Origin of the sequence: Mangrovimonas yunxiaonensis (assembly GCF_000733475.1) — a bacterium.
GTDB classification, from domain to species: domain Bacteria; phylum Bacteroidota; class Bacteroidia; order Flavobacteriales; family Flavobacteriaceae; genus Mangrovimonas; species Mangrovimonas yunxiaonensis.
The window spans coordinates 57,672-115,342 of record NZ_JPFK01000002.1; the positions used below are offsets into that span (position 1 = coordinate 57,672).

A 57,671-nucleotide genomic window follows, 5' to 3' on the forward strand; every position below is an offset into this window, starting at 1 on the left:
ATAGAATTTAATAAACAAAAAACAACCTTTAGTTATGCAAATTTCAGCTAACAACCCTAATAGAAAATCTTGGCTTCATGTTGATAAGAATTCAGATTTTCCCATTCAAAACATTCCGTTTGGGGTGTTTTTAACCCGAGACGACATTATTACTATAGGAACCCGTATTGGAGATACTGCCATTGATCTTGGGGCCTTGCACCAGCTTGGTTATTTTGATGACATTCCCTTAACAGACGATATTTTTCTTCAAGATTCGCTAAACGATTTTATTGCCGATGGCCGAAAAACTTGGCGTATGGTTAGAAATCGTATTGCCGATATTTTTGACGAAGAAAACGACACGCTAAAGAACAACAAAAAACACAAAGAGATTGTTTTATTTAGATTAGACGAAATTGAAATGCAATTGCCTGTACAGATTGGCGATTACACCGATTTTTACTCGAGCATAGAACACGCCACAAACGTAGGCACCATGTTTCGCGATCCAGACAATGCCCTTTTGCCTAACTGGTTACACATTCCGGTAGGATATCATGGCAGAAGCAGCTCGATTATTCCATCTGGAATACCTGTACACAGACCACAAGGGCAAACCATTCCTGCCGATAGCGATACCCCAGTATTTGGGCCTTCGAAGTTGGTAGATTTTGAATTGGAAATGGCCTTTATTACAACCGATGCTAACGATCTGGGGGAACCCATTCCTGTTAATGAAGCCGAAGAGTACATCTTTGGGCTTGTGCTATTTAACGACTGGTCTGCTAGAGACATTCAAAAATGGGAATACGTCCCATTAGGCCCATTTTTAGCTAAAAACTTTGCGTCTTCCATTTCACCTTGGATTGTTACCCTTGATGCTTTGGAGCCTTACCGTGTAGAAGGTCCTAAACCATTAAAACCACAGTTGCCGTATTTGCAATATAAAGGGAAAAAGAGTTTCGACATTAATCTTGAAGTCGCCTTAAAACCTAAAACAGCCAAAGAAACGGTTATCTGCAAATCCAACTTTAAATACATGTACTGGAACATGTCTCAGCAATTGGCACACCACACGGTTAATGGCTGCCCAGTAAATTCTGGTGACATGATGGGAAGTGGCACCATATCTGGTCCTACTCCAGATTCTTATGGTTCTATGTTAGAGCTTACCTGGAAAGGCAGCAAGCCCATAACCTTAGAAGATGGCTCTGAACGTAAGTTTATAAACGATTACGATACGGTTATTATGCGTGGTTTCTGCGAAAAAGAAGGGACCCGTATTGGTTTTGGAGAAGTCTCTACACAACTTCTACCTGTTTACAACCCGAAGAAAAACAAATAATATCTTGAATATAAAACCTCCCACATTCCGACCATTAAGTTTGTTGAAGTGTGGGAGTTTTTTTATTGCTTCTTGGTGTTATCAATCCAACGGTCTATTTTTTCTTCTAAAAATTGTAACGGAATACATCCTGTTTCCAAGACTTGGTCATGAAACGCCCGAATATCAAATTTTTCTCCCAAACTGGCTTCGGCTTTGTCACGTAGTTCCATAATTTTCAATTGCCCTATTTTGTAAGATAATGCCTGTCCCGGATTGGCCATATAGCGTTCAATCTCGCTTTCAATTTTAGCTATTGGAATGGCTTCATTTTCCAAACAATATTGAATGGCCGCTTCCCTACTCCAACCTTTGGCATGCAACCCCGTATCTACAACGAGTCTTACTGCACGATGAATTTCACTACTTAACATCCCAAAATATTGATAGGGATCTTTGTAAAGCCCTAGTTCTCTACCCATACTTTCAACATATAAAGCCCAACCTTCACCATAGGCGCTATACCAAAGTGTTCTTCTGAAGTCTGGTAAATTCTCATTTTCTTGCTGAAACGATACCTGAAAATGATGCCCCGGAATGGCTTCATGAAGGAACAAACTTTCTTTATTAAAAATGTTATAGTCCGTCACTACAGGAATGGGTGTGTAAAAAATTCCTGGCCTACTACCATCTAACGCACCAGGACTGTAATTGGCCGCAGCCGATTTTTCTCTGAATGGTTCTGTTCGTCTAACTTCAAATTCAGTTTTGGGTTGTTTGCTGAACAATTGGTCTAATTGCGGAAGCATAACTTTATGAATGCTATCATACCAAGCTATCACTTGCGAGCGCTCTGTAAATGGCATCAAATCTTTTTTAGTTCTCACAAATTCAAAAAAGGCATTTAAATCACCTTCAAAACCAACTTCCTTTTTAACCTCTTCCATTTCCCCTCTAATTCTTGCCACTTCGCTAAGACCAAGTTCATGAATCTCATCGGCAGTCATAGTGGTGGTGGTATATTTTTTTATTTGAAAGTTGTAATACGCTTGACCTAGTGGGGTAACCTTTGCTATACCAAAATCTTCTTTTCCAGCAGGCAGATAGTCTTCTTTTAAAAATTCTACCATTGCTTTGCTTGCGGGTATAATTTTGTTTTTTACCATGCTTGTATAGGCTTCGGTAAGTGTCGCTTTTTCTTCTTCGGTAAACGACTCTGGGAAATTTGTTACGGGCGAATAGTACAGGTTGTCCTCTAGGGCTGCTGTCGATAAAATTTCAAACTGCGGAATTACCTTTAGGGTTAGCGATTTTGGTAAAACATAGCCCTCGGCTATACCTGTTTTCATATTTTCCTTAGCCGAATTGAGCCAAACCAAATAAGCATCAACACGCGTTAACCAATGTTCATAATCGGCCACTGTCTTGAAGGGTTGCGACGTAGCACCACTTGCCCATTTATTAAAATCTAAATTTTTAGACCACATTTGATCTATAGGCATCAAATCTTTCTTAAAATTGAATTCTCCCAAATTTATATCACAATCCCAAAGCAAAACATCTTTAGTCATACGTTCGGTCTCATCCAGCAAAGAATCAGGAATTGCATTTAGCTTTCCTTTATATTTAGTGTAATAGGCTTTTTTCTTGGCTTTATAATCTTGTGAAAGGAAATTTGGATATTGGTCATTAAATCTATTATCCCCGGCGTTTGTAGCTTTAATGGGATTTAACACCAATCCTTCTTCATTAAAATCGGCCAGTAATTGAGCAAAATCTTTGCTTACATCAGGAGCATCATCACCTTTAACTTCTTTTTTACAAGAAATAAGCACCGTACTCAATAGGAAAAGAAATATAACTTTTTTCATCTCTAAAACGTATTTGGTTTACACCAAATATAGACAAAAGATATCTTTTGAAGCGTTAAAGCAAGGTGCTCCAGTCCAAATCGTTAATTGCCCCGTGACTTGCATGTTTATCCACAAGGCCATTTTTCACAATCAATAGTTGTGGCGATTCGTGATAAACACTAAAACGAGAAGCAATTTCATTGGAAATATCGCGGTGCTGCAACAAGTCTAAATAATACAGATCTACCTGATTGCCCAGAGCATACGCTTTTTCAAACTGATTTTTCACCATGCGACTAATACCGCATCTGGTAGAGTGCTTAAAGATGAGCTGCTTTTTATGCTTTGACCGCTCTATTATTTCATCCAATTGACTCATTTCATTCAAAACCATCCAAGGTAGTGCTTCATTTTTAATATCTTCATCAGAAGACGCTCCAAACAACTTGTTAAATATTCCCATACATTGTAATTTTAAAAATCCATCATACAAAACAACGACAAAAAGTCACCCGAAACACAACAACAAACAGACATTTTGTCTGTGTAAATGAATTGGTAAGGTAATTGACTTTATGCTCGTATAAAATAAAGAATAAATATATGAACTTTAATAATTATACCATAAAATCACAGGAAGCCATACAGCAAGCACAACAGCTTGCACAGAGCTTCGAAAACCAACAAATTGAAAACGAGCACATTTTTAAGGCCCTTTTCAATGTTGATGAAAACGTGCTACCATTCATTTTAAAAAAAATGAATGTCAACGTAAACGTCTTGCAACAGGCTTTAGATAAGCAAATAGAAAGCTTCCCTAAAGTATCTGGTGGCGACATTATGCTATCGCGCGATGCCGGAAAAACCCTAAACGAAGCAGCTATCATTGCCAAAAAAATGAAGGATGAATATGTTTCTGTTGAACATTTAATTTTAGCGGTTTTTAAATCGAACAGCAAAATTGCACAGATGCTCAAAGACCAAGGCGTTACCGAAAAAGCCTTAACAGCCGCCATTGAAGAATTGCGCAAAGGCGATCGCGTAACGTCCCAAAGCCAGGAAGAAACCTATAATGCACTAAGCAAATACGCCAAAAACCTAAACCAATTGGCCAGAGACGGCAAATTGGATCCCGTTATTGGTCGTGACGAGGAAATTAGACGGATTCTTCAAATTCTATCGCGTAGAACCAAAAACAACCCCATTTTAGTGGGCGAACCCGGTACGGGTAAAACAGCCATTGCCGAAGGTTTAGCACACCGTATTGTTGATGGCGACGTGCCTGAAAACCTAAAGGAAAAACAAATTTTTGCTCTAGATATGGGGGCGCTTATTGCGGGTGCCAAATACAAAGGCGAATTTGAAGAACGCCTAAAAGCTGTTATTAAAGAAGTCACCACTAGCGAAGGTGATATTGTCCTCTTTATTGATGAGATTCACACCTTGGTAGGTGCAGGTGGCGGCCAAGGCGCTATGGATGCCGCTAACATTTTAAAGCCCGCTTTGGCGCGCGGTGAATTACGTGCTATTGGTGCGACAACACTCGATGAATACCAAAAATATTTTGAAAAGGACAAAGCTCTAGAGCGTCGTTTTCAAAAAGTTATGGTAGACGAACCCGATACCGAAAGCGCCATTTCTATTTTAAGAGGCATTAAGGAGAAGTATGAAACCCATCACAAGGTTCGTATTAAAGATGAAGCTATTATTGGTGCCGTAGAATTATCCGAAAGATACATCACCAACCGTTTTCTACCAGACAAAGCAATCGATTTGATGGATGAAGCCGCATCGAAACTGCGTATGGAAATCAACTCCAAACCCGAAGAACTGGATGTATTGGACAGAAAAATCATGCAGTTGGAAATCGAGATTGAAGCCATTAAGCGTGAAAAAGACGAGGCTAAATTAAAATCGTTACGATCTGAATTGGCTAATCTAAAAGAAGAGCGCAACGAAATAAACGCCAAGTGGAAAAGCGAAAAAGAGGTTGTCGATAACATTCAAGCTACAAAACTAAACATTGAGAACTTTAAGCTGGACGCCGAGCGTGCCGAGCGCGAAGGTAATTATGGCAAAGTAGCCGAAATACGCTATGGCAAAATAAAAGAAGCTCAAGAAAACCTGGAAAAGCTTCAAAAGGAATTGCAAGAAAACCAATCTGGAAACTCCCTAATAAAAGAAGAGGTTACCTATGATGATATTGCCGAAGTTGTCGCAAAATGGACCGGCATTCCTGTAACCAAAATGCTACAGAGCGAACGCGAGAAACTTCTAAAATTAGAAGACCAATTGCATAAGCGTGTTATAGGACAAGAAGAAGCTATTGTTGCTGTAAGCGACGCCGTAAGACGAAGTCGTGCAGGACTACAAAACCCCGACAAGCCTATTGGAACCTTTTTGTTTTTGGGAACAACAGGCGTTGGAAAAACCGAATTGGCAAAAGCACTCGCCGAATATTTGTTTGACGATGAAAGCGCCATGACCCGAATAGACATGAGCGAATACCAAGAGCGTCATGCCGTAAGCCGCTTAGTAGGTGCGCCTCCAGGGTATGTAGGCTATGATGAAGGTGGCCAGTTAACCGAAGCCGTAAGACGCAAACCCTACTCTGTCGTGTTATTAGACGAGATTGAAAAAGCTCATCCAGACACCTTTAACATTCTATTACAGGTTTTGGATGAAGGCAGGTTGACCGACAACAAAGGACGCGTGGCCGATTTTAAAAACACCATTATCATTATGACCTCCAACATGGGAAGCCATATTATACAAGAAAAATTTGAAGCCACAAAAGACATCGATGCCGCTATGGAAATAGCTAAAATAGAAGTCCTTGGCCTGTTAAAAAAATCGGTGCGACCAGAGTTTTTAAACCGAATTGACGATACGATTATGTTTACCCCCTTAACCAAGGAAAATATTAAAGATATTGTTGGGTTACAACTAAAAGGCCTTACTAAAATGATAGCTAAGCAAGGCATTACCTTCGATGCCACACCCGAAGCTATCGCTTACTTGGCCGAAAAAGGGTACAATCCCGAATACGGTGCACGACCCGTAAAGCGGGTCATTCAAAAAGAAGTCCTAAATGCACTAAGCAAAGAACTTCTTTCGGGCAACATAACAACAGATAGCATTATTTTGCTTGATGCCTTTGACGATAAACTGGTTTTCAGGAACCAAGGCGATCTAATACCCGATAACGCCTCTTAAAGTTACGTTAAAATAGAATGCTTGAACAATAACACAAAAAGAACAGCGTTTTTTTTATAGTTGGTTAGTTAGTTAAAAAAGCAGCACAAAACCTAAACAACACGTTTTGGAATTAGTGCTGTTTTTTTGTTTTAAAGCAACTACCTCAAAAGTCAAGCCCCTTGTTTTCAAAACATCAACAGGTTTCGTTAAAAAATAGTACCGTTCGTCTAAAAAATTTTAATAACAAAACCGTTTATCGTATTTTCGTAACACTTTAACCTACACCCTTTATGAAGATTAATAGCACCATAGACCACACCCTTTTATCGCCCATAGCCTCTAAAAAAGACATTTATAAATTATGTGAAGAAGCCATAGAACACCGCTTGTTTTCAGTGTGTGTAAACAGCAGCTACGTTCCGTTGGCCAAACATTTATTAGCCAAAAGCAGTGTTAAAACCTGCGCCACTGTTGGGTTTCCCTTTGGTGCCATGAGCACACAAGCCAAAGTAACAGAAGCCAAGCAAGCCATAGAAGATGGCGCCGACGAAATAGACATGGTCATGAACATTGGCATGATGAAAAGCAAAAACTTCGTTTCTGTTTATAAGGACATTCGCGATGTAAAATTGGCCATTGGGCAAAAACCCTTAAAAGTCATTATTGAAATAAGTGAGCTTTCAAAAAACGAAATTATTAAAGCTTGCCAAATCTGTATCGATGCCAAAGCCGACTTTATTAAAACCTGTACAGGCTTTTCTAAAAGCGGTGCCACCCTAACCGCCGTTAAAATGCTTAAAAAAACGGCTCGAGGCAAAATAAAGATTAAAGCCTCAGGCGGCATTGCAGATTACGAAACGGCACTAAAATATATTGAAAGCGGTGCCGACAGAATAGGCACTTCTTCTGGTGCTACCATTGTTTCGCAAAGCAGGATTTTAGAAGCCAGTTAAAAGCCTAAAAAATTACATCACTTCAAGCCCCTACAAAGGGGCTTTTTTTATACCTTTGAAAGACCTAACCGTTAAATCTATTACAAGATAAAACCTCTAAATCAATACATCGACCATACCATATTGGCAGCCAAGGCAACCGAAGCCGATATTAAACACGTTTGCAGCGAAGCAGTAACATTTGGGTTTTATGCGGTATGCATTCCTCCCTATTATGTAAATACAGCCAAAAACCTGCTACAAGGGAGTCCTGTAAAAGTCTGTACGGTTATAGGGTTTCCTTTGGGAAACACCACAACTGCCGCAAAAGTCTTCGAAGCCAAAACCGCTATTGAAAATGGCGCCGATGAAATAGACATGGTTCTAAACATCGGACTGCTAAAAAGCGGGGCATTAAAAGCCGCAACAGAAGACATTAAGCGTGTAAAAGCCGTCATTGGAAACCACCCCCTAAAAGTTATTGTAGAAATAAGTGAACTTAGTGAAGACGAGCTGCTCAAGGCCTGTGAGGTTTGTCTAGAAGCTCAAGCCGATTTTATTAAGACCTCAACGGGATTTTCAAAAGGAAATGCAACCATACAAGCCGTTAAATTCATTAGGAAAACAGTAAACAACCAAGCCAAGATAAAAGCTTCTGGCGGCATTAAGGATTACGAGACAGCCCTAGCATTTGTGCAAGCCGGCGCCGATAGAATAGGCACCTCGTCTGGTGTGGCCATCGTAACAAAAAACAATACCAATACCGGTCAAAATTATTAACCTATGAGTGTACATATTGAAGCCAAGCCAGGCGACATTGCAGAAACCATTTTACTTCCTGGCGATCCTTTAAGAGCCAAATGGATAGCCGAAACATTTTTAGAAGACGCCTTTTGTTTTAACCAAGTTAGAAACATGTTTGGTTACACAGGCACTTACAAAGGCAAACGCGTTTCTGTTATGGGAACAGGCATGGGTGTGCCAAGCATTTCTATTTACGCCCACGAGCTTATTAACGATTATCAGGTTAAAAACTTAATTCGTGTGGGCAGTGCCGGATCGTACCAAGAAAATGTAAAACTAAGAGATGTTATTATTGCCATGGCAGCCTCATCAAACTCTGGGGTTAATGAGCTGCGTTTTGGTGGTGCCGATTATGCGCCAACAGCCAGTTTTGACTTGTTTGACAAAGCAGTCCTTTCGGCCAGACGGCAAAACATTCCCTTTAAAGCGGGAAACGTTTTTACCAGCGACGAGTTTTATGCCGATAATTTTGAAGCCTATAAAAAATGGTCGAAGTTTGGTGTGCTCTGCGTAGAAATGGAATCGGCAGGCTTGTATACCATTGCCGCAAAACACAATGTTAACGCGCTGTCTATTCTTACCATTTCAGACTCTTTGGTTACCGGCGAAAGAACCACACCCAAAGAACGGGAGACTTCATTTAAAAGCATGATAAACATCGCATTGGATTTAGCTTAACACCGTACGTAATCGTCCTTTTTTCTCCTATTTAAAAATTGTAATTTTGTTCCATGCAAAAGCAAATCAACATAAAAAACCGAAAAGCCAAGTTTCAATATGAAATTTTGGATAAATATACTGCTGGAATTGTATTACAAGGCACCGAAATTAAATCCATAAGAAACGGAAAAGCCTCTATAGCCGAGAGTTTTTGTGAGTTTAACGACAAGGGAGAGCTTTTTGTGATAAACATGACCATTGAAGAGTATCTCTACGGGTCCTACTACAATCACAAACCAAAAGCAGAGCGCAAACTATTATTAAACAGAAGGGAACTGAAAAAGCTTGAAAAAGAAGTAAAAAACACGGGACTTACCATTATTCCCTTAAACCTTTTTATTAACGATAATGGTTTGGCCAAAATGGTTATTGCTTTGGCCCGTGGTAAAAAATTATATGACAAACGGGACACCATTAAAGACCGCGAAAGCAAAAGACGTCTAGACCGTATTAATAAAAGCTACAACTAAAGCATGAAAAAACACACCCTCTTATTTGTTTTTATTACAACTTTAATTTTTGGTTTGCAATTACATGCCCAAGAAAAAATAGACACATTAGGTTATTCCGCAAACGTGTCTACACTAGACAAAACCCTGCTTACCCTATACAATGTTATTTCGGGCGAAAAAGGCGAAGCTCGCAATTGGGAACTGTTTAAACATCTGTTCAAACCCAACGCTAAGTTAATTCCGTCAGGAAAGCTTACTGGAGCCAATTACGATGTTAGGTATCTATCGCCAGACGACTACATTAACACTTCTGGCCAATGGCTTGTTGATAACGGTTTTTTTGAAAAGGAAATTTATAGAAAGAAAGAGCAATTTGGCAACATCACCCACGTTTTTAGTACTTATGAAGCTTACAAAAGCAAGGCCGACGAAACCCCATTTATGCGTGGTATAAACAGCATTCAGCTCTTGTTTGATGGCACACGTTGGTGGATTATAAATATTTATTGGACCCAAGAAACTCCCGAAAACACCATTCCTAACACCTATTTACCAGACAATTAGTTCTTATCTTCTAGCATAGGGACAAACCTAAAGTCACCAAATTCGTGTTTTTCAAAATCCTTAGGGCCTTTTCGTATAAATAAGGTCATGGTTTGCACTTCCTGCCCAACGGGAATTACCAATCGGCCGCCAACCTCTAATTGGGCCAACAACGGCTTAGGCACAAACGGTGCACCGGCTGTAACGATTATTCCTTTAAAAGGTGCTTCCTCAGGCAGCCCTTTATAGCCATCGCCAAAAATGAGCTTTTTGGCCCGATAACCAATTTTAGGCAAGAATTTGCTAGTTTTTTTAAACAGTTCGTGCTGGCGCTCTATACTGTATACCTTAGCTCCCATTTTACATAACACGGCCGTTTGGTACCCGCTTCCTGTACCTATCTCCAAAATCTTATCGCTAGGTTTAATCTGCAGCAGCTCTGTTTGAAACGCCACGGTATAAGGCTGCGAAATGGTCTGATCGGCAGCAATAGGAAACGCCTTGTCTTGGTAAGCATAATCCAAAAAGCCAGAATCCATAAAAAAATGCCTAGGAATGCTCCCTATAGCCCCCAAAACATTTTCGTCTGTAATGCCCTTGGCGCTTATGGTTTCAACAAGTTTGTTGCGAAGTCCTTGATGTTTAAGTGTATCTTTCAAAAGCCAGTTGGTTTATACGGCTAAAATAACCATAAACGGCCGAAGTTAAAAGCATAAAACCAGAAACCATTTCATTTGTTTTTCAACTTCTTTTTTCGCCTTAAAAAGCCTATTTTTGTTGAAAATGAACCAATATATGTTAAAAGCCGGAGTATTAGGTGCTGGGCACTTAGGAAAAATACATTTGCGATTACTAAATCAATCGGACAAATACGAACTAGTAGGATTTTACGACGCCGATGAAACCAATGCAAAAAAAGTAGCCGAAGAGTTTGGGTACACCTATTTTAATTCCATCGATGCATTACTTGATGCGGTAGATATGGTAGACATTGTTACCCCTACACTTTCGCATTACGATTGTGCCAAACGAGCCATTGCAAAAGGCAAGCATATTTTTATAGAAAAGCCCATTACCAATACCGTTGAAGAAGCCGAGCACATTCGCGAACTTTTAGCCCAGCACGACATTCGTGGGCAAGTTGGCCATGTAGAGCGCTTTAACCCTGCATTTATTGCGGTAAAAGACAACATTAAAAACCCCATGTTTATCGAGACTCACCGTTTGGCAGAGTTTAACCCACGAGGCACCGATGTTCCTGTGGTTTTAGATTTGATGATTCACGACATCGATATTATTTTAAGCGTGGTTAAATCCAAAGTGAAAAACGTGTCTGCCAGTGGCGTTTCGGTTATTAGCGAAACACCAGATATTGCCAATGCACGAATAGCGTTTGAAAATGGTTGTGTGGCCAATTTAACTGCCAGTAGAATTTCGCTTAAAAACATGCGCAAGTCCAGATTTTTTCAAAAAGATGCCTATATCTCGGTCGACTTTTTGGAAAAAAAGTGTGAAGTGGTAAAAATGAAAGATGCCCCAGAACACCCGGGCGACTTCGATATGGTGCTTCAAAATGCAGAAGGCATAAAAAAGCAAATCTATTTCGACAACCCAGAAATAACCAACAACAATGCAATTTTAGACGAATTGGAAACTTTTGCTCACGCCATAACCACCAATTCGAAACCCATAGTAACGCTTCACGATGGCACCGAAGCGCTACGCATTGCCACCATGATAGTAGAACAACTTTAAGTATAAAAAACAAATAACTAAATAGCCGTTTTTGCGGCCAAAACCAATTTTAATGAAAAACATAGCAGTAATAGGTGCAGGAACCATGGGTAACGGTATTGCCCATACGTTTGCACAAAGCGGATTTAAAGTACAATTAATAGATATTAGCGAAGAGGCCCTAAAACGCGGATTGGCAACCATTACCAAAAATTTGGATAGAATGATTGCTAAGGAAAAAATTTCGGAAGCCGATAAAAAAGCCACCCTAGACAACATTACTACTTTTACCAATGTTGCAGAAGGCGTTGAGTACGCTAGCCTTGTTGTTGAAGCTGCTACAGAACATGTAGATTTAAAACTAAAGATTTTTAAGCAACTGGATGAGGCTTGCTCTGAAGACACCATCTTGGCGACAAACACCTCATCTATTTCCATTACACAAATTGCGGCTGTAACCTCAAGACCAGACCAAGTAATTGGCATGCACTTTATGAACCCTGTACCCATTATGAAATTGGTTGAAATTATTAGAGGGTACAATACCAGCGACCAAGTGACCAATACCATTATGGAGCTTTCTAAAGCTTTAGGAAAAGTTCCGGTAGAAGTTAACGATTACCCAGGCTTTGTTGCCAACCGTATTTTAATGCCTATGCTTAACGAAAGCATTGAAACCCTATACAACGGTGTTGCGGGAGTTACAGAAATCGATACTGTTATGAAGCTAGGCATGGCTCACCCAATGGGACCATTACAATTAGCCGATTTTATTGGTCTAGACGTTTGTCTATCTATTTTAGAAGTGATGTATCAAGGCTTTAAAAACCCCAAATATGCCCCTTGTCCATTGTTGGTAAATATGGTAAGAGCTGGAAAATTAGGTGTGAAATCTGGTGAAGGTTTTTACGACTATTCTGAAAGCAAAAAAGCCGAAAATGTAGCCAAACAGTTTGCATAAAAACAGCTGTAATAAATAACCGCTAAAAAACGCAACACACCAAACAACGAGTTTAATGCCTATTGAAAACCCGCTTTTTTTAATCCCCTGCTCTTCTGGGTTAGTTTTTATTGCTGTTGGATTGATTATGTTGAAATTCCCACCAAAAAAAATTAACGGAATTTATGGGTATAAAACAGCAAGCGCCATGAAAACTCAAAAACATTGGGATTTTGCCCAAAAATACGCGGCTAAAGAAATGATAAAACTGGGCGCTGTCCTATCGCTTTTAGGAGGCCTTGGGCTAACGTATTTTCCAACAGAAAAAATTGCGCTTTTTTTAGGCATGGGACTCCTAATTGCAATGGTGGTTACCCTTTTTATACGGGTTGAAATTGCCATTAAAAAAACATTTCATGACGATGTAACCCCTTAACATGGCATTAAAGCATCTAATCATAAATTCGTATTAACTAAAAACATATGGCAAAAGTAATCCCGTTTAGAGCAGTACGCCCAACACGAGACAAAGTAAGTCTTGTGGCAGCACGCTCGTACCAAAGTTATACCATGGCCCAACGGGAATCGCGACTTCGGGACAACCCGTTTTCGTTTTTGCACATTGTAAATCCTGGGTACCGTTTTGATAAGGAGGTTTCGGGCAAAGCTAGATATGGCCTAGTTAAAAACCGGTATTTAGAATTTAAGGAAGATGGCATTTTTATGCAAGACGAAATCCCGTCTTACTATGTGTATCGCATTGTTAATCGCGATGGCGATATGTTTAATGGCATTGTTGCTGCGGTTAGCGCAAAGGATTATGAAAACGATGTGGTAAAAAAGCACGAAAACACAATAGAATTTAAGGAAGTTATTTTTAAAAACTACCTAAAAACTGTTGGATTTAATGCCGAACCTGTCTTGCTTACACATCCCGATAATGATGTTATTAAGCAAATTGTGGCCAAGGTACAGCAAGAACGCGCCGAGTTTGAGTTTACCACAACCTACCGCGACACCCATTATTTGTGGCTAGTAAACGATGCTAATATGGTAAAAACCATACAGCAAGAATATGAAAACATGCCAACCATTTACATTGCAGATGGGCACCATCGTTCGGCCTCTTCTTATTTGCTTTACAAAGATTTAAAACAAGGCAACCCCAATCATTCTGGAAATGAGAAATATAATTTTTTTATGAGCTACCTCATTCCGGAATCCGATTTAAAAATCTACGAGTTTAACCGCCTGATAAAAGATTTAAACGGTTTAAGCAAAGAAGCCTTTCTTATTAAACTTGACGCACTTTACCGCATTGAAAACCGCGGAAAAACCCCTTACAAGCCATCAAAACCCCATCATTTTAGCATGTATTTAGACGGGCAGTTCTATTCGCTGTATTTGCGGCAATCCCAATATCAGTTTGAGTCTTCGTTAGAAGCATTAGATGCCCAACTGCTATACAAAACCATTTTAAAACCCATTTTGGGCATACACGACCTAAGAAACGACGATCGCATTAGCTACAGTCACGGTAAGAACGATATTGTAGAAATGGTTAATAAAGTTGACGGTGGCGCTTATAAAGTAGGTTTTGGTATGATTCCTGCAACTGTAGAACAAATGAAACACATTGCAGACGATGGGTTAAAAATGCCTCCAAAAAGCACCTATGTATTGCCCAAGCTAAGAAGCGGCGTAACCATTTACGAATTTTAAAACAATTGGCTTAACATGAGTATTCAACAAAACCTAAACACCCTAATAAACGACCTGCCAGAAACCGTTACCTTGGTTGCCGTTAGCAAAACCAAGCCCAATAGCGATATTATGGAGGCTTACCATGTGGGACAGCGCGATTTTGGAGAAAACAAAATTCAGGATATGGTTGAGAAAGCTGATGCTTTACCCAAGGATATTCGTTGGCACATGATTGGTCACGTACAGCGCAACAAGGTAAAGTATATGGCAGGGTTTGTACATTTAATTCACGGTATAGACAACCTAAAACTTTTAAAGGAAGTCGACAAGCAAGCTCAAAAACACAACCGCATTATCGATTGCCTTTTACAAATAAAAATTGCCGAGGAAGACAGCAAATTTGGCATGACAGCTGCCCATGCTAAAACCATGTTACAAACCGACGTAGCAGCACTTAAAAACATCCGTATTGTTGGCGTTATGGGAATGGCCACCTTTACAGACAACCACGACCAGATAAAAAATGAGTTTCAAAGGTTAAAAACCATTTTTGAAGATTTAAAATCCATCGTCTCCCCCAATTGTGAAATGAAAACCATTTCCATGGGTATGAGCGGCGATTACCCGCTTGCTATTGCATGCGGCAGCAACATGATTCGTGTTGGAAGTTCCATTTTTGGAGCCAGAAACTATTAAGTCATAAATAACATTTAACACCTTAAAATCACCTTTTAGCCCTTAACGCATTTGTACGCAATTGTAGACATAGAAACCACTGGAGGCAAGTATAACGAAGAAGGCATTACAGAAATTGCCATCTATAAGTTTGATGGCCACACTGTTGTTGATCAATTTATAAGCTTAATTAACCCAGAGCGCGAAATACAACCCTTTGTGGTTAACCTTACCGGTATTAACAACCAAATGCTGCGCAATGCCCCTAAATTTTACGAGGTAGCCAAGCGCATTGTCGAAATTACCGAAGACTGTATTATTGTGGCCCATAATGCCAAGTTTGATTACCGCATTTTAAAAACCGAATTTAAGCGCCTCGGGTTTGGGTACAAGCGCAAAACCCTTTGTACGGTCGAACTTTCTAAACGGCTTATTCCCGGCCAAGACTCGTATAGCCTAGGCAAATTATCGCGTTCCTTGGGCATTCCTGTAAGTGATAGACATCGCGCTAGCGGCGACGCCCAAGCTACCATAAAACTATTTAAAATGTTGCTGCATAAAGATTTGGAGAAGTTTATTATTAAAGATGCCATTCGCATTGAGTCCAAGTCACAAATAGCACCTAACTTAAAACACATTATAGACGCACTTCCCAACACAACCGGTATTTATTACATACATAACGAAGAAGGGGAAATTATTTACATTGGAAAAAGCAAGAACATTAAAAACCGGATTAGTCAGCATTTTACAAACACATCCCCTAAATCAAAAAAAATACAACGCCAAGCAGCGGCAGTTACTTTCGAAAAAACAGGAAGCGAGCTTATTGCGCTATTAAAGGAAAGCGAAGAAATAAAGCGCAACAAACCCTTATTTAATAGAGCCTTGCGGCGAAACATCTTTTCGCATGCACTGTATAGCTTTACAGACGAAGCTGGTTATCTCAATTTAAAATTAGACAAAGCTACCGACGAAAATGCGATAACTACCTTCACCACCAAACAAAGCGGCAAGCAATTTTTATTTAAAGCTACCGAAGCCTTTAACCTCTGCCAAAAACTTACGGGCCTCTACCCCACAACATCCAATTGTTTTAACTACACCATTAAAACTTGTAACGGTGCCTGCCTTAAAGAGGAAGCGCCCGAAACGTATAACGAACGTGTTAGGCAACTAATTTCTAAATACAATTACGCCAATAAAAACATGCTCATTATAGACCACGGCCGCGACATTGATGAGCGCAGTATTGTTTACATAAAAAATGGGGTGTTTGTCGGTCTTGGACATTTTAACCTTAATTATCAAATTACAAACATCGAGGTCTTAGAATCTATTATAACCCCTATGGAAAACAATAGGGATGCGCAACATATTATTCAAAGTTATTTAAGGCGACATAAAAACATAAAGATCATTAGTTTATGAAATATAATCTATTAATTTCTCTAATTTTCCTATTTTCATTAATAGCATCTGCACAATCCAGTTTCAACTCAGAAACCCTATTAGTTACCAAACAAGACCTAAGTACCAATGTTTTTGCTGCAGATTCGACTGCCAATGCTGTTGTTTTGTATGAATCGGGAAATAGCTATGTAAGTAATAGAGATTTCATGCTGTACACCGAAATCAAGAAAAAAATTAAGATCCTCAATAACGACGGCTTTGATAAAGCCACTGTAAAAGAGTATTTATATAGAAACTCTAATAAAAAAGAAAACATTCAAGATATACATGCCATTACTTATAACCTAGAAGGAGACAATATTACCAAAGTAAAACTGGACAAAAAGGCCATTTATGAAGAGAAATACGATGACAAATATACCTTAGTAAAATTTACATTTCCAAATGTAAGGGCAGGTTCTGTTATAACCTACAGCTACACCTTGGTATCGCCATTCTTTTTTAAATACAAAGGGTGGTATTTTCAAGAAGATATTCCTAAGCTATATAGCGAATATAACACCAGTATTCCTGGAAATTGGGAGTACAACATAAAATTAGTGGGACATCTGGCATTAGATCATAAAGAAGAACATATTCAAAATGAGTGTTTAGATGGCGGCTCTGGTGCTTATGCAGACTGTGTAGACACCAAATATGTTATGAAAAATATTCCCGCTTTTATTGAAGAAGATTATATGACGACCAAATCTAATTACTTATCCAGAATTGATTATGAGCTTAAAACCTTAAGAATGTTTAATGGTGAGGTAGAAAACTACACAAAAACTTGGAAGGTTGTAGACAACGAACTTAGAACAGATAATGATTTAGGCAGGCAGCTCTCAAAATCGGCCATTACAAAGGGATTGCTTGATAACAGTATTGAAAAAGAATCAAACCCATTAATAAAAGCAAAAAAAATCTATCAATATGTCCAAGAACACTATGCATGGAATAAAGAATATTCGTTATTTAAAGATGTATCGGTTAAGGATTTAATAAAAGAAAAAACAGGCTCTGTTTCCGAAATCAATATCCTTCTCCACAACCTTCTAAAACAAAGCGATTTGGAGGTTTACCCAATTTTGTTATCTACCAGAAACAACGGTTTTCCAACCAAAATTTACCCTGTAATCTCTGATTTTAATTATTTAATTGTACAAATTAATATTGATGGCGAAAAGTACTTATTAGATGCCACGGAAGACTACCTATCGTTTGGAGAAATTCCTTTTAGGTGCCTTAATCAAGAAGGCAGATTATTAGATTTTAAAAATGGGAGTTATTGGATAGCGTTGACGCCAGAGAAAACATCGTCGGTCATGTATCAAATAAAATTAAAAGCTGAAAACGGGACGCTTAAAGGCATGGTGCATCACTCTAACAAGGGGTATCATGCCCATAGCTATAAAAATTCTTACTATAGTAATCCTGAGAATTACTTAATTAAGCTAAGAAACTCTCACGAGGCATTTGAAATTTCAAATTATAAGGTTGATAGCGAATCTAAAACATCTTTTGACTTCACAGAAAGCTATGCGATTGAATACCCTCTAGACGAACAACTAACCAACATTTATTTTGATCCTTTTTTGTTCAAATTTTTTGACACAAACCCGTTTAAACTTCAAAATAGAACCTATCCTATCGATTTTGGGTATAAAGACTCCTTTTTGTATTCTATTCAAATTGATTTAGGCAAAGATTATCAAGCGATTAACTTACCAAAAAGCAAACATTACACACTACCAAATAACAAAGGACGCCTGTTATTTAACACCTCACAAAGTAAAAACACCATTTCATTAGTTTTAAAAATAGACTTTCTAGAAAACTTATATGCTCCCGAATACTACCCTTACTTGAAAGAGTTTATGAGCATAACTACAAACATTCAAACAAAATCGTTGGTGTCGTTAAAAAAAAGATAATTGCTTTTGGCCTTGAGTAAATCAAGGTAATTAAGATTATTCAACTTTAATTTGTAGATTTGATTTTTACGTCTAAAACATGAAAGAAATAAAATCGAAGTTTGACATTTTTAGGCAGAAAGTGCATATTATCATATACGGCACAAATACCACTGCAGGAAAGCTTTTTGACATCGTCCTACTCGGATTGATTTTATTAAGTGTCTTGATGGTTATGCTAGAAACCGTCGATACTGTAGACCAAAAATACCACAACATTCTTTTGGCGTGCGAATGGGTGATTACCATTTTTTTCACCATAGAGTATATTTTAAGAATCATCTCTATAAAAACCCCTTCCAAATACATTTTTAGTTTTTATGGCATTATCGACTTTATTGCCATTTTACCCATGTATTTATCGTTTTTCTTTGGGGGCGCACAAATTCTTTCGGTGGTTAGGGCTTTAAGGCTGCTGCGTATTTTCAGGATTCTTAATCTGGTTCATTTTACAGGACAGGCCTCAGAGCTGCGTTTAGCCATAAAAACCAGCCGTACAAAAATTATTGTATTCATTTACTTTGTATTGGTTGTATGTGTGCTTTTAGGATCGCTTATGTACGTTATAGAAGGCGATGAAAGTGGCTTTACCAGTATTCCCGTTAGCATTTACTGGTGTATTGTTACCCTTACAACGGTAGGTTATGGCGACATACATCCCATAACCCCATCCGGACAAATTATCGCCTCGTTTATCATGATTTTAGGTTATGGTATTATAGCGGTTCCTACGGGAATTGTTACCGCCGAATTTGCCCAAAACAGGCGCAAAAAGGGACTCTTTTCTTTTGAAAAAGAAAACCCATGCCCAAACTGTGGGGTTGACGACCATAAAGAAAAAGCGGGCTACTGTTACAACTGCGGTAATAAATTATAACATGAACAAACACCTCATTGCCGTAGTAGGCCCAACCGCTATTGGAAAAACAGCTCTTAGCATTAAACTGGCCAAGCATTTTAATACCGAAATCCTTTCGGCAGATTCCAGACAATTTTTTAAAGAAATGCACATTGGAACTGCAGCACCTACGCCAGAAGAGCTTTTAGAAGCCAAACACCATTTTATACACCATAAATCTGTTGAGGATGCGTATAGTGTTGGTGCTTTTGAAAACGACGCCCTTGCCCTGCTAGACGAATTGTTTAAAACCAAGGACATTGCCATTCTTGTTGGCGGTTCTGGTTTGTATGTCGATGCTGTAGTAAATGGTTTAGACAATTTTCCTAAAGTAGAAGCCAGCATTAGGGAAACGCTTAACAAAACCTTGCAAATCCAAGGCCTAGAAACGCTTCAGGAGCAACTTAAAACAGTCGATTTAAACGCCTACAATACCATTGCCCTAAACAACCCCCATAGGGTAATTCGCGCCTTGGAAATCTCCTTGGGCACAGGCAAACCCTACTCGTCTTACTTAAACCAAAAAAAAGAGCAACGGCAATTTAAAACCATTTATGTTGGACTTACCGCCGCTAGAGACACTATTTACGAGCGCATAAACAAACGCGTCGATATTATGATGAAAGAAGGCTTGCTTGACGAAGCTAAGGCCCTTTACACTAAAAAGCACCTAAACGCCTTAAACACCGTAGGCTACAAAGAACTTTTCAACTATTTTGAAGGCGATTGGTCTTTAGATTTTGCCATAGCCGAAATTAAGAAAAACTCCAGACGTTTTGCCAAACGGCAATTAACTTGGTACCGCAAAAACCCTGATATCCATTGGTTTGATTACGCTGATAGTACTGCCCATATTTATAAAAAAATAGAGTCGTTAACCGCATAAAAAAGCCTTCCAACGTTGGAAGGCTTTTTATTTATTTTCATTTGGCCTGTCTTAGGCATCTTGATTAACAACCAATCTAAATCCTTCGCCATGAATGTTCAAAATCTCTACATTAGGATCCTGCTTTAAGTACTTTCGTAATTTGGCAATGTAAACATCCATACTTCTGGAAGTAAAATAATTGTCGTCACGCCATATTTTGGTCAGTGCCAATTCTCTAGGCATTAAATCGTTTTCGTGCAAAGCCAAAAGACGCAACAGGTCGTTTTCCTTTGGAGATAATTTGGTTTGTTCGCCCCCTTCAAAGGTTAAAAACCTTAACTTGGAGTTTAAATGAAACTTCCCAATCTGAAATTCAAACTGTTTGCTATCTGCCACCGATTCTGTTGCTTTACGCTGTATAATCGCCTTTATTTTCATTAGCAAGACTTCGCTATCAAAAGGTTTGTTTAAATAATCGTCTGCACCAACTTTGTATCCTTTAAGCACATCTTCCTTCATGGCCTTTGCCGTTAAGAAAATAATGGGCACATCGGTATTTTTCTCTCGTATTTCCTTGGCTAGTGTAAAGCCGTCCTTATAGGGCATCATAACATCTAAGATGCATAAATCGAAATCGTCTTTTTTAAATTTTTCGAAACCTTCCATCCCATTCTTTGCATGGGTTACCTGGTAATCGTTCATTAACAAGTAATCCTTCAATATGGTTCCAAAATTAGGATCGTCTTCAACTAATAAAATTTTCTTTTGTTCTTGTTCATTCATAGCTTTACGATATTAATGGAAGTTTTATTATAAAGGTACTTCCTTTGTCTTTTTCACTTTCTACTGATATATGACCTTGGTGGTCATCTACTATTTGTTTTACATAGGCCAGTCCTAGCCCATGCCCTTTTACATTATGTATATTTCCGGTGTGTTCTCTATAAAATTTATCGAACACATGTTTTTGGGCCACTTTGCTCATCCCACTACCTTGGTCTTTAATCCTTAAAATAACGTTTGTGCCTACATTTTCGGTATAAACATCAATTTTAGGTGGATTTGGCGAGTACTTTATGGCATTGTCCAAAATATTAACGATAACATTAGTAAAGTGGGTTTCGTTTGCCAGCACCGACGATTTATCGGCCTGTAAATGGGTTTTTATAAACCCTTGCCGGTCTTCAATAATTAACGCAACATGCGATATGGCATCTTCTATTAAATCGTGAAGCTTAACGCGCTCTTTACTAATATTAAGTTCGTTTTTTTCTAGTTTAGATATTCTCAACACGTTTTCTACTTGGGCATGCATGCGTTTGTTTTCATCTTTTATCATGTTTAAGTACCGCATGACCTTTTCTTTATCGTCTATAATTTTTGGGTTCCTAATCGCATCCAATGCTAAATTAATGGTTGCAATGGGGGTTTTAAATTCGTGGGTCATGTTGTTAATGAAATCCGACTTAATTTCAGAGATCTTACGTTGCTTTAACAACTGCGCCAGTGCACTGTAGTAGGCGATAACAATAATGGATGTAAAAATTATGGACAACAGGGTCATTCTTATCATCGAGGATTGCAAAAACTTGTTTCTATGAGGGAAATTCACCAACAACTGGTAGTTGTTCAAGTCGTTGTCATTTTGAAAAATGGGCACGCTAAAAGTCGATGCTTTTTGAAGTTCGAAATCACTACTCTGTACTTTGGTGGCCAAATTGTTGCTGTAAATAGCAAATTCGAAATCTAGCTTTATGTTGTCTTCTGTTAGCTTTCTTTTTAACAGTTTATGAATTTCTTCACTCCCCACACGTTTGTAAATGGGCACTCTAAACGACAAATCCTTGTAGGCATCGTCGTAAAAAACTTCCCTGCTTCGCGTTAGTTTTCCTATATCCAGCAACATGGCATCTAGGTTATTTCCCCTAAATACTTTTGTTTCCCTCTCGCTTAACACCTTACGGATGTTAATACTATCTAAACCTATGTCAAAGATCGATGATGACAACTTATAGTTTTCTTCCAGCACGCTATTTCTATAAATTAGCACATCGTTAGAGCTTGGGTCTTCTGTTTTTAAATAAAGCTCCCGATACCCCATGGTATCGACCTCTACACCTTCTGGGAACATTTTCTCGAACTTGACTACGTGTTCTTTAAATTCGCGTTCCTCTATGGCTTGCGATGTATAGCTAAGTGCCTTCTTTACATTAAATGTAAATTGCTCTTCCTCGTTTTTTATGGAGTTGTTGATGTAGTAGGCTTGAACGAATATAATGCCCACAAGCGACAAACTCATAAGTAGGACGAGTATGATGAATAACTTTTTGCTCATCGTTCAAAATTAAGATTTTAACATTTAGCCGCTGTAGGATTTAACCTTACATTAACAAAAATGTTAAAATGCGAAAATTACTCTATTAAGGTAAGGATTTTTGCGTGTGTTTCAACAACTTGGGCCTCGGTTTCTTTAATGGTAAGGTTGTTAATCACAAAATCGGAACGTGCTATTTTTCTTTCATCGCTCCATTGGTTCTCAATAATGGTCATTATTTTTTCTTCGGTCGTTTCATCGCGTTCTAGCAACCGTGCGATCCTTACTTTTAAGGGTGCTGTTACGGTAATAATAAAATCGCATTGCTTGTAACTCCCCGATTCGAACAAAATAGCAGCTTCTTTTAAAACATAAGGAGCATGTTGCTGGTTGGCCCAGTCTAAAAAGTGTTGGGCAACTCTTGGGTGGATAATGGCATTCATTTTCTCCAGCTTGCTTTTATCGCTAAAAATCTGTTCGGCCAAGTAAGTTCTATTTAAAACCCCGTTTATATATGCTGCCTCGCCAAAAAGTGCTGTAAGCTCTTCTTTTATAGGCTTGGACGTTTGCATAAGCGTTTTGGCCTCAGTATCGGCAAGGTATAAAGGAATTCCAAAATGCTTATTAAACATTTTGGCAACAGTTGTTTTGCCACTTCCTATACCGCCTGTAATCCCTACTATAATCATTTTACAATAATAAACTCGATTTGTTTTTGATCTACTTTAACGTGCCTAACCTGCTCTGGTTGTCTAACAACTTTTGGTGTTAAAATTCCCGCCCCATTCAGCACCTGATTATAATCGCAAACAACCCTAAAGTCTTTAGTTGAAATTTGATTAAAGCTTGCCAAGCTGGTATAATACGATACATTTACCTTTTTGGGAAAAAATTTAATCGAAACATCCTCTGGTAGGTTAATGATGCTTATGGGAACACTTAAATACCCTTCGGTAAACTTATCGACAGTAATATGGGCTGTAACGGTGTTTGCTGCAAACTTTAAATTTCCCGCCTTGTTATCTGGCAATTTTAACGTTACCGGCTTTTGAACTTCGGTTTTTAATCCTTTAAGTTTTAAGGAATCGGTTTCTATATGGGTAATGGCCTGGACTAAAACTTCTGGCCCTATAATTTTAATCGAATCGGGAGTAAGCGCGATAGGCTTTAGCAAATCGTAACCAGGACTAAACGTAATTAAGGCATTTAACGTTACCGGCACGCTTTTAACAGCCTGCTTATCATACCTAAACTTTAAGGTATCTGGGGTAATGCTCATTAGTTCGATGTCTTTTCCAAACTGTTGGGTTACTTTAGAAAACGCATTAGACTTGTTCCAGACATACAAACAATCTACCATAGTCACATCGTCTTTAAAGTTAATTTTTATCGCTGGTTTGTTTATGTAATATGTCAACAAATTAAATCCATTGGTTTTTAAGGTGATGTGCAATTGATGCAAACTATCCTTTACGATGACCTTCTCCTCCGGCACCTGCTCTTTAAGCACCTCAAAAGCTATTGTTTTTGTGTAGGTATTCGAGAGTTTTAAAAGCAGTAATATTATAAAGGACAAGGCCATAAAAAGTAAAAACACATTTATGCGCTTACTTCTTATTGAAGCCAATACTTTATACTTTATACGTCTTACCATAGCTATTTAAAGAATAAATGCGGAAATACCTGTTTAGGGTTTCTGTTAAGCACGCCTACAAACCATGTCGCCCTGAGAAACCCCCAACCATACCCCAAAAACTGTATAAAAATTGCATATACCGCCATAATTGCCACATACAGGTTTTTGGTATCCCACAAAGCAACCAAAAAACCAAGCGTAAAATAACATGCGTATGCCATTAAAAGCAGGGTATTTCCCAATACGGCTAGTAACAAGGCTACCAACAACCCTGCAACAAATAGTGTAGGCATCCAAAATACGGGTTTGTTTGTTTCTGGGTAGCGTTTGTTTAAAATGGGGCGTACCAGCCCAAACTTATTCACCTGCTTATAAAACTTGCGCCAGGAAATGCGTCGTTTATGGTACACAAAAGCATGAGGAATTAGTTTTGTTTTATACCCCAAGCGCCATAACCTTATGGTAAGGTCTGGATCTTCGCCCGGATGAATTTTCCCAAACCCTTGTGTGGCCAGAAAAGCTGTTTTAGACAGTCCCATATTAAAGCTTCTGGGCTGAAATTTCCCAACACTGTTTTCCTTGCCCCTTATGCCTCCCGTTGTTATAAAAGATGTCATAGAAAAATTAATGGCCTTTTGCACTTTAGAAAACGATTCGTGCGCAGCATCTGGCCCGCCAAAGCAGTGCACAAAGGCTTCTTTTAAGCTCGCATCAACCGCATTTAAATAGTGGTTGGGTAAAATGCAATCGGAATCTAAAATGATAAAATAATTGCCTTTGGCCTTTGCCATACCATAATTTCTGGAATCGCCAGGACCAGAATTTTCCTTATAATAATACGAGATGTCTAATGCTTCTTGAAAGTCCCGAACTACGGCATCGCTTTTCTCTTGAGAGCCGTCTTCTACAATAACAATCTCGTAAGGCAATTCGGTTTTTAAAGCCTTAAAACTTTCTAATAACTCACGAATTTCCTCTGGTCTATTGTAAACAGGAATAATAAATGAAAAGCTGCTTTCTGACATAGAAACAAAGGTAACCAAAGTGTCTTTTTTATCAATAGGTTTTTCTTACAACTTAACACCTAAAAAAGCCGCTTAGTGTGAAGCGGCTTTTTTTGAGTGATAGGCTAACAGCTATTTTTTTATAATCCTAATGGTTTCGGTTTTACCGTCTACAGAAACTTTAACAAAATACGCTCCCGCCTGTAATAACGACATGTCTACCTCGCTACTTACGGCATTAGGCGCCATATCAACCACTTGCTGGCCTAACATGTTATACACAGCCACTTGGGTAATATGGTGCTGGGCCTTTATGTTTAACATGTTGTTCACGGGATTAGGCGAATAGGCAAACAACGCCTTTTCTTGAGCATTGGATACCGATAGCGCATCAGAAGACCATAGCTTAACATTAAAGGTTTTCCCTATTGTGGTTGAAGAATCACTGTATTGATAAACCCTAAAGTAATAGGTGTCGCCAATGGTTAGCCCTGTAAGCATAACCTCTTCTGGGTTGCCAGCGTCGGCACAGCCAATGTTAACCAATGCTCCGCACGCTCCCGAGTAGGCCTGAATAACAATATCTATAAAAACAGCCTCATCATTAACTGTAATATTCACATTTTCTGTAAGGGCTTCAAAGGCATACCAAACATCATCGTTTGCAGTCCCCGAAAAGCTATTGCATTCTTCAGCCTCAAGTCCTGAGTCTGTAGCGCTTTCAATGGTTCCAGGGTGCGATGTTGCCAAGTCGGCACTGGTTATGTTGGTTTCCTGAACCAAAACTTCGGCGTTTGCACAATCGTCATTTGCCGGCGGTGATACTGGCGTACCCGCACAAAATGCCACATCGCCAAAATCATCATTGCCCCAATCGTAAATACGCAAATAGTAGGTTGCACTAGAAGACAAGCCTGAAAAGGTCGCTGATGATGCTGTGGCACATGCTTCTTCTACCAATGCGCCGCAAGCACCGCTATACAGCTCTACTTGTGTGGTGGAAAAATCTGAACTATTTACTGAAAAATTAATTTCTGTTGCTCCTGATGGCATTGTAAAGGTATACCAAATGTCGCCACCTCCATAGGTTGCGACTGCGCAACTTGCTTGGGAAACACCCGAATTTGAGGCGTTAACATTGCTTCCTATTACTTCTGGACCACACATCTCCAGGCCTATTGTTATGGGTATTGCGTTTGCACAATCATCATTCGCGGGTGGTAACGCTTCTGTGGTAAAGGTAAATGAGCTCCAAGCGCTTATATCGCCTCCGCCACAATCGGCTTGATAATACACATAATATACCGTGTCTGACATTAAGGAGGTTAACATGCCGTTATACTCTGGTGTCCCAGACACCGTATCGGCACCATCTTCCTCGCTGTTTCCGGGTGTAAAATTGGCTGCGGCTTTCCATTCTAAATACCAAACCGTTTCACCTCCCCCAGCGGCCCAAGACAAGTCGGCAGCACTTATTGTTACGTTGCTGGCAGCCATGTTTGTTGGGGCCAAACACGATGGGGTTTGGTAGGTTACCTCCAAATCGATATCAAAATAAACGGTATCTATCCAGGGGTCAATATTATTAGAAGTTATGGTTATGGTGGTAAAGCCCGTAACATCCAGACCATTAAAATCGGCATCACATCCATTTGGGATAGACGTGCCATTGGCAACGCCTCCTGTTACGGCTAAACTAAAATCATACCAATCGCCACACCATCCTGTTCCTCCTGTAGGACTATCATAATGAGAAGTAAATGTCCCTAACGAAACTGCCTGAATGGGCTGTCCTTGGTTTACCGTAATATCGGTACTGTTAATGGTTAAGACCGTTGGGGCTGCATCGCTACCAAAGGCACCAAAGTTTTCTGTGGATTGGGATTGTGCGTTAGCTTGCCATAAAAAAGCAAGACTACACAAGGCAAAAAGCCATAATGTAATTTTTTTCATTGCGCCAGTTTTAAATTGATTAATAATTAGCTCATCTTTAAGGTATTAATATTTTTTCAAATACAACTTAAAGCTGTAGCAACATTCGTTAAACTTTCTTTTTTTACCGACTAATGAAGTGCCTTTAATTATAAAGTTTTTATTTGTTGTTGTTACAAACAAAAAAAGGCGCCTTTAAAAGACGCCTTTTTAATACCTTATTTTAAAAGGATTATTTCTTAATAATTCTAATGGTTTCGGTGGTACCGTCTACAGTTACTTTAACAAAGTAAGCGCCTGCCTGTAATGCCGACATGTCTACATTGCTAATTACTGCATTAGGAGCCGTTCTAACCACTTCCTGCCCCAACATGTTATACACAGACACGTTGCTTATGTTGCGTTGTGCCTTTAAGTTTAACTCGTTGTTTACCGGGTTAGGGTAGTAAGTGAATAACTTTTCATTTAACACGAAACTATCAGTAGATAACGAGCTATCAACTGTTAATTTGTAATCTTCAGCTTCTCCTCTACCATAGGTAAAAGAACAAGCATCGTCATCACCAGGATTGCTATCACTATAATCTATTAAAACACGCATTCTATAATCCCCATTTGGAGTACCACTAGGCACCGTTATTGTTCCTGTCTGGCCATATCCATAAGAAGTCGTTGAGAATAAAACTTCAGAAGTATCAAACTGTAAATCGTTGTTCCAATCTACCCAAATAGCAGAACCAACACTACCTGAAATAATTTCAAGGTTAAAGTCAAAACTTTGATCTGCAGCCAAACTTACGGTGTGAGTATCAAAATAATCTCCATAGTTATCAATCGATAGACCAGAAGATGAGTTGTCTATATTCGTACCTGTAGCTCCTGTAGTAGTAAAAACATCTATATAAGTTAAAGTACTTGTTCCCGAAGGCACACAATGACCTGTATAAAATTCAACAGGGCCAATCCAAGCACCATAATCTGAGCCACCACAATAAGATCTTACATATATTTCGTAAAATGTATCAGCCATTAATGTGGCATCTTGAGCAGATGGCGTCCCGCTTACTGCCGTACCTGAACCTGTAGGCGCATCTAAATCTGCTGTTTGAACGACATATTCCCAATCGGTTGTTGAACCATCTTCTTGTGTCCAAGAAAAATCAACTGATGTCCCTGTTAACCCATCTATAGTAATATCTGAAACGTCTGAACAAGCAGGAATCTCTCTTACCACAAACGTACTTACATGAAAGTACACATCTTCAGAATCATTTACAGTACCTTCAGACCCCCAAAATGCAAACTGAACTTGTCCTGTTTGTGCTGTTAAATCGTAGGTTATTTCCTCCCCGACATCGGTTGGTACATTTCCTTGAGTCCAAGATTGCATAGTCGTCCATGTTGCTCCGCCATCGGTTGTCATTAATAATGCTACTTCATCATCCGACCCTAAATCGGCTCCTGAACCACTAGTCCCACCTTCTGTTAAAGCTACATAAACCTTTAATTCGCTAGGCGCTGCAGAAGATAAATCGATAATTGGAGAAATAAGCCAGTCACTTTTATAATCCGACCAAATGTTTATTGCATTACTAGGCGTTCCATTATGGCTACTTGCATACCATAACCCACTACCAAAACCTGCCGGCCCAGAGGCAATGTCACCTTCTGTAGCTTCTCTCCAGCAATCTGGCGCATTAGTAGACATATCTGCTGTATAATCAGGTGTATAAGCAGCACATTCAGTGGTAAACACAAAAGCACCAGCCCATGTACTGGTATCGCCGCCACCACAATCGGCTTGGTAATACACATAATAGGTTGTATTAGGTGTTAAGTTAATGGCGCTATAAGCCGGAGCCCCAGATGCTGAATCTGTACCATCTGCTTCCCCATTACCAGGTGTAAAATCGGCGCCTGCTTTCCACTCTAAATTCCATGCGGTTTCTCCACTTGCACCTGCAGTCCATTCTAAATCAGCTGTAGTCGCTGTAACAACTACATCTGTCATTGCAGATGGTGGAAGACAAGTTGGTGGATTGGGAACTGTAATCATAAAAGATGCCTCTAATTCTTCTGGTGTACCTTCACACGAAGATTGAGCATCTGTATCTTCTCCATCATTAGGAGAAACACCTCCATTATCTCCAATAACACTACCAAAAGCTGTTACAGAAATAAGTGTTCCATCCCAACCATCATCATACTGATCGTAACAATTCACATAATATACACCCGGTGCAATATTAATGTCTACATTTATTAATCCAGCTCCATCACATTGGGTGCCATTTCCTTGCCCCCAAATCTGAGTTCCTCCTCCATTTGCTTCGGTTGTAATACTAACCCATTTTTCACCTGTGTAAGACCCTCCATTGGTTGTTATATTAATGACGCTTTGCGCCATCCCCTGCCACGAAAAGGCAAAACAACATAACGCGAAAAAGTAAAATGTAATTTTTTTCATTTAGTTAAATTTTTTAGTTTGTAGTTAATTGAACTGTTAAAATATTGATAATTTTAGACATCTTAAGCAGAAGTTTCCTCTAATCGATAAAAAGCGTTTTTATCCGACAAAACGAAAGCTTGATTTTTTTAAACGCATAAAAAAAAGGCCCCCCAATGGTGCCCTTTTAAAACAGTCTGTATTTAAAGCTATTTTTAGTCTTTTACAAAGGCTTCCATAACCTCGTTGCTAACCCCAACGTTAGAAAACCCACCATCGTGAAATAAATTTTGCAGGGTAACCATTTTGGTTAGGTCGCTAAACATGCTTACAATATAATTGGCACAGTCTAGCGCCGAGGCATTGCCTAATGGCGACATTTTATCGGCATAGCTTATAAAGCCATCAAATCCTTTAACCCCTTGACCTGCTGTTGTTGGTGTTGGCGATTGCGAAATGGTGTTTACGCGCACGTTTTTATCTTTTCCGAAGAAATAGCCAAAGCTTCTTGCTATGCTTTCTAGCAAGGCTTTGTTATCTGCCATATCGTTGTAGTCTGGGAACACGCGTTGCGCTGCCATATAGGTTAATGCAATGATGCTTCCCCAATTGTTCATGGCATCTTTTTTATAAAGGGTTTGCATCACTTTATGAAAAGAGGTGGCCGACACATCGGTGCCTTTTTGAGTCCAATCGTAGTTTTGGTCGGTATAATGCTTTCCTTTTCTCACGTTAATAGACATCCCTATGGAGTGCAGTACAAAATCTATTTTTCCGCCCAAGATTTCCATCGATTGCTCTACCAAGGCTTCCAAATCTTCTAAAGATGTCGCGTCGGCAGGAATAATCTGAGAACCTGTTTGCTCTGCAAGCTTGTTTATTTGTCCCATACGCATGGCCACCGGCGCATTGGTTAGCACAAACTCACCGCCTTCTTCATGAACCCGTAAGGCTGTTTTCCAAGCAATCGAATTTTCGTCTAATGCTCCAAAAATAATTCCTTTCTTACCTTTTAATAAATTGTATGACATAGTCTTGTTATTGATTCGTTGTTTAAAATTCAAAGATAGTATTAATTCAATAATTGTTTGGCATGCGCCATTGCCGAATTTGAAATTTCTACCCCGCCAAGCATTTGGGCAATTTCTACAATACGTTGGTCGTGGTTTAACTTATGTAGGTTTGTTGTTGCAACGGCCTTATCGTTATCTTTAAACACTTTAAAGTGTGTGTGGCCCTTAGCGGCAACTTGCGGCAAGTGGGTAATGGCAAACACCTGCATGTTTTGGCTCATGGCCAGCATAATTTCGGCCATTTTATTGGAAACTTCGCCAGAAACCCCCGTATCGATTTCATCGAACATTATGGATGGTAATTGAATGTACTTGGACAGCACATATTTTATAGAAAGCATTATTCTGGATAACTCCCCGCCAGAGGCTGCTTTTTTCAGCTCGTTAAACGGCATGCCTTTATTGGCTGTAAACAAAAACGACAGCACGTCTTTACCGTTTGGTAAAAACTCGTTTGTCGGTTCTAACTGAACTTTAAATTGGGCGTTGGGCATGCCCAGCTGTGTTAAAAGTTCCTGCAGCTGTGCTGTTAGATTTGGAATGGCTTGTTCCCTTTGTTTTTTAATGGCAGCTGCGGTCTGGTTTAAGGCTGTTTCTTGTAGGTTTATTTGCGCTTGCAAGGCTTCGATGTCGGTATCTAGATGTTCGGTTTGCGATACCGTTTTGGCCAACTGGTTTTTTAGCGCTATAAGCCCTTCAACGTCATCGACTAGGTGCTTTTTCATTAAAGCATGAATGCGTTCCAATTTATCGCCTACAAGCTGCAAGCGGTTGGGATCGGTCTCTAAACCGGCTTGTAGGGTTTCTATTTCAGAAAAAATATCGTCGATTTCGATAACTACAGACTGAATGCGGTCGCTTTCGGTTTTATAGCGTTCTGAAAAACGGGCCAAAACCTGAAAGTTATTTTTCAATTCATTCAACATCGAAAGGATGCTTAGTTGCTCGTTATCCAACAATTGGTGCGAGTGCAACAGTTTTTCTTGAATGGCTTCTATATTGTTAAGGGTTTCGTACTCTTCTTCTAGAGCTTGCAACTCACCCGGCACCAAATTAGCCTCCTCCAGTTCGTTAAGTAAAAACACATTGTAGTCGTGTTCTTTTATCGCCTCTGCTTTGTTTTTTACTTTGGCTTCCAGCGTTTTTTTAAGCGCTTTGTAGGCCTTTAGCGCTTCTTGATAGGTGATTAAGTTTTTGGTGTTGTTCGCCAAGGCGTCGATTACCTTAAACTGAAATTCATTTGTAACCAATTGCAGGGTTTCATGCTGCGAATGGATGTCTATTAGTTTGCTTGCCAAAGCTTGCAAGCTGTTTAGCGTTACCGGCGAGTCGTTTATAAAGGCCCGGGATTTTCCCGAGGGTAAAATTTCTCTTCGTATAATGGTTTGGGGGTCGTAGTCTAATGCTTCGCTTTCAAAAAACGCTTGTAGGCCTAGTGGTGCAATGTTAAAAACAGCTTCAATAATGCATTTCTGCTCTGGGTTTTTAATGGCACTCAAATCGGCACGTTTTCCTAAAATAAGGGACAAGCCTCCTAGAAGTATGGATTTTCCAGCGCCTGTTTCTCCGGTAATAATGGTAAAGCCTTGGGTGAAATCGACCTGAAGCTTTTCTATTAGTGCATAGTTTTTTATAGACAGTGATGCTAGCATTTAAGTATTTTTAAGTAACTACTAGAAAAAAGAAGCGGCACAAATACGCCTTAAAATGTAATGTTACGCCATTTGCTGGAATGCATGGGCGCGACCTTATTTAAGGTACTTAACAGTTCTGTAATCTCGACACTTGGGCCATCGGTAAAGATTTGCTCGATTTCATCGGCCTTGGCATCAAAAAACACACGTAATAAGTACGAGTTTGGGCGTCTGGCATGTAAGGCGTTAAAACTATTTAAGGCATTTACCAGTCCCGATTTTCCCGATTTTACATTGCTGTGCATTTCGTCTAGGCCTTTTCTGTGATAAGCATACATAACCTCCCTAAACTCCTTGTAGGTTGATGCGCTTATGTTATCTATTAGGGCATATCTGGATTGCAAGCCGTCTTCTAACCGCCAGCCTTTTGAGCCTTCCTGCTGAGAGTAATTGGCTATGGTTTGGGCTTGTTTAAAATACACATCGCCGCCATTGGGGGCAAACGTATCGGCGTCGACACCCAAAATCATGTAGATATGAAAGGCTAAAACCGACACCAGATTAGATTGAAACTGATTGGGGCTAAATATTAGATTCTGAAATTCTAAATACTTAAACGTAAAATCCTTGTCGTTTATGTTGTAAACAGGCGTGCTATAGGTTGACCCAAAAACCGGTCTGGAAGATTGCACCTGTATGCTCGCCTTATAAACATCGTTATTGTATTCTGTAATGTTTATAAAAATGCCGCAACTTATTTTTTCTTGCGCTTCGAAGGTTTTGTCTGTCCATTTGGTATTATTAACAAACTCGGCAAGTTGCTTTTCTAGGGTTTTGAATATTTGCAGGTTTTCGTTACCTGTTTGTTGTGCGTTAACCACAACATTGCAGTTAAGCTCTTGCGAGAAGCCAGACCAGGACAACAACATTAAAACAATAAGTATTCTATTCATTAAGCTGATTTAAAATTTCGTTTAGAATGTCTTTGGCCACATCGGCTTTCGACTTTAGTTCAAACTCTAAAATACGATCTTTATTATCGATAAAGGTTACTTTATTGGTTGGCGATTTAAACCCAGCACCTGTATCGTTTAACGAATTTAATACAATTAAATTTAAATTTTTCTTTTTCAGCTTTTGTTTTGCGTTTTCTAGCTCATTATTGGTTTCTAGAGCAAATCCCACTAAAAATTGTGAGGTTTTAATGGCACCTAACGAGGCGAGAATGTCTTTGTTTTTTACCAGTTCTAGCTGCAGGTGATCCGATTTTTTCTTGATTTTTTGGTCGGCAACATGCTTGGGTCTATAATCTGACACAGCTGCCGATAGGATGGCAATATCGCTAGTATTAAAGTAGTTGTGCGCTTCTTGATACATGTCTTGAGCACTTACCACTGGAATAACCTTAATTAAGCTATGGGTAACGGTTTGGTTGGTTGGCCCTGTAATTAAAATAACCTGAGCCCCCATATTGGCTGAAGCTTTGGCAATCTCGAAGCCCATTTTACCGCTAGAGTGGTTGCCTATAAACCTAACCGGATCGATAGCCTCGTATGTGGGGCCTGCCGTAATTAAAACTGTTTTTCCTTTTAGGGGCAGTTTTCCTAGAATATCGTTTTCTATAAACGCCAGTATGTGTTCTGGTTCTGCCATTCTACCTTCGCCTACCAAGCCGCTGGCTAGTTCACCGCTTTCGGCAGGAATCATGACGTTGCCATACGCCTGAAGCGTTTTTAAGGTGGTTTTTGTCGATTGGTGTTTGTACATGTCTAAATCCATGGCAGGTGCAAAATATACAGGGCATTTTGCCGAAAGGTAGGTTGCCAGCAATAAATTATCGCAAGTACCGTGTGCCATTTTAGACATGGTATTGGCCGTGGCTGGGGCAATCACCATAACGTCTGCCCACAGGCCTAACTCTACATGGTTGTTCCACGTATCGTTATCATCGTCGTCGTTGGTAAATGACGTATGGACTGGATTTTTTGAAAGTGTTGATAATGTTAACGGGGTAACAAAATCTTTAGCGGAAGGCGTTAATACAACTTTCACATTGGCACCAGCTTTAATAAAAAGCCGGACCAATGTAGCTGTTTTGTAAGCGGCTATGCCAGCACTTATGCCGAGTAAAATATTTTTACCGCTTAAAATAGACATGGAACTAAATTATAGTTTAGCGTCTTCTTCTGTATTTCTGTAATAGATTTTATCGTCTAACCACTCTTTTACAGCCAAGGCATGAGGCTTAGGTAGTCTTTCGTAAAATCTAGACACCTCTATTTGCTCTTTGTTTTCAAAGATTTCCTCTAAGCTATCGTTATAGGTAGCAAACTCCTCAAGCTTTTCTATCAATTCCTTTTTAATTTCAGAATTGATTTGTTCTGCGCGTCTTGCAATAACAGAAATAGCCTCGTAAATGTTACCTGTTTGTTGGTCGATAGCATTTCTGTTGTATGTAGTTGTTGATGTTGGTGCCTTAATTTTCTTTACGTCCATTATCTTAAAAATTTAGCTTTTGGTATTGAATGTCTCCAATTCGTTATTTATGTCGATGATCATTTTATCTGCTTCTTTTATATGCTCTGATGCGGCGTAGGCCTTTTTAAACGAATTGTAATACGCTTTGGCATTTTCTAAGCGCGTTTCCTTTTTTGAAGCAATACTGTTCATGGCTAGCTTATAAGCCGAGTCTAATTTGTAAAACAACGCATCTTCTCTTAAACTAGAGCCAGGAAAATCGAAAATAAAATTATCGAAGGCTTTTATTGAAGCTTCGTAATCGCCCGTGTATCCTGCAATTTTATTGTACTGTTTGGCTATCTCGTAAGCTTTGCGCTCCAATTTAAAGTCCAATTCCTTAACCATGGCATTGGCCTCTGGCATGTATTGCGAGTTTGGGTACACATTAATAAATTCTTGCAGTTTGCTTAAGGCTTCTTTGGTTTCTACTTGCGCTTTAGAGTATACCGGCGATAACGTATAAGAGCTTTTGGCACTTAAAAAGGCGGCTTCCTCTATTTTTTCGCTATTGGGGTAAGCCGTAACAAACCTATCAAACTGGTAGCCTGCCAAGTAATATTCTTTCATTTCATAAAAGGTCATGGAATACAGGAACATTAACTTTTCGGCTTGAGGTTTCCCTCTGTAGTTGGGCACTATTTGCTTAAACAATTTATTGGCCTTGGCGTACTTGCCTTTGTTGAACATTTCCTCGCCTACTTGAAATTTTTCTGAAATCTCTTCAGATTTCATAGCTTTTTGGTAAGGACTACAAGCGGCTAAAATTGTGCACGTTATAATTATGTAAAAAAGTTTCTTCATCGTTAAAAAACAGACTGCAAAGCTAATTGATTATTATGGATTTTAAAAATATTTTTCTAGTGCTAAATTAAAGTTTAAACCCCATGGCATATAGGGTTTAATTTTAATTTAACATTTAGAAGGTTTTTATGTAGCTGGCAATTTGCTTTTTTAAGGCATTAGTTGCCTGAACCAAAGGCAATCTAACCTCTGGCTTACACAAGCCCTTTTCTGCCAAAACAGCTTTTATGCCTGCCGGATTATTTTCAGAGAAAATATACCCAATAACATCCATTAATTTAAAATGAATTTTATACGCCTCTTGGACGTTATCCTGCAACCCCAATTGAATCATTTTTGAAAATTCCTTTGGAAATGCTTGACCAATAACAGAAATAACCCCTGCTCCGCCAGCCAAAGCAACCCCTAAAGCCAAGTCGTCATCGCCCGAGATAATCGCGAAGTCTTCGGGTTTGTTTTTTATCAGCTCTAAATACTGCGATATGTTATTGCCGGCTTCTTTTACGGCGATAATATTTTCAAAATCCCGAGCCAATCTTAACGTGGTTTCCGGCAACATGTTAGAAGCGGTTCTGCCTGGCACATTATAGAGAATAATAGGTTTTGGAGACGCTAAGGCAATGGCTTTAAAATGCTGGTAAATGCCTTCTTGTGTTGGCTTGCTATAATAAGGCGACACCGAAAGCAGGGCATCTACCTCGTTTAAATTGGTGTTGTTTATTTCCTCTATAACGGCGGCGGTATTGTTACCACCAATGCCCAACACAACAGGCAAACGCTTGTTGTTGGTTTTTACAACCGTCTCTAAAATGGCCTTCTTTTCGGCTTTTGTAATGGTCGCACTCTCGCCGGTGGTTCCACTAACAACCAAGTAATTTGTACCGTTTTCTATATTGTATTCAACAAGTTTTGAAAGCGCTTCGAAATCTACGCTTAAATCTTCTTTAAAAGGCGTTACTAAAGCAACCCCTGTTCCTTGAAATTTATTGTTCATCATCTAATTTGTTTAAAACCTTAAGGTATTTACACAGTTCGTTTTTAAAATCTGTAATCTGGTTTAAATCTGTTTTTACAATTAAATCGTTTAGTCGCTCATCCAACTGAAAAATCCCCACTTTAAACGTTGCCTTAGATTTTGCTGTTATGTACTTAAGCTCTAAAACCTCTTTGGCATAATAGCTTATAAGCACATCAAAATCTGTTTTTACAAATGTTTGTAGTTCGGGGTTGGTAATCTTACCATTCCAAGAAAAATCCTTGGGATTAAAACAGATGTTACAAGCGCAAGCACCTTCATGTTTTATATTTGAAAACGCAATAATTTTAAGCTTGTTTGGCTTAACATTAACAGCCTCTGCTATGGATCTTAAAGCATCGAAATCTGAAATTTCATCAGCATTTAAAACCACCCCCATGCTTTTTATCTTGCGGTTTTCAACATTCTCTTTAGAGGCATTAAGGATTAAATTTAACTGCTTTTTAATAGATTTTTCTTTAAAACCCTTTAAAATCATTCTATATTTATACTTTCTACAAAAGTAGCTAAAACTAATTATAAAAGCTTGTTAAAAAACCCATGAAATTAACACACCTCACCTTCCTCTTTTTGCTTACAACCATTTTGGCCTGTAAGCAAGAAAACAAACAGCTAACACGCATAGAAGGCAAACTACTACCAATAACCGACAGTTTAGAACTTAACAAAACCATTGATAGCGTTATTGCACCATACAGAACCCATGTTAACAAAGACTTAGACAGTGTTTTGGCCTACGCCATGGATACGTACTCTAAAAGTGATGGCGAACTGAATACCGCGATTGGAAACCTTTTTGCCGACGCCATTTTTGAGCAAGCCAATCCTATTTTTAAATCCAGAACCTCTAAGGATATTGATATTGTTTTAGTTAATCACGGCGGTATTAGGGCCATAATTTCTAAAGGCAACGTAACCAAACGTACAGCTTACAGCATTATGCCTTTTGAAAACAGCCTGGTCGTGGCAGCATTAAACGGGAAACAAGTTAAACAACTGGTAGACTACCTTGTAAGGGCCAAACGCGCCCACCCTATTTTTGGTTTAAAACTAACCGTCGATGCCGATTACAACCTAAAAGAAGCCCTGGTAAACAACCAGCCTATCGACACCACAAAAACCTACTACGTAGCAACCAACGACTATTTGTACAACGGTGGCGACCACATGACCTTCTTTAAACCAAACGATTCCTTATACGTTTTAGACTATAAAATAAGGAATGTGCTTTTAGACTATTTTTATAAAAAAGACACCATTAACCCTTCTATTGACGATAGATTTATAAAACTTCAAGAATAACCCATGAAACGTAGAGATTTTATTAATCAAGCGGCAGCCACCACAGCATTGGTTTCGCTAGGCGGTTTAGGCTTACAGAGCTTCTCGACCAAAAGTAGCGCAACGCAAATTACCATTCTACACACCAATGATGTGCATAGTCATATCGACCCATTTGGGCCAGACGATGGCAGAAATCCCAACAAGGGCGGTGTAGCAAGAAGGGCTACTTTAGTAGAACACATTAGAAAAGAAAACCCCAATACCCTCCTATTAGATGCCGGCGATATGTTTCAAGGCACCCCCTATTTTAATTACTACGGGGGCGAACTTGAGTTTAAACTCATGAGCATGTTAAAATACGATGCCGCAACCATAGGCAACCACGATTTTGACAATGGTATAGATGGGCTTTACGCCCAACTGCCACATGCAAAGTTCGACCTTATTTCGGCGAATTACGATTTTTCCAATACCGTTATGGATACGCATGTAAAGCCCTATAAAATTTTTACCAAGGAGCATATAAAAATTGGCGTTTATGGCTTAGGCATTAAACTGGAAGGCTTGGTAGATGTGGCCTTAAGCAAGGAAACTAAATACTTAGATCCGATAGAAATAGCCCAAGATACAGAACGAATTTTAAAAGACGAACACAACTGCGACCTGGTTATTTGCCTTTCGCATATAGGCTATTACTATGGCGATAAATCGACCAAGGTAAGCGACCTTATTGTAGCCAGAAAAACCAAACATACCGACCTTATTATTGGAGGACACACCCATACGTTCTTGCCCAAGCCCACCATTGAAAAAAACAGCGTTGGCAAACATGTTTTGGTTAACCAAGTTGGATGTTATGGAATAAATTTAGGCCGTATTGATTTTTATTTTGACAGCCAAAAGAACAAAAGTGCCGATGGCACCGCTATAATCGTTTAGGTTAAAACGTTATCGGGCACGCTTAAGGTAGACGCCTGCACTCTTTTTTGTTGTCTACGACGCAATGGCATGGTTTGCATAAGCACATATTTGTATAAAAACAATAAACCTGCAAGGTGTAAAACACGCTCGATAACTGCAAACACATCGTTGTATATGTAGTAATTTATAATGTAATACAACACGTCTGAAAACACAAAGCACAGGGCCATAATTAAAAATGTTATGGCCTGTTTTGAATCGTTGTTTAAATACACCACAAACGACACGAACAATAACGCGACAAGCGAGCTGCTTTTTAAAACGTATAGCCCAACCTGAAAGGCACCGGAGGCACTAAATTGTAACATCCAAAACAATTCGTATAGGAAATACGAGTTTACAGCCAACACCAACAACAAATAAAGCCCAATGACCTTATCGAACGCTATGGTTTTAAGTCGCGTAAAGGCATAAAAAATCAGGCCCAAATAGCTTAAAAAGTAAAATAGGCCAGAAAACTCCACAACACTTTGGTTTATATGAAAAACAGATAAAAAGTCACCCAAAAAGGAAAACAGGTAAAAGAATAAAAAAACAAGCCCTACCGCTCGCTGCTTCACATAAAAAAACAGAAAAAAGACAGGGACATAAATGGGTTTTAGGAACCAGAGAAGGCCTTCATTTTCACTCAAAAGAGCAACCAGTGTGAGCAACAAAAGGCTGAACAATACACCAATAAATAGGGCATTAAAATTGGCTTTAAACAATTTTTTCATAATAGAAGAACATAAGTAGGTATAACAAATATATGTTTTTATATCGGTAATTTTATGCACTTCATCGAAAAAAATGTTAAAATTTTAAGTAAAAGCTAGCTTTGTGTCTAGGTGCACACCATTAAACAGACCTATGAAATACTTTGTAATATTTGCTTATTTATTAATTTTTATAAACTGCAAAGCTCAAGACTGACTAAAATCTACTTGGCAATTACTAAGGTCAATTCTAAACCAAAAAACTTCGTATATTTATCATTATCTGACAGTTATACGAACGCCGTTGTACTTCATTATAACCAACCACTAACCAATGATAAAATTCTTTAGAAAAATTAGACAAAAAACTCTGACTGAAAATAAATTTGGAAAGTATTTAACCTATGCTATTGGAGAAATTATTCTTGTAGTTATTGGGATTTTGATCGCCCTACAGATTAACAACTGGAACATAAACAAAAGTAATATAAAAGAATCTAAAGAGTTTGTTACACGATTAAAAGCCGAAGTAAAAAGTAATATAGGTTTTACTCAAGAGGAAATCGAAAAAAAAGAAAACCAAAGGAGGAGTTCATTGGCTATTTTAAAAATGGTTGGCGAAGATATAACCAAACTTTCTTCCAAAACATTGGACAGCCTAATCAATATATCTATGGCAAATGGCAACATGGAGTTTAAAAACGGAACCTTAAACGAAGGACTAAATACTGGAAAGGTCGCACTTATTAAATCCGACTCCTTAAAGACACTTTTATACGGTTTACCATCTCTTGTCGAAGAGGTTAGAATTGGAGAAAAATACATGAACGAAGACCTTAACGATTATTTTTATCCGTTTATATATGAGCATATCAGTTTCAGACAAATGGACTATGAACACACTGCACATGGAAAACTAATCGGACCTTCAAAATTTAGCAGCCACAACAATTTAAATGTGCTGAATATTCTAAAGTTTGAGAGCTTAATAGACAATATATTTTATAACTCTAATATACAGATTGACAACTACAAAAGACTTAAAACTGAATTAGAAAACCTCTATGAATTAATCGAGGAATATGACTAAAATAACAAAAGCACAACAATGTATAACCGCAATTACGGCGGATTAGACTATCCTTCGACTTCGCTCAAGGCAAACCGAATCCACCCGGAATAACCAATGCCAGTTCTAAACCGAAAAACTTTGTGTTTTTATCCTGAAAATAACGCCTAAAAAGAAATATATTTATACTTATATAACCCGTTGGCTGCAATTTGTAAATGATTCGAATTTGGTGTATATTTACATCAAAATATGTAATTATGTCGAGACAAAGTATATCATTTACAAAACCGAACGATGAATGGCTAAAAGCCCAAGTGGACAATAAAGAATATTCTAGCAAAAGCGAATTAGTTAACGATTTAATTAGACAAGCCCGAAAACAGCAAGTTCAAATTGACTGGATTCGAGCTAAAATTGAAAAAGCTGAAAATAGTGGATTTACGAATGACAGTAAAGAAAGTATTTTAGCTCAATCAAAGTCTTTGCTAAATGGCTAAATACAAACTGACAAATGAAGCGAAAAATGACTTGATTCGGATTCACCACTATGGAGTAAAAAAATTCGGAATGACCCAAGCGGACAAATATTTTGAGTCTTTTTTTGAATATTTTGACATTATCGCTGAACGTCCTTTTTTCTTTGAATCTGTTGACTATATCAAAAAAGGATACAGACGTTGCGTGTGTGGAGTTGATAGTATTTTCTATAAAGTCAATGAAAATATTGTTGAAATAGTGACAATAGTTGGAAGACAAGATTTGAATGAAAAATTATAATGGAATTTAAAAAACTGTAGCCAACAATGTATAAGCGCGATTTACTCACGAGCTATTATTTGTTTTTGTGTTCATCAGTCGCTTCGCTTTGGTCGGCAGATTCGACTATCCTTCGACTTCGCTCAGGGTTAACCAAATCCACTCGGAATAACCAATGCCAGTTCTAAACCAAAAAACTTTGTGTTTTTATCCTGAAAACAACGCCTAAAAAGAAATATATTTATACTTATATAACACGTTGTGTTTCATACCGAAAACCAGCCGCTCAAATAGCACATTTGTTTTTTTTGCCGACACAAAAGCCAACGCCGAAAAAATAAAAGAGCTGTTTCTTGCCAACGCTCGGAATAATATTAAATTTGAGAAAAAAGATTAAAATTTCATGAGCTTATTTCAGAACTCTGTTCTAAACAAATATTTAAAAGGATTGGAGTCCGAAAAAGTCAATCAAGCTTACGAGCGATTTACAAGCCATTTCCATAATCCTACCATTCAAGAAAACATAAGAAATTCCAAAGAGGAACAATATCAAGGCGAATTCTTAATTGACCTTTTTGTGAATGTTTTAGGTTACATTAAAAACCCAACACCTGACTTTAATCTCACAACGGAATTAAAAAATATAAAAGGTTCAAAAAAAACTGATGGAGCAATTTTGAAAGGAGAAAAAGCACTTGCAGTAATTGAACTAAAAGGAACAAATACAACTGATTTAAGCAAAGTAGAAACCCAAGCATTTGGATATAAAAACAACCAACCAGGTTGTAATTATGTCATTACTTCAAACTTTGAGAAGTTGCGTTTTTACATTGACAATGCAGTTGACTTTGAGGAATTCAATTTATTTCAGCTTTCAAAAGAACGTTTCGACATGCTTTGGCTTTGCCTTTCATCAGACTATTTGTTAAAAGACATTCCCAAAAAGATAAAAGACGAATCTTTAACGCAGGAAGAAAACGTCACCAAAAAATTATACAAAGATTACGCTTCTTTCAGAAATGAGATTTTTGATGCCATACAAAAAGAAAATCCTGAATACGATAAGTTAACGTTATTCAAGAAAACGCAGAAATTACTCGACCGTTTTCTATTTATCTTTTTTGCAGAAGATAGATTGTTATTGCCACCAAATTCTATTCGTTCTATTGTAAACCAATGGACTGATTTACGTGATAAATATGACGAATATTTTCCTTTGTACAACCGATTTAAAAAATATTTCGGTTATATGAACACAGGACACAAAGGACAACAACACGATATTTTTGCTTACAATGGTGGACTTTTTGCACCAGATGAGATTTTAGATAATATCAAAATTAATGACGATTTACTTTACAAACACACAGTTAATTTAAGTACCTACGATTTTGAAAGTGAAGTAAGCGTAAACATACTAGGTCATATTTTTGAACATTCATTAAACGACATTGATGAAATTCAAGCAGAAATACAAGGCGTTGCGACCGAACAAAGCAAAACCAAGCGTAAAAAAGACGGTGTTTTTTATACCCCAAAATATATTACCAAATACATTGTAGATAATACAGTTGGCAAACTTTGTGAGGAAAAGAAAACTAAACTCGACATTCAAGAAGCTGAATATGAAAAAGAACGTAAAGGAAGACAAAAAGAGACTTTAAAAAAGCTATCTCAAAAATTAGAAGATTATAGAAAATGGTTATTGCAGATTACTATTTGCGACCCAGCTTGTGGTAGTGGTGCTTTTTTAAACCAAGCGTTAGAATTTCTAATTGCTGAACATCAATACATTGACGAGTTACAAGCCAAACTTTTTGGAGATGCCATGGTATTGAGCGAAGTGGAAAATGCCATTTTGGAAAACAACATTTACGGAGTAGATATAAACGAAGAAAGTGTTGAAATTGCTAAACTTTCTCTTTGGTTACGAACTGCACAAAAAGGTAGAAAACTCACTTCTTTAAATAACAACATTAAATGTGGTAACAGTTTAATTGACGAACCAACTGTTGCAGGAGATAAAGCATTTAATTGGAAAAACGAATTTCCAGAAGTTTTTGCAAAAGGTGGTTTTGATGTGGTGATTGGGAATCCGCCTTATGTTCAGCATAGGAGATTGATGGAATATTCAAGTCACTTTAAAAATCAATTTTCAGTTTATACTGGCACATCTGATTTAAGTGTATATTTTTATGAACAGGCAATAAATATTTTAAAAGACGATGGATTTTTAGCTTATATTAATACGAATAAGTTTTTTAACACAGAATATGGCTTACCATTAAGAAACTATTTAACTAATTATCAAATAAATACAATCATTAATTTTGAACAAGTGTCTATTTTCAAAGACGCTTTGGTTTCAAGTACAATAAACCTAATTCGTAAATCAAATCCATTAAGTATCGTAAATTATGTAGAGTTCAACAAAGAAAAACTTGCAGATTTAGATTTTCAGAACGAGCTAATTAGTCGAAAGAGAGAAATAACCAACAATTATTTAAAGAAAAATAGTTGGTTGTTTACTGACCCTAAAATTTCTTTAATCATTAAAAAGATAAAAGGTAAGGGTAAAGCAATTGGAGATATTGAGGATTTAGAAATTAAAAGAGGTATTACTACAGGTTATGATGACGCATTTTTGATAGAAAAATCACATTTGTTAAACACTACCCATCCTGAAATTTCAAAATCAATTTTACGAGGAAAAGATATAAAAAGATATGAGTTAGCAGAAAGTGGTTTAAGCTTGCTATTTATACCTTGGCATTTTCCATTACACTTGGATGAATCTATAAGTGGTGCAAGTCAAGATGCAGAAGAATCTTTGAAAATAAAATATCCTCAACTTTACGAACATTTAATAAAGCATAAGGACAAGTTATCTAACAGGAACAAGTCAGAAACTGGTAAGAGATATGAATGGTATGCTTTACAAAGGTGTGCCGCTTCATATTATGAACTTTTTGATAAACCTAAAATAGTTTGGGGTTTAATAACTGGTAATTGGGGATTTAGTTTAGACGAATCCGGAAATTTTCTAACTAGTTCTTCATTTTTTTTGACTTCGAATAATATAAACCTTAAGTTACTTTTAGGTTTGTTAAACTCAAAATTGTATAAATTCTATTTCAAGAATGTGGGTGAGCAAACTGCTGGCGGAGCTTATGTATTGAAAAAAACTTCGGTTGAAAAATTTATTTATCCATCTATAAAAGAAAATAATCTATTGCTTGAAAACATCAATGAAATGAGAATATTAAGCAACAATTTGAATAAATATGAAGCAAATTTTTTAATGCTTGTAAAATCCAAGTTTGGTGATTTAAAATTAACAACAAAACTTCGTAGCTGGCACCAATTAGACTTTAATCTATTTTTAAAAGATTTAGAAAAAGTACGTAAAAAATATGCTAAAGAAAACGAAACAGAATACAAAAAATTATCATTGAGCGAAGAAGCAGAATGGATGCAATATTTTAATGAGCAAAAACAAAAAGCAGAGGAATTAAAAGCAGAAATTGATAAAACGGACAAAGAAATAGACCAAATGGTTTATGAATTGTACGGATTGACAGAAGAAGAAATCGCCATTGTTGAGGAAGCAACAAAATAGAAAGAATTTCATTTGGCGATTCATGAACACATTATTGAAAAATAGAAATGAAGTGAGTAAATAAACATTGTGGAAGAAGCCAACGCATAAAGCCATACACATTTGCAATTACTCACGGATTTAAAAATTGTATTTTGGTGTTCGTGAATGTTTTACATTTCGCTTCAGCCAAACCACAAGCCAAAAATTGCAAAAGAGTATGATCTTTGCCAACAACACATAACCACAATTGCAACTGATTCGACTACCCTTCAACTTCGCTCAGGGTTAACTGAATCCACTCGGAATTGCTAACGTCAGCGCTAAACCGAAAATCATTAACTTTAATCCCGTAGCTGACAGTTATACGAGACCGCTAGCCACAATTAAAATCCAGAACTAACCGAATGACAACTTTTCCAGTATCAAATTCAACTTTATCAGAAAAAGAATTAGGTATTTTCATCAAAGACAAATACAATTTAAGCGAAAGTTTTGAATGTAAATTATTCAGAACAGGAATGAATCACACCTATTTCATTTCTAATACAAAAGAAAAGTACGTAATTAGAGTTTACTGTTATAATTGGAGAACAAAAACCGAAATTCAAGAAGAATTATCATTACTCGAATTACTCAAAAAAAACAATCTTTCCGTTTCATATCCAATTTCAGATAAAGAAGACAACCAAATTCAAGAAATAAATGCGCCTGAAGGGCTTCGCTATGTAGTTCTCTTCTCTTTCGCAAAAGGAGAAAAAATGAGATTTATGGACAATAACACTTGCTCTGAAATTGGCTCACTTATGGCTAAAATTCATAATATTACAGCTAACAAGGCAATTAATAGGGCTAATTATAATTCTAACCTACTTTTAAAACAGTCCTACAACCAGCTAGTTCATTTTTTTGCAGAGAATTTGGCTGAAATGAGGTATCTAAAAGATCTTGACAATAAAATTTCAAAAACCTTTGAGGAAATTAATCCATTAAAGTTTCAAAAAGGGATAGTTCATCTTGACATTTGGTATGATAACTTGAGTGTTAATGACAACAGAGAAATTACACTATTTGACTTTGACAATTGTGGGAATGGATTATTGATTTTAGACATTGGTTACTTTTGCAAACAATTGTTCTTCATAGAATCTGACAAGGAAAAATATGAATCAAAAGTTGAAAGCTTTCTAAATGGTTATCGAAAATTAAGAGAGCTTACAGACAAGGAAATTAAATTAATTCCAGAAGCTGGAGCTTCAATCTTTACTTTTTATCTTGGAGTACAAGCACAAAGATTTGATTGGTCGAATATATTTCTAACCGAAAACTATCTGAAAATGTTTGTTGGAAGGATAAAATCTTGGATGGAATATTATAAAAACAAAAAAATAACTGCTACCAACAACACATAACCACAAATGCAACTGATTAGACTGTCTTTCAGCCTCACCTAGGCTAAACTGAATCCACTCGGAATAACCAATGCCAGTTCTAAACCAAAAAACTTCGTATATTTATCCGTGACTATCTATTATGCACACAGTTAGGTCATTAAAAAAAGAATCCATATGAAAAAAAACGTCTTCTTCCTATTAATTGCCGTTTTGGCTCTTAACTGTAAAAACAAAGACATGGCATATACCGACCCCATTCCGAAACACGACAGTTTAACAATAGCATCAAAATTTGTGAATGAAGACCGTGTGATTAACATTTGGATCCCTCCAAACTATAAAAATTCGACCGACAGTTTTCCCGTGCTTTATATGCCAGATGGGGGAATAAAAGAGGATTTCCCACACATTGCCAACACATTGGATAAATTGCTATCTGAAAATAAAATTCCGCCATTTATATTAGTTGGAATTGAAAACACAAAAAGAGGGCGGGATTTAACAGGATTTTCGGAAGCTGAATACGACAAACAGTTTTGCCCCGTAACAGATGGCGCTAAAGACTTTAGGGCATTCATCTTAGAAGAATTAATACCAGAAATCAATAGAAAATACCGAACAACAAATAGAAAAGGCATTATTGGAGAGTCACTCGCTGGGCTTTTCGTCATGGAAACATGCTTTACCATGCCAAATACATTTGATTTTTATATTGCAATGGATCCTTCTCTTTGGTGGAACAATCACTTTTTAGCAAAAAATGCCGATGCACTATTATCTAAATTCCCCGACCAAAATTTAAAACTATGGTTTGCAGGTTCAAGTGCAGAAGACATTTCTAAATTCACTAAACGCGTAGAAAATAGCTTAAAAACAAGTGCTCCTCCAAAATTAACTTGGAAATATTCGGATGAACCAAATGAAAAACACAGCACCATTTTTAGAGCAACAAAAGAAAAAGCTCTTATTTGGACACTAAATAATTAAAGCCTAAAAAGACCAAGTGGCGTTATTTTAAAGAGCATCTGTGTACCCGCTTATTCAACTAGTAACTTAAACGTATCTTCATTTTTGGTTTTAGCATAAAAATAGTAAAAGCAAAACGCCATCGAAAACAAGATAATTGATACGATATTAAAGCCATCCCTTTCAGAAATATAGAAATAGGCTATTTGTAAAACTTCGGAAAAAACAATACACAGGGAGCCAAAAAATAAAAACAATGCCTTTTTATTGTCTTTACTAAAATACAACAACAACGAAGCCGTGAGCAACAACAACATAACAATATTGTAAATCACCTCGATTAACAGCATATGCAACTCTGGAAATTTTGGTTGGACAATGGTTAGCAAGACATACATAATGTACAGATTCAATAAAATAAGCACTATTAAATGTGGCTTGTAGCTTTTAAGAATTTTAGAAAAGTTAAGATCCCTACAAACGCCATAAAACAGGACGATATAAGCCAAAATATACAGGATATTTCCAAAGGTATAGTAAAGATACATATCGGCATTGGTCTCGATAAAAAGTTCGGTAAAGCTTGTTATTTCTGGTATGGAAAACAGGATTAAAAACCAGGTAAAGTACTTGTTTTTAGGCGTAACGGTTAACCAGTAAAGCAACAAAAATGCAGGCGCTATAACCGATTTAACCAGGCGGGAGAAAACGTATTCTTGACAAAAATCAAGCACAACACTTACAACAACCAAGCTTAAAATAAGCGCGCCTAATACCTTAGCGTTTTTCATAAATAATATTCACTTCGTGAGCAAATATACACAAACATTTACTATTTATCGACGAAAAAATACACTTTATCCGATTTTTATTAAATATTTAACATGACGAAAGATTTCGTTCACATAACCATATCTAAAAATTCCTTTTCAGATAAAATGGGAATTCCCAATGCTACCGCCTTATTTTTTTTACTGGGTCCCATATTGTCCCCGGCAACCACATACGATGTTTTAGAAGAAATGGAAGACGATACCTTACCGCCATTATCCTCAATTAATTTTTTAAGTTCGGTACGCGATACGGTGTTAAACACCCCCGAGACCACAAACGTATCCCCTTCTAGCTTATTGGTTTGGTTGGCTAAAGTCTCAGCCGAAAGCTCCAATTGCACGCCAAAAGATTTTAACCGCGCTATAATGGTTCTATTTTCTTCTGAATTAAAAAAGGCCACAACGCTCTCTGCTATCTTCACTCCTATCTCATCAACATTAACAAGATCGTCTGTTGTTGCATGGGCCAAAGCATCTATAGATTTGTAATGCTTGGCTAACTTTTTGGCTACCGTTTCGCCTACATACCTAATGCCTAAAGCATACAATACACGTTCAAAAGGAATTTGTTTGGATGCCTCAATACCATGAACCAGATTTTCAGCACTTTTTTGTGCCATACGTTCCAACGGCAAAACGTGCTCTACCGTTAGCTCGTACAAATCGGAATAGTTATTAATAAGACCTGCATTAACCAACAAGGCAACCGTTTCGCCCCCCAAGCCTTCAATATCCATGGCTTTTCTGGAAATATAATGCTGTATACGCCCGATAATCTGCGGATTACACCCATTGTAATTGGGGCAATAATGCTGCGCCTCGCCTTCTTGCCGTACCAATGCGGTGCCACATTCTGGGCAATGCGCGATATAGGTTGTGGGTTGCGAATGTTCTGGGCGTTTTGTAAAATCGACAGCAATAATTTTTGGAATAATCTCCCCGCCTTTTTCAACAAACACCTCATCACCTACCCTAACATCCAACTTGGCAATTTGATCGGCATTGTGCAACGACGCGCGTTTTACCGTGGTGCCCGCTAATGCTACAGGCTCTAAATTTGCCACGGGTGTGATGGCGCCTGTGCGACCTACTTGATACGTAATGTCATTTAATCGCGTTGAAACCTGCTCGGCCTTAAACTTATAGGCCATTGCCCAACGCGGTGCTTTGGCTGTGTAACCCAATTCTTCTTGCTGGTAAAAACTGTTTACCTTAATCACCACCCCATCAATTTCGTAAGGGAGTTCGTGACGATGCTCGTCCCAATAGTTTATATACTCTAAAACCTCATCGATAGATGTTACCAAACGGGCTTCATTAGGTACTTTAAATCCCCAATCTCGAGCTTTTTGCAACCCATCAAACTGGGTATTTACGCCTAAATCGCGCCCTTTAAGGCTATACAACAAACATTCCAGCGGCCGTTTAGCAACCTCTGCACTGTCTTGAAGTTTTAAACTACCTGAAGCCGTATTTCGTGGGTTTCTATAAGGTTCTTCGCCTATTTCTATTCTGGCTTCATTCATTTTATGAAACCCTTCTATAGGCAACACAATCTCGCCTCTAATTTCAAATTTATTGGGGTAATCGCCTCGTAATTGCAAGGGTACCGATTTAATGGTTTTTACGTTGGCTGTAACATCATCTCCTTGAAAGCCATCGCCACGGGTTACCGCCCTTACCAAACGCCCGTTTTCATAGGTGAGATTCATAGACGCGCCATCGTATTTTAACTCGCAGGTGTATGCAATTGGGCCATCGACCATTTTTTTAAGCCGTTTTTCCCAATCTTCCAAATCTTCTTTGGAATATGAATTATCCAAGGAGTACATTCTGGATTCGTGAACCACGGTTTCAAAGTTCTTGGTCACTTCGCCCCCAACGCGCAAACTTGGGGAATTGGCATCGTAAAACTCCGGGTGTTTGGCTTCCAGCTCTTGGAGCTGCTTCAATTTCATATCAAAGTCATAATCGCTTATCACCGGATTGTCCAATACATAATAGTTGTAATTATGCTCTCGTAATTCGTCGCGAAGTTGTTGTATGTGTTGTTGTATGTTTTGACTCATTGGGGGTGTTACTTTAGTATTTTTCGGCTTTTAACATGCGGTCCTTACCAAACATATCCTGCCGTAATGCGATGTGTTTAAACGGATATGTTTTGACCATTTGTTGCATTTCTGCACCAAGATATTGATTAATTTCAAAGAATAATTGTCCGTTGGGTTGCAACATATCAACAGCCAATTGTGTTATGGCTCGATAAAACACCAATGGATTATCATCTGCTACAAATAGTGCCAAATCGGGTTCGTAGTCGAGAACGTTTTTTTTCATCTCCTTTTTTTCCAACTGTCGCACATATGGCGGATTGGATACGATGATATCGAATTTAGACGCAGCTTCAAGTACTGAAAGACATTCGGCTTTGTTTAAAACATTGGCTTTTAAAAATGTCACCTCAACATTGTTTAACGCAGCGTTTTGTTGCGCAATTTTTAAAGCTTCCTCAGAAACATCCAAAGCAAACACTTGAGCTTTTGGCAACTGCTTGGCCAAGGAAATAGCTATGCAGCCTGTTCCCGTGCCGATGTCTAGGATTTTTAATTGAGATGCTTCACTTCGTTCTGAATGGCAATTAATAATCCATTGCACCAATTCTTCGGTTTCTGGCCGTGGGATTAGGGTGTGCCTGTTGACTTTAAATGGCAATCCTAAAAACTCGGTTTCACCAATAATATGCTGAATGGGTTCTTGGTTTTTTAATCGGCTTAACGCTTCAAACAGGGGTTGTTCTTCTGTTTTGGTTAGCACCAATTGCGGGTCTAATGCTATGGTTAACCTGTTAAATTTAAAGTAGTGCTCTATCAGCCAATAAAAAAAGCTATCAACCTCATCGGGGCCATAAATAGCATCGAGTTCTTTGTGGTATATGCCTTGTATATCTCTAAGCATCATAAATCTATTATCATCCAAACATTACACGAATAATGCCCCGTATTTCCTAGAGGGCCTTTTAGTGCCCTAAATCCCGTTTTTTTGTAGAGTTTTGTGGCAGCTGTCATATAAGGCAAAGTTTCAAGGTAGCATTGTTTGTACCCTAGGTTTTTAGCCGCCTCCAAACACGTTTGCATCATTTTACGTCCTAAGCCTGTACCACGAGCTTCGGGTAAAAAATACATTTTCTGTAATTCGCATACAGCGCCTTCGGCACCTTCTAAAGGCGCTATTCCCGCGCCGCCAATTATTGCTCCATCAGCATCAATCACAAAATAAATGGCCTTGGCGTTGTTGTATGTTTCCATCATACAATCTAAAGCTGCATCGGCATAAGCTGTACCAACCTTTGGCACGCCAAATTCTAAAAGTACATGACGAATAACCTTAGCCAACTGTTTATCATCGGCCTTAGTAATTTCTCTTATAACTATATTATCTTTGCTCACTTTAAAATGGTATTTTTACCGCTGTGAAGATACACGAAAAATACATAAAACGCTGTATAGAGGTGGCCAAAAATGGCCTTGGCTCTACACGGCCAAACCCCATGGTTGGCTGCGTAATTGTGTACCAGGACACTATTATTGGCGAGGGCTTTACAAGCCCGTATGGCGGTGCCCATGCCGAGGTAAATGCCATACTTGCCGTTAAAGACCAAGCGCTATTAAAAAAGGCAACACTCTACGTCACTTTAGAGCCCTGTAGCCACTACGGGAAAACGCCACCTTGTAGTAATTTAATTATCGAGAAAGGCATTCCGAATGTGGTGATTGGCACCATAGACACCCATAGTAAAGTTGCCGGAAAAGGCATTGACATGTTAAAAGCATCGGGGTGTCAGGTTACCGTTGGCGTGTTGGAAAATGATTGTAAAAACCACCACAAGCGTTTTTTTACCTTTCACAATAAAAAGCGCCCATATATTATACTTAAATGGGCACAAACGGTCAATAACCTTATTGCCCCATTACAAAAAGATGAACAAAAACCTGTTTGGATTACCAATACATTATCCAGACAGCTGGTGCATAAATGGCGTACCGAAGAACATGCTATTTTGGTTGGCTACAATACCGTAATGGCCGACAACCCGAGTTTAACGGTTAGAGACTGGACTGGACAGCACCCCATTCGCGTTGTAGTTGATAAAACTAACAACCTACCAAAAACCTTAAACATTTTTAATTCGGAAGCTGAAACTATAGTGATTTCTGAAAGCAACACTGATTTTAACCAACCCATTGCCAAGCAAATTTGTAATGCACTTTACAAGCAAGACATTCAATCGGTTATTATTGAAGGCGGCAGCAAAACGCTTCAGGCTTTTATAGATGAAAACCTATGGGATGAAGCTAGGGTTTTTACCGGAAACACCACCTTTAAAAATGGCATACCTGCACCTGCGCTTCTAGGAAAAACCACTTCAAAACAAACCATTTTAAACGATACGTTACGCTTTTATGAACCTTATTAAAACCCTTATTTTCGATTTTGGCGATGTGTTTATCAATCTTGACAAAGAAGGCGCTATGGCCAATGCGCTTGAAATTTTTGAGGTCGATACGTTTCCCGAGGAATTAACCCATGTAAATTGTCGTTACGAGATGGGCTTAATAACAACCAAGGCGTTTTTAGAGTTTTATGCGACCAAGTTCCCAAACCTAACACAAGGCACTATTTTACATGCTTGGAATTGTATTTTAAGGGATTTTCCTAAACACCGGTTGGCATTCTTGAAAAAACTACAAGCCGAAAAAAAGTACAACCTCATTCTTTTAAGCAACACCAACGAATTACATATTGATTGGATAAAAAATGAAATCCCATTTTATGAAGAGTTCAAATCGTGTTTTAATCGATTTTACCTGTCGCACGAAATTAATTTAAGAAAACCCAACAGCAATATTTACGAGTTTGTATTAACCGAAAACAACCTCACCCCTAGTGAATGTTTATTTGTTGACGACCTTAAAGAAAATACCGATAGCGCCTCGAAATTAGGCATTAATACCTGGAACATTAATCCAGAAACCGATGATGTTACCCAACTTTTTGACGTAAACAAACGCTTATTTTAACGCATGTATCTACTGTTTAGCATATTATGTTCCACCTTAATTTTCGTAATATTTAAAGCGTTACGCAAATACAACATCAATACCCTACAAGTTATTGCCCTTAACTATATTGTGGCCAGTCTTATAGGAGTGTTGGCCTTTAACGAGCCTATTACCAGCGCAAATACCCTACATGCCAGTTGGTTTTTAGGGGCTGTGTTTTTGGGTTTTTTGTTTATAAGCATCTTTTTTGTTATGGCTCTAACCGCTCAGAAAAATGGGGTTTCGGTGGCTTCGGTCGCTTCAAAAATGAGTGTGGTTATTCCTATTGTTTTTGGTATTTATGTATATCATGAAAGCGCAAGTTTTCAAAAAATAACAGGTATTGTACTGGCTTTGGTTGCAGTATATTTAACCTCTATAAAAGGGACTTCAGAAATAAACCTTAAAAAAAACCTACTGCTTCCTGCCGTACTCTTTTTGGGCTCTGGCACAATCGACACCTCTATAAAATACATCGAAACCACTTATGTGCCCGAAAACGGTATTCCCATTTTTTCGGCGACCATTTTTGGCATTGCCGCTATTTTGGGCGTGATAACCTTAATGGTAAAAAAAGACCTGAAAATAATACCGAAAGCCCTTTTTGGTGGACTGCTATTGGGCGTTGTTAACTACGGTTCGATTTATTTTCTGCTAAAGGCCCTGGACCACGAACTGTTTGAAAGTTCAACTTTATTTACTGTTAACCATGTGGGTATTGTGATGCTTTCTACTTTAGTGGGATTGTTTCTGTTTAAGGAACATCTTACAAAAAAGAATTGGTTTGGTATTACATTGGCGATAATTGCTATAATTTTAGTAACATTGGCCTAAATGAAAGATACCTACAAAACCATAACCCAACCTTCGGCAGAAGTGTTATTTAAAGATAAAAACAGTAAGTTTTTTGGCTATGCCTTTCCTGTACATTCCGAAGACGATGTTAAGCAATGTCTAGAAACCATAAAAAAACAACACCACTCTGCTAGGCACTGGTGCTATGCCTACCAAATAGGCACCGAAGAGCACAGCATGTTATTTAGGGCCAACGACGACGGCGAGCCCAACAACAGCGCAGGAATGCCCATTTATGGCCAAATACAATCGTTCGAGCTAACCCATGTCCTTATTATTGTCGTGCGTTATTTTGGCGGTGTTAAATTGGGCGTAGGCGGTTTAATTCATGCTTACAAAACCACAGCCCAAATGGCTCTGGAGTCATCAAAAATTGTCACCAAAACCATAAACAAAACCTTTCTGGTCACTTGCGATTATAAAAACCTTAATACTGTCATGCGTATTATTAAAGAGCGAACCTTAGATGTTATTGACCAAAAACTGGAATTGGATTGCCAAATTAAGCTTTCGGTTAGGTTAAAGGAATCGGAAGAGGTGTTTGAAATTTTTGAAAGGCTTCACGAAATTTCCATTAAAGAAATGTCCTAAACCTGTTTTAGTTTTTCCAAAATATAATCGGGGCATTTTATGGGGCGTTTGGTGTTCATATCTATAAAAGCCAAAACGGTATTTGCCGTAACCAAAAGCTCTTGGTTTTCATTAAAAATCTCGTAGTCAAATTCGATTTTCACAGCAGGCGTTTTTTTCAATGTGGTTTTTACTGTAATTACCTCGTCGTAATAAGCCGACTTCTTAAATTGAAAGCTCATGGCAATTACTGGAAGCATAATATTACTAGCCTCTAGCGACTTATACGACACCCCTAGTTTGCGCAGCCATTCGGTTCTGCCCACTTCTAAATATAGCGCATAATTACCATTATATACAACCCCCATTTGGTCGGTTTCGCCATATCGCACTCTTATTTGCATTTCATCGAAAAACATATCCTGATTTAATTATTTTTTTGTAGTTTAGGAGACGCTCACAACATGCAAAAAAAATTCTGAATATTCAATAGTGTCCTATTTTTTTTTTTAGAATTTTGTTCACATATTTGTCGAGCTATAAAATCAACCAGAGAATTCCACTTCTCTGAATAACTAACTTAAAAATTTCTATCATAATAATGAGTGTGACTGCGCAATCGGTATGGAATAATTGTCTCAAATTCATAAAAGATAACATCCAACCTCAAGCATACAAAACTTGGTTTGAACCGATAAAAGCAGTTAAGCTTACAGACAAGGCCTTAAGCATTCAAGTTCCTAGTAAGTTTTTCTACGAATGGCTTGAGGAGCACTATGTTAAGGTGTTAAAGGTTGCCCTAACAAAAGAGTTGGGAGAAAATGCCAAATTGGTTTACATTATTAAAATGGAAAACACCTATGGCAACAAACAACCTTTTACCGAAAAAATACCAAGCTCAAACAGAACTGCTGTAAAATCGCAAGATGTCGATATTCCTTTTAACAACAAAAACCCCGAATTAAAAAACCCGTTTGTAATTCCAGGGATTAGAAATGTTAAAATCGAATCGCAACTAAACCCCAATTACAATTTCGAGAATTTCCTAGAAGGCGACTCTAATAGGTTAGCTAGAAGTGCTGGTTTAGCCGTTGCTGCAAAACCAGGTGGCACCTCCTTTAACCCCCTTTTAATTTTTGGCGGGGTTGGTTTAGGAAAAACCCACTTAGCACATGCTATTGGAGTTGATATTAAAGATAAATATCCAGAAAAAACAGTGCTGTATATTTCTGCCGAAAAATTTACGCAACAATATATAGACTCTGTTAAAAAGAATAACAGAAACGATTTTATTCACTTCTATCAAATTATAGATGTGTTAATAATTGACGATGTGCAATTCCTTTCTGGTAAAACAGGAACACAAGATGTCTTTTTCCACATTTTTAACCATTTGCACCAAAACGGCAAACAGGTTATTTTAACCAGTGATAAGGCACCTGTAGACATGCAGGATATAGAACAACGCTTATTATCGCGTTTTAAATGGGGCCTTTCTGCCGAACTGCAAAGCCCAGACTTTGAAACACGGGTTTCTATTTTAAAGAACAAGCTATATAGAGACGGGGTTGAAATGCCCGAGGAAATTATAGCCTATGTGGCAAAAAATATAAAAACAAACATCCGCGAGCTGGAAGGAGCTATTATTTCCCTAATAGCACAATCGTCTTTCAATAAAAAAGAGGTTAATATAGAATTAGCCAAACAAGTTGTCGAGAAGTTTGTTAAAAATACCAAGCGCGAGGTTTCTATAGATTACATACAAAAGGTCGTGTCGGACTATTTCCAAATGGATATCGACACCCTACAGTCTAAAACCAGAAAGCGCCACATTGTGCAAGCCAGGCAATTGGCCATGTTCTTTGCCAAAAAACTCACCAAAGCCTCTTTGGCGAGTATTGGATCGCAAATTGGAAAACGTGACCACGCTACCGTATTACACGCCTGCAAAACAGTAGACAACCTATCTTCTACAGACAAGCAGTTTAAGAAATATGTTGAAGACTTATCGAAAAAACTTTCTGTTTAAACGCCTATTACAATGACTAAAATATTGATGGTATGCTTAGGTAATATCTGCCGATCGCCATTAGCCGAAGGCATTTTAAAATCTAAACTTCCCGAAAGCGATTTTGAAGTAGACTCTGCCGGCACCTCCAATTACCATATAGGCGAAGCACCCGATGTGCGCTCGATAGCAGTCGCTAAAAAATATGGCATCGATATTACTGCCCAAAAAGGGCGCCAATTTACCGAAACCGATTTCGATACATTCGACCATATTTATGTCATGGACGAATCGAATTACGACAACGTTGTTAAACTTGCCAGAAGTACTGCCGACAAAGACAAAGTAACCTTAATTTTAAACGAGATTTATCAAAACCAAAACTACAGTGTCCCAGACCCTTATTATGGCGGCAAACAAGGTTTTGACCAAGTTTTTAAAATGCTAGATGAGGCTTGCGACAGCATTGCAAGCAGGTTAAAAAACCCCTAACCCATTATATTTTTATTCTTTTTTCGTAAATTAACATGAGTTCCAGAAACCTTGTTACTATGAAAAAACCATTCCTTATCGCCTTTTTTTTAAGCGTTCTGTTTAGCACCTCAAGCATGTCTCAGGATATAGAGCTTCAGTTATTTGCTTCAGGGTTTTCAAACCCTATTGGACTACACAATGCGGGCGACGATCGCATGTTTGTTATAGAGCGAAGTGGAAGTATTAAAATCTTAAACCAAGACGGTACCATAAACAGCACACCATTTTTAGACATAAGTAATCTTATTTTAAGTGGTGGTGAAAGAGGGCTGTTGGGATTGGCCTTTCACCCCAACTATACCAACAACGGTTATTTTTTTGTAAACTACACCAATAACAACGGCCACACAACCATAGCGAGATACAGCGTTTCGGCTGCAAACCCTCATGTGGCAGATGCCAATAGCGGTAGCGTGCTACTTACCATAAACCAACCTTATTCCAACCACAATGGGGGCAATATGGCCTTTGGAAATGATGGTTACCTTTATATAGCTACTGGCGATGGCGGTTCGGGAGGAGACCCTCAAGATCGAGCCCAAAACCTAAACACCCTTTTAGGAAAAATGTTACGAATA

General features: G+C 38.2%; 55 protein-coding genes (1 of these 55 only partly in view). 31 read left to right on the forward strand and 24 right to left on the reverse strand.

Translation table 11 applies throughout. The features are described from left to right. The first annotated feature begins 34 nt into the window (after positions 1 to 34). Positions 35 to 1,327, forward strand: a complete 1,293-nt coding sequence (gene fahA, locus IA57_RS00285) for a fumarylacetoacetase (protein ID WP_036117691.1) — start codon at positions 35 to 37, stop codon at positions 1,325 to 1,327. A 62-nt stretch (positions 1,328 to 1,389) separates the two neighbouring features. Here fahA and IA57_RS00290 read toward each other — a convergent pair whose 3' ends face one another. Together IA57_RS00290 and ytxJ are read right to left on the reverse strand one after the other, a co-directional pair. Then, positions 1,390 to 3,177, reverse strand: coding sequence for a DUF885 domain-containing protein (locus IA57_RS00290; protein WP_036117694.1), 1,788 nt, complete (start codon positions 3,175 to 3,177; stop codon positions 1,390 to 1,392). A gap of 55 nt (positions 3,178 to 3,232) precedes the next feature. Beyond that, the gene (gene ytxJ, locus IA57_RS00295; RefSeq protein WP_036117696.1) at positions 3,233 to 3,622 is read right to left on the reverse strand and encodes a bacillithiol system redox-active protein YtxJ; all 390 of its coding nucleotides are present in this window, start codon (positions 3,620 to 3,622) and stop codon (positions 3,233 to 3,235) included. A 140-nt stretch (positions 3,623 to 3,762) separates the two neighbouring features. Here ytxJ and clpB point away from each other — a divergent pair, with 140 nt between their 5' ends. From clpB to IA57_RS00325, 6 genes are all read left to right on the forward strand, one after another. Continuing rightward, on the forward strand, positions 3,763 to 6,375 hold the full coding sequence (gene clpB, locus IA57_RS00300) for an ATP-dependent chaperone ClpB (RefSeq protein ID WP_036117698.1): 2,613 nt from the start codon (positions 3,763 to 3,765) through the stop codon (positions 6,373 to 6,375). Between the two features lie 272 nt (positions 6,376 to 6,647). Then, positions 6,648 to 7,310 carry a deoxyribose-phosphate aldolase gene (deoC, locus tag IA57_RS00305; protein WP_036117701.1) on the forward strand — a complete coding sequence of 221 codons (663 nt, stop codon included), beginning with the start codon at positions 6,648 to 6,650 and terminating at the stop codon, positions 7,308 to 7,310. An 87-nt stretch (positions 7,311 to 7,397) separates the two neighbouring features. Then, complete coding sequence (deoC, locus tag IA57_RS00310; RefSeq protein ID WP_036117704.1) at positions 7,398 to 8,069, forward strand: deoxyribose-phosphate aldolase; 672 nt, start codon at positions 7,398 to 7,400, stop codon at positions 8,067 to 8,069. Between the two features lie 3 nt (positions 8,070 to 8,072). Then, complete coding sequence (gene deoD, locus IA57_RS00315; protein ID WP_036117707.1) at positions 8,073 to 8,771, forward strand: purine-nucleoside phosphorylase; 699 nt, start codon at positions 8,073 to 8,075, stop codon at positions 8,769 to 8,771. 53 nt (positions 8,772 to 8,824) lie between these two features. Beyond that, positions 8,825 to 9,283 (forward strand): SsrA-binding protein SmpB, encoded by a 459-nt coding sequence (gene smpB, locus IA57_RS00320; protein WP_036117710.1) that lies wholly within the window; start codon positions 8,825 to 8,827, stop codon positions 9,281 to 9,283. A gap of 3 nt (positions 9,284 to 9,286) precedes the next feature. After that, a complete protein-coding gene (locus tag IA57_RS00325) occupies positions 9,287 to 9,829 on the forward strand; it encodes a hypothetical protein (protein ID WP_036117714.1) in 543 nt (180 codons plus the stop codon). Here the strand turns inward: IA57_RS00325 and IA57_RS00330 are convergent. Further along, positions 9,826 to 10,467 carry a protein-L-isoaspartate(D-aspartate) O-methyltransferase gene (locus IA57_RS00330; protein WP_036117718.1) on the reverse strand — a complete coding sequence of 214 codons (642 nt, stop codon included), beginning with the start codon at positions 10,465 to 10,467 and terminating at the stop codon, positions 9,826 to 9,828. The two genes, IA57_RS00325 and IA57_RS00330, sit on opposite strands and share 4 nt — an antisense overlap. A 136-nt stretch (positions 10,468 to 10,603) precedes the next feature. On the opposite strand from IA57_RS00330, the gene IA57_RS00335 reads away from it, so the two are divergent. From IA57_RS00335 to miaA, 9 genes are all read left to right on the forward strand, one after another. Continuing rightward, positions 10,604 to 11,563, forward strand: a complete 960-nt coding sequence (locus IA57_RS00335) for a Gfo/Idh/MocA family protein (RefSeq protein WP_036118672.1) — start codon at positions 10,604 to 10,606, stop codon at positions 11,561 to 11,563. A gap of 52 nt (positions 11,564 to 11,615) precedes the next feature. After that, positions 11,616 to 12,503, forward strand: a complete 888-nt coding sequence (locus tag IA57_RS00340; RefSeq protein WP_036117721.1) for a 3-hydroxybutyryl-CoA dehydrogenase — start codon at positions 11,616 to 11,618, stop codon at positions 12,501 to 12,503. A gap of 127 nt (positions 12,504 to 12,630) precedes the next feature. After that, a complete protein-coding gene (locus tag IA57_RS12680; protein WP_262493256.1) occupies positions 12,631 to 12,918 on the forward strand; it encodes an SdpI family protein in 288 nt (95 codons plus the stop codon). Between the two features lie 47 nt (positions 12,919 to 12,965). Beyond that, positions 12,966 to 14,204, forward strand: coding sequence for a DUF1015 domain-containing protein (locus tag IA57_RS00350; protein ID WP_036117727.1), 1,239 nt, complete (start codon positions 12,966 to 12,968; stop codon positions 14,202 to 14,204). 15 nt (positions 14,205 to 14,219) lie between these two features. Next, positions 14,220 to 14,882 (forward strand): YggS family pyridoxal phosphate-dependent enzyme, encoded by a 663-nt coding sequence (locus tag IA57_RS00355; protein ID WP_036117730.1) that lies wholly within the window; start codon positions 14,220 to 14,222, stop codon positions 14,880 to 14,882. A gap of 51 nt (positions 14,883 to 14,933) precedes the next feature. Further along, positions 14,934 to 16,292 carry an exonuclease domain-containing protein gene (locus tag IA57_RS00360; protein ID WP_036117734.1) on the forward strand — a complete coding sequence of 453 codons (1,359 nt, stop codon included), beginning with the start codon at positions 14,934 to 14,936 and terminating at the stop codon, positions 16,290 to 16,292. After that, positions 16,289 to 18,247, forward strand: a complete 1,959-nt coding sequence (locus IA57_RS00365; RefSeq protein WP_036117737.1) for a DUF3857 domain-containing protein — start codon at positions 16,289 to 16,291, stop codon at positions 18,245 to 18,247. Before IA57_RS00360 ends, IA57_RS00365 begins: the two co-directional genes overlap by 4 nt. 79 nt (positions 18,248 to 18,326) lie before the next feature. Beyond that, the gene (locus IA57_RS00370) at positions 18,327 to 19,163 is read left to right on the forward strand and encodes an ion transporter (protein WP_036117740.1); all 837 of its coding nucleotides are present in this window, start codon (positions 18,327 to 18,329) and stop codon (positions 19,161 to 19,163) included. 1 nt (position 19,164) lies between these two features. After that, complete coding sequence (miaA, locus tag IA57_RS00375; RefSeq protein ID WP_036117743.1) at positions 19,165 to 20,070, forward strand: tRNA (adenosine(37)-N6)-dimethylallyltransferase MiaA; 906 nt, start codon at positions 19,165 to 19,167, stop codon at positions 20,068 to 20,070. 51 nt (positions 20,071 to 20,121) lie between these two features. Here the strand turns inward: miaA and IA57_RS00380 are convergent, their stop codons facing one another. From IA57_RS00380 to IA57_RS00450, 15 genes are all read right to left on the reverse strand, one after another. Further along, positions 20,122 to 20,835: a response regulator transcription factor gene (locus tag IA57_RS00380; RefSeq protein WP_036117746.1), complete on the reverse strand. Its 714-nt coding sequence runs from the start codon at positions 20,833 to 20,835 to the stop codon at positions 20,122 to 20,124. A gap of 4 nt (positions 20,836 to 20,839) precedes the next feature. Beyond that, complete coding sequence (locus IA57_RS00385) at positions 20,840 to 22,387, reverse strand: sensor histidine kinase (protein ID WP_229730308.1); 1,548 nt, start codon at positions 22,385 to 22,387, stop codon at positions 20,840 to 20,842. A gap of 77 nt (positions 22,388 to 22,464) precedes the next feature. Further along, positions 22,465 to 23,055 carry a dephospho-CoA kinase gene (gene coaE / locus IA57_RS00390; RefSeq protein ID WP_036117753.1) on the reverse strand — a complete coding sequence of 197 codons (591 nt, stop codon included), beginning with the start codon at positions 23,053 to 23,055 and terminating at the stop codon, positions 22,465 to 22,467. After that, on the reverse strand, positions 23,052 to 24,020 hold the full coding sequence (locus IA57_RS00395; RefSeq protein WP_036117756.1) for a CdaR family protein: 969 nt from the start codon (positions 24,018 to 24,020) through the stop codon (positions 23,052 to 23,054). Before IA57_RS00395 ends, coaE begins: the two co-directional genes overlap by 4 nt. A gap of 2 nt (positions 24,021 to 24,022) precedes the next feature. Next, positions 24,023 to 25,027 carry a glycosyltransferase gene (locus tag IA57_RS00400; RefSeq protein ID WP_036117759.1) on the reverse strand — a complete coding sequence of 335 codons (1,005 nt, stop codon included), beginning with the start codon at positions 25,025 to 25,027 and terminating at the stop codon, positions 24,023 to 24,025. 111 nt (positions 25,028 to 25,138) lie between these two features. Further along, entirely contained in the window at positions 25,139 to 26,959 is a 1,821-nt protein-coding gene (locus IA57_RS00405; protein WP_036117762.1) for a T9SS type A sorting domain-containing protein, read from the reverse strand. A 211-nt stretch (positions 26,960 to 27,170) separates the two neighbouring features. Continuing rightward, a complete protein-coding gene (locus IA57_RS00410; RefSeq protein ID WP_084176691.1) occupies positions 27,171 to 29,405 on the reverse strand; it encodes a T9SS type A sorting domain-containing protein in 2,235 nt (744 codons plus the stop codon). A 194-nt stretch (positions 29,406 to 29,599) separates the two neighbouring features. Then, positions 29,600 to 30,415: an enoyl-ACP reductase FabI gene (locus IA57_RS00415; protein ID WP_036117768.1), complete on the reverse strand. Its 816-nt coding sequence runs from the start codon at positions 30,413 to 30,415 to the stop codon at positions 29,600 to 29,602. Positions 30,416 to 30,456: 41 nt separating this feature from the next. Further along, positions 30,457 to 32,109 carry a DNA repair protein RecN gene (recN, locus tag IA57_RS00420; protein WP_036117771.1) on the reverse strand — a complete coding sequence of 551 codons (1,653 nt, stop codon included), beginning with the start codon at positions 32,107 to 32,109 and terminating at the stop codon, positions 30,457 to 30,459. Positions 32,110 to 32,159: 50 nt separating this feature from the next. Further along, positions 32,160 to 33,044 carry a type IX secretion system protein PorD gene (porD, locus tag IA57_RS00425; RefSeq protein ID WP_036117774.1) on the reverse strand — a complete coding sequence of 295 codons (885 nt, stop codon included), beginning with the start codon at positions 33,042 to 33,044 and terminating at the stop codon, positions 32,160 to 32,162. After that, positions 33,037 to 34,248, reverse strand: coding sequence for a bifunctional phosphopantothenoylcysteine decarboxylase/phosphopantothenate--cysteine ligase CoaBC (gene coaBC, locus IA57_RS00430; RefSeq protein WP_036117777.1), 1,212 nt, complete (start codon positions 34,246 to 34,248; stop codon positions 33,037 to 33,039). The genes porD and coaBC overlap by 8 nt, the downstream gene beginning before the upstream one ends. A 9-nt stretch (positions 34,249 to 34,257) precedes the next feature. Continuing rightward, positions 34,258 to 34,587: a DNA-directed RNA polymerase subunit omega gene (locus IA57_RS00435; protein ID WP_036117780.1), complete on the reverse strand. Its 330-nt coding sequence runs from the start codon at positions 34,585 to 34,587 to the stop codon at positions 34,258 to 34,260. Between the two features lie 12 nt (positions 34,588 to 34,599). Next, positions 34,600 to 35,412 carry an outer membrane protein assembly factor BamD gene (locus IA57_RS00440; protein WP_036117783.1) on the reverse strand — a complete coding sequence of 271 codons (813 nt, stop codon included), beginning with the start codon at positions 35,410 to 35,412 and terminating at the stop codon, positions 34,600 to 34,602. Between the two features lie 115 nt (positions 35,413 to 35,527). Next, positions 35,528 to 36,406: a 4-hydroxy-tetrahydrodipicolinate synthase gene (gene dapA, locus IA57_RS00445; RefSeq protein ID WP_036117786.1), complete on the reverse strand. Its 879-nt coding sequence runs from the start codon at positions 36,404 to 36,406 to the stop codon at positions 35,528 to 35,530. Beyond that, positions 36,396 to 36,926, reverse strand: coding sequence for a DUF6913 domain-containing protein (locus IA57_RS00450; RefSeq protein WP_036117789.1), 531 nt, complete (start codon positions 36,924 to 36,926; stop codon positions 36,396 to 36,398). The genes dapA and IA57_RS00450 overlap by 11 nt, the downstream gene beginning before the upstream one ends. A 62-nt stretch (positions 36,927 to 36,988) precedes the next feature. On the opposite strand from IA57_RS00450, the gene IA57_RS00455 reads away from it, so the two are divergent. Further along, positions 36,989 to 37,750, forward strand: a complete 762-nt coding sequence (locus IA57_RS00455; protein WP_036117792.1) for a 5'-nucleotidase C-terminal domain-containing protein — start codon at positions 36,989 to 36,991, stop codon at positions 37,748 to 37,750. Positions 37,751 to 37,753: 3 nt separating this feature from the next. Beyond that, a complete protein-coding gene (locus IA57_RS00460) occupies positions 37,754 to 38,671 on the forward strand; it encodes a bifunctional metallophosphatase/5'-nucleotidase (protein ID WP_036117795.1) in 918 nt (305 codons plus the stop codon). Here the strand turns inward: IA57_RS00460 and IA57_RS00465 are convergent. Beyond that, positions 38,668 to 39,219, reverse strand: a complete 552-nt coding sequence (locus IA57_RS00465; protein WP_144242138.1) for a hypothetical protein — start codon at positions 39,217 to 39,219, stop codon at positions 38,668 to 38,670. The genes IA57_RS00460 and IA57_RS00465 overlap by 4 nt on opposite strands. A gap of 523 nt (positions 39,220 to 39,742) precedes the next feature. Here IA57_RS00465 and IA57_RS12280 point away from each other — a divergent pair. The 6 genes from IA57_RS12280 (at position 39,743) to IA57_RS00495 (ending at position 47,215) form a co-directional block, all read left to right on the forward strand. After that, on the forward strand, positions 39,743 to 40,498 hold the full coding sequence (locus IA57_RS12280) for a DUF6090 family protein (RefSeq protein ID WP_051880935.1): 756 nt from the start codon (positions 39,743 to 39,745) through the stop codon (positions 40,496 to 40,498). A 239-nt stretch (positions 40,499 to 40,737) separates the two neighbouring features. Beyond that, on the forward strand, positions 40,738 to 40,977 hold the full coding sequence (locus IA57_RS00475; protein WP_036118677.1) for a ribbon-helix-helix domain-containing protein: 240 nt from the start codon (positions 40,738 to 40,740) through the stop codon (positions 40,975 to 40,977). Then, complete coding sequence (locus IA57_RS00480; protein ID WP_036117799.1) at positions 40,970 to 41,257, forward strand: type II toxin-antitoxin system RelE/ParE family toxin; 288 nt, start codon at positions 40,970 to 40,972, stop codon at positions 41,255 to 41,257. Before IA57_RS00475 ends, IA57_RS00480 begins: the two co-directional genes overlap by 8 nt. 382 nt (positions 41,258 to 41,639) lie before the next feature. After that, positions 41,640 to 44,855 (forward strand): Eco57I restriction-modification methylase domain-containing protein, encoded by a 3,216-nt coding sequence (locus IA57_RS00485; RefSeq protein ID WP_036117801.1) that lies wholly within the window; start codon positions 41,640 to 41,642, stop codon positions 44,853 to 44,855. Positions 44,856 to 45,241: 386 nt separating this feature from the next. Then, positions 45,242 to 46,246 (forward strand): phosphotransferase, encoded by a 1,005-nt coding sequence (locus IA57_RS00490; RefSeq protein WP_036117803.1) that lies wholly within the window; start codon positions 45,242 to 45,244, stop codon positions 46,244 to 46,246. A gap of 156 nt (positions 46,247 to 46,402) precedes the next feature. Then, positions 46,403 to 47,215: an alpha/beta hydrolase gene (locus IA57_RS00495; RefSeq protein ID WP_036117806.1), complete on the forward strand. Its 813-nt coding sequence runs from the start codon at positions 46,403 to 46,405 to the stop codon at positions 47,213 to 47,215. 50 nt (positions 47,216 to 47,265) lie between these two features. Here the strand turns inward: IA57_RS00495 and IA57_RS00500 are convergent, their stop codons facing one another. The 4 genes from IA57_RS00500 to IA57_RS00515 form a co-directional block, all read right to left on the reverse strand. Beyond that, positions 47,266 to 47,985, reverse strand: a complete 720-nt coding sequence (locus tag IA57_RS00500; RefSeq protein ID WP_036117809.1) for a hypothetical protein — start codon at positions 47,983 to 47,985, stop codon at positions 47,266 to 47,268. 110 nt (positions 47,986 to 48,095) lie between these two features. Then, on the reverse strand, positions 48,096 to 50,096 hold the full coding sequence (ligA, locus tag IA57_RS00505; protein WP_036117811.1) for an NAD-dependent DNA ligase LigA: 2,001 nt from the start codon (positions 50,094 to 50,096) through the stop codon (positions 48,096 to 48,098). A 13-nt stretch (positions 50,097 to 50,109) separates the two neighbouring features. Continuing rightward, entirely contained in the window at positions 50,110 to 50,985 is an 876-nt protein-coding gene (prmC, locus tag IA57_RS00510) for a peptide chain release factor N(5)-glutamine methyltransferase (protein WP_036117814.1), read from the reverse strand. Continuing rightward, on the reverse strand, positions 50,982 to 51,473 hold the full coding sequence (locus tag IA57_RS00515) for a GNAT family N-acetyltransferase (RefSeq protein ID WP_036117817.1): 492 nt from the start codon (positions 51,471 to 51,473) through the stop codon (positions 50,982 to 50,984). The genes prmC and IA57_RS00515 overlap by 4 nt, the downstream gene beginning before the upstream one ends. Positions 51,474 to 51,496: 23 nt before the next feature. Here IA57_RS00515 and ribD point away from each other — a divergent pair, with 23 nt between their 5' ends. Genes ribD through IA57_RS00535 form a run of 4 tightly spaced genes read left to right on the forward strand, consistent with a single transcriptional unit; the run spans position 51,497 to position 54,572 of the window. Continuing rightward, on the forward strand, positions 51,497 to 52,501 hold the full coding sequence (ribD, locus tag IA57_RS00520; RefSeq protein ID WP_036117820.1) for a bifunctional diaminohydroxyphosphoribosylaminopyrimidine deaminase/5-amino-6-(5-phosphoribosylamino)uracil reductase RibD: 1,005 nt from the start codon (positions 51,497 to 51,499) through the stop codon (positions 52,499 to 52,501). Beyond that, the gene (locus IA57_RS00525) at positions 52,488 to 53,105 is read left to right on the forward strand and encodes an HAD family hydrolase (RefSeq protein ID WP_036117823.1); all 618 of its coding nucleotides are present in this window, start codon (positions 52,488 to 52,490) and stop codon (positions 53,103 to 53,105) included. Before ribD ends, IA57_RS00525 begins: the two co-directional genes overlap by 14 nt. Before the next feature lie 3 nt (positions 53,106 to 53,108). Then, the gene (locus IA57_RS00530) at positions 53,109 to 53,960 is read left to right on the forward strand and encodes an EamA family transporter (protein WP_036117826.1); all 852 of its coding nucleotides are present in this window, start codon (positions 53,109 to 53,111) and stop codon (positions 53,958 to 53,960) included. Continuing rightward, complete coding sequence (locus IA57_RS00535; protein ID WP_036117829.1) at positions 53,961 to 54,572, forward strand: IMPACT family protein; 612 nt, start codon at positions 53,961 to 53,963, stop codon at positions 54,570 to 54,572. It abuts the gene before it with no gap. Here the strand turns inward: IA57_RS00535 and IA57_RS00540 are convergent. Then, a complete protein-coding gene (locus IA57_RS00540) occupies positions 54,569 to 54,970 on the reverse strand; it encodes an acyl-CoA thioesterase (protein WP_036117831.1) in 402 nt (133 codons plus the stop codon). The genes IA57_RS00535 and IA57_RS00540 overlap by 4 nt on opposite strands. Before the next feature lie 182 nt (positions 54,971 to 55,152). On the opposite strand from IA57_RS00540, the gene dnaA reads away from it, so the two are divergent. The 3 genes in view from dnaA to IA57_RS00555 are tightly spaced (at most 59 nt apart) and all read left to right on the forward strand, a layout consistent with a single transcriptional unit that may run on beyond the window. Further along, on the forward strand, positions 55,153 to 56,580 hold the full coding sequence (gene dnaA, locus IA57_RS00545) for a chromosomal replication initiator protein DnaA (RefSeq protein ID WP_036117834.1): 1,428 nt from the start codon (positions 55,153 to 55,155) through the stop codon (positions 56,578 to 56,580). Positions 56,581 to 56,592: 12 nt separating this feature from the next. Then, positions 56,593 to 57,051, forward strand: coding sequence for a low molecular weight protein-tyrosine-phosphatase (locus IA57_RS00550; RefSeq protein ID WP_036117837.1), 459 nt, complete (start codon positions 56,593 to 56,595; stop codon positions 57,049 to 57,051). A gap of 59 nt (positions 57,052 to 57,110) precedes the next feature. Next, on the forward strand, positions 57,111 to 57,671 hold the 5' portion of the coding sequence (locus IA57_RS00555) for a PQQ-dependent sugar dehydrogenase (protein WP_036117839.1). It continues 843 nt past the right edge of the window; only the first 561 of its 1,404 coding nucleotides appear in the window; its start codon is at positions 57,111 to 57,113; the stop codon falls past the right edge of the window.

What these genes read in the sequence shown, in the direction of transcription:
- fahA (WP_036117691.1), top strand. Translation starts at nt 35, where the DNA reads ATGCAAATTTCAGCTAACAACCCTAATAGAAAATCTTGGCTTCATGTT.
- IA57_RS00290 (WP_036117694.1), bottom strand. Translation starts at nt 3,177, where the DNA reads ATGAAAAAAGTTATATTTCTTTTCCTATTGAGTACGGTGCTTATTTCT.
- ytxJ (WP_036117696.1), bottom strand. Translation starts at nt 3,622, where the DNA reads ATGGGAATATTTAACAAGTTGTTTGGAGCGTCTTCTGATGAAGATATT.
- clpB (WP_036117698.1), top strand. Translation starts at nt 3,763, where the DNA reads ATGAACTTTAATAATTATACCATAAAATCACAGGAAGCCATACAGCAA.
- deoC (WP_036117701.1), top strand. Translation starts at nt 6,648, where the DNA reads ATGAAGATTAATAGCACCATAGACCACACCCTTTTATCGCCCATAGCC.
- deoD (WP_036117707.1), top strand. Translation starts at nt 8,073, where the DNA reads ATGAGTGTACATATTGAAGCCAAGCCAGGCGACATTGCAGAAACCATT.
- smpB (WP_036117710.1), top strand. Translation starts at nt 8,825, where the DNA reads ATGCAAAAGCAAATCAACATAAAAAACCGAAAAGCCAAGTTTCAATAT.
- IA57_RS00325 (WP_036117714.1), top strand. Translation starts at nt 9,287, where the DNA reads ATGAAAAAACACACCCTCTTATTTGTTTTTATTACAACTTTAATTTTT.
- IA57_RS00335 (WP_036118672.1), top strand. Translation starts at nt 10,604, where the DNA reads ATGTTAAAAGCCGGAGTATTAGGTGCTGGGCACTTAGGAAAAATACAT.
- IA57_RS00340 (WP_036117721.1), top strand. Translation starts at nt 11,616, where the DNA reads ATGAAAAACATAGCAGTAATAGGTGCAGGAACCATGGGTAACGGTATT.
- IA57_RS12680 (WP_262493256.1), top strand. Translation starts at nt 12,631, where the DNA reads ATGTTGAAATTCCCACCAAAAAAAATTAACGGAATTTATGGGTATAAA.
- IA57_RS00350 (WP_036117727.1), top strand. Translation starts at nt 12,966, where the DNA reads ATGGCAAAAGTAATCCCGTTTAGAGCAGTACGCCCAACACGAGACAAA.
- IA57_RS00355 (WP_036117730.1), top strand. Translation starts at nt 14,220, where the DNA reads ATGAGTATTCAACAAAACCTAAACACCCTAATAAACGACCTGCCAGAA.
- IA57_RS00365 (WP_036117737.1), top strand. Translation starts at nt 16,289, where the DNA reads ATGAAATATAATCTATTAATTTCTCTAATTTTCCTATTTTCATTAATA.
- IA57_RS00370 (WP_036117740.1), top strand. Translation starts at nt 18,327, where the DNA reads ATGAAAGAAATAAAATCGAAGTTTGACATTTTTAGGCAGAAAGTGCAT.
- miaA (WP_036117743.1), top strand. Translation starts at nt 19,165, where the DNA reads ATGAACAAACACCTCATTGCCGTAGTAGGCCCAACCGCTATTGGAAAA.
- IA57_RS00380 (WP_036117746.1), bottom strand. Translation starts at nt 20,835, where the DNA reads ATGAATGAACAAGAACAAAAGAAAATTTTATTAGTTGAAGACGATCCT.
- IA57_RS00385 (WP_229730308.1), bottom strand. Translation starts at nt 22,387, where the DNA reads ATGAGCAAAAAGTTATTCATCATACTCGTCCTACTTATGAGTTTGTCG.
- coaE (WP_036117753.1), bottom strand. Translation starts at nt 23,055, where the DNA reads ATGATTATAGTAGGGATTACAGGCGGTATAGGAAGTGGCAAAACAACT.
- IA57_RS00395 (WP_036117756.1), bottom strand. Translation starts at nt 24,020, where the DNA reads ATGGTAAGACGTATAAAGTATAAAGTATTGGCTTCAATAAGAAGTAAG.
- IA57_RS00400 (WP_036117759.1), bottom strand. Translation starts at nt 25,027, where the DNA reads ATGTCAGAAAGCAGCTTTTCATTTATTATTCCTGTTTACAATAGACCA.
- IA57_RS00405 (WP_036117762.1), bottom strand. Translation starts at nt 26,959, where the DNA reads ATGAAAAAAATTACATTATGGCTTTTTGCCTTGTGTAGTCTTGCTTTT.
- IA57_RS00410 (WP_084176691.1), bottom strand. Translation starts at nt 29,405, where the DNA reads ATGAAAAAAATTACATTTTACTTTTTCGCGTTATGTTGTTTTGCCTTT.
- IA57_RS00415 (WP_036117768.1), bottom strand. Translation starts at nt 30,415, where the DNA reads ATGTCATACAATTTATTAAAAGGTAAGAAAGGAATTATTTTTGGAGCA.
- recN (WP_036117771.1), bottom strand. Translation starts at nt 32,109, where the DNA reads ATGCTAGCATCACTGTCTATAAAAAACTATGCACTAATAGAAAAGCTT.
- porD (WP_036117774.1), bottom strand. Translation starts at nt 33,044, where the DNA reads ATGAATAGAATACTTATTGTTTTAATGTTGTTGTCCTGGTCTGGCTTC.
- coaBC (WP_036117777.1), bottom strand. Translation starts at nt 34,248, where the DNA reads ATGTCTATTTTAAGCGGTAAAAATATTTTACTCGGCATAAGTGCTGGC.
- IA57_RS00435 (WP_036117780.1), bottom strand. Translation starts at nt 34,587, where the DNA reads ATGGACGTAAAGAAAATTAAGGCACCAACATCAACAACTACATACAAC.
- IA57_RS00440 (WP_036117783.1), bottom strand. Translation starts at nt 35,412, where the DNA reads ATGAAGAAACTTTTTTACATAATTATAACGTGCACAATTTTAGCCGCT.
- dapA (WP_036117786.1), bottom strand. Translation starts at nt 36,406, where the DNA reads ATGAACAATAAATTTCAAGGAACAGGGGTTGCTTTAGTAACGCCTTTT.
- IA57_RS00450 (WP_036117789.1), bottom strand. Translation starts at nt 36,926, where the DNA reads ATGATTTTAAAGGGTTTTAAAGAAAAATCTATTAAAAAGCAGTTAAAT.
- IA57_RS00455 (WP_036117792.1), top strand. Translation starts at nt 36,989, where the DNA reads ATGAAATTAACACACCTCACCTTCCTCTTTTTGCTTACAACCATTTTG.
- IA57_RS00460 (WP_036117795.1), top strand. Translation starts at nt 37,754, where the DNA reads ATGAAACGTAGAGATTTTATTAATCAAGCGGCAGCCACCACAGCATTG.
- IA57_RS12280 (WP_051880935.1), top strand. Translation starts at nt 39,743, where the DNA reads ATGATAAAATTCTTTAGAAAAATTAGACAAAAAACTCTGACTGAAAAT.
- IA57_RS00475 (WP_036118677.1), top strand. Translation starts at nt 40,738, where the DNA reads ATGTCGAGACAAAGTATATCATTTACAAAACCGAACGATGAATGGCTA.
- IA57_RS00480 (WP_036117799.1), top strand. Translation starts at nt 40,970, where the DNA reads ATGGCTAAATACAAACTGACAAATGAAGCGAAAAATGACTTGATTCGG.
- IA57_RS00485 (WP_036117801.1), top strand. Translation starts at nt 41,640, where the DNA reads ATGAGCTTATTTCAGAACTCTGTTCTAAACAAATATTTAAAAGGATTG.
- IA57_RS00490 (WP_036117803.1), top strand. Translation starts at nt 45,242, where the DNA reads ATGACAACTTTTCCAGTATCAAATTCAACTTTATCAGAAAAAGAATTA.
- IA57_RS00495 (WP_036117806.1), top strand. Translation starts at nt 46,403, where the DNA reads ATGAAAAAAAACGTCTTCTTCCTATTAATTGCCGTTTTGGCTCTTAAC.
- IA57_RS00500 (WP_036117809.1), bottom strand. Translation starts at nt 47,985, where the DNA reads ATGAAAAACGCTAAGGTATTAGGCGCGCTTATTTTAAGCTTGGTTGTT.
- ligA (WP_036117811.1), bottom strand. Translation starts at nt 50,096, where the DNA reads ATGAGTCAAAACATACAACAACACATACAACAACTTCGCGACGAATTA.
- prmC (WP_036117814.1), bottom strand. Translation starts at nt 50,985, where the DNA reads ATGATGCTTAGAGATATACAAGGCATATACCACAAAGAACTCGATGCT.
- IA57_RS00525 (WP_036117823.1), top strand. Translation starts at nt 52,488, where the DNA reads ATGAACCTTATTAAAACCCTTATTTTCGATTTTGGCGATGTGTTTATC.
- IA57_RS00530 (WP_036117826.1), top strand. Translation starts at nt 53,109, where the DNA reads ATGTATCTACTGTTTAGCATATTATGTTCCACCTTAATTTTCGTAATA.
- IA57_RS00535 (WP_036117829.1), top strand. Translation starts at nt 53,961, where the DNA reads ATGAAAGATACCTACAAAACCATAACCCAACCTTCGGCAGAAGTGTTA.
- IA57_RS00540 (WP_036117831.1), bottom strand. Translation starts at nt 54,970, where the DNA reads ATGTTTTTCGATGAAATGCAAATAAGAGTGCGATATGGCGAAACCGAC.
- dnaA (WP_036117834.1), top strand. Translation starts at nt 55,153, where the DNA reads ATGAGTGTGACTGCGCAATCGGTATGGAATAATTGTCTCAAATTCATA.
- IA57_RS00550 (WP_036117837.1), top strand. Translation starts at nt 56,593, where the DNA reads ATGACTAAAATATTGATGGTATGCTTAGGTAATATCTGCCGATCGCCA.